Raw genomic sequence first — 57,671 nt, forward strand, 5'->3', positions numbered from 1 at the left:
ACCGGCCACATCGGCGAGGTGATAGCGGTGGCGTTCAGCCCGGACAGCGCCCACCTCGCCACCGGCGGCACCGACGGCACGGTGCGGATCTGGGACACCGCCACCGGGGCCACCCTGCACACCCTGACCGGCCACATCGGCGAGGTGATAGCGGTGGCGTTCAGCCCGGACAGCGCCCACCTCGCCACCGGCGGCACCGACGGCACGGTGCGGATCTGGGATCCCACCACCGGGGCAGTCCTGCGCACCCTGACCCGCCCCATGGGCGAGGTGAGGGTGGTGGCGTTCAGCCCGGACGGCACCCACCTCGCCGCCGGCGGCGCCGACGACACGGTGCGGTTCTCGGACACCGCCACCGGGGCAGTCCTGCGCACCCTGACCGGCCACATCGGCGGGGTGAGGGCGGTGGCGTTCAGCCCGGACAGCGCCCACCTCGCCACCGGCGATGCCGACGGCACGGTGCGGATCTGGGACACCGCCACCGGGGCCACCCTCCACACCCTGACCGGCCACATCGGCGAGGTGATAGCGGTGGCGTTCAGGCCGGACAGCACCCACCTCGCCACCACCGACTTTTTCGGCGCGGTGCGGATCTGGGACACCGCCACCGGGGCCACCCTCCACACCCTGACCGGCCACATCGGCGGGGTGAGGGCGGTGGCGTTCAGCCCGGACAGCGCCCACCTCGCCACCGGCGATGCCGACGGCACGGTGCGGATCTGGGACACCGCCACCGGGGCCACCCTCCACACCCTGACCGGCCACATCGGCGAGGTGATAGCGGTGGCGTTCAGGCCGGACAGCACCCACCTCGCCACGACCGGCGTCGACGGCACGGTGCGGTTCTCGGACACCGCCACCGGGGCCACTCTCCACACCCTGACCCGCCACATGGGCGGGGTGAAAGCGGCGGCGTTCAGCCCAGACCTCACCCGCCTCGCCACTGCCGGCGCCGACGGCACGGTACGGATCTCGGACACCGCCACCGGCGAATCGCTGACCATGATGCGGGTCGACAGCAACCTGTCATTCTGTTCTTGGACTCCCGACGGGCAAGCCCTGTTTACAGGCGGGTGGCGCGGACTGTTTGCATACGATCTGCATGAGTGACGGGGTCCCACTCGGGGACACGGAAAGCACCGCGCTCCCACAGGTGCAGGGCTGCAATGGAAGTCCTGAGCAACCGACGCTCATTTGCGGCTCATGACACAGTTCTTACCAACACCCAACATGGCGGTCGGCAAGCACGTTGCCTCGGAGGTCGTCATGTCCAGCTCGAACCGCCCCCAACGGCAGGTGCTCCCGGCCCATCTCTGGGAGTCCATCGACGAGGTGCTCAGCCGACATTCCGACCAGCCATCGTGCGCACCCGAGAACCTCGGTATCCGGACCGGCGATACGCCCGCGACCGCTGGACGGTGTGGCTGGCTACCACCTGTGGAGTCCTAAGTGCGGCAGGGCACGGCCCCGGGGCCGTGAGGGCGGTCCCGGGGCCGGTGACCGTGAACGGCAGGCGTGCGTGCGTGGGGTCAGTTGCCGGTCTGGGGGGTGCAGCGGCAGGACGGGCAGCCGTGCGGGCGGGGGGTGCCGGGCCAGGCTGACGGCTCCTGGAGGTGGGGGTGGTCGGCGAGGGCGCGCTGAATGTGCTGCTCGACGTCGGACCACGTCCAGGCGGGATCGCCGAGGCCGCTGGCGTTCCTGGCGTGCCGGATGAAGGCGGCCTTGTCCTTGGGGGTGGTGAACCAGACGTCGGCGAACCCGTGCCGGTTGAAGTGCGCGATGTGGCCGAACAGGTGCAGTGAGCAGGTGCGGTAGAGGTCGTCGGTGAAGGCGCCGGCGTGGAGGCCGTTCTCGATGAAGGCCAGGACCCGGTTCCCGGCGTCGGCCTTCGCCTTCGCCGTCGACCACTGGGTCGCCGTGCAGTCGGCAGGCGCGAGGCGGGTCAGGGTGCCCGGGGGAAGGGCGTGGGGTCGCAGTGCAGTGGAAGTCACGGAAAGGTCCCGTCGTCATGGCTCGGAGGCGGGGCGTAAGAACCCCCTTGGCGGCCCTGGGAGGGGGAGCGGAAGAGACTTGTCACCGCTCCCCCGAGGCCGGTGCGCTGACCGTGACCGGGCGGCGACTTACTGCCGCAAGGCCGGCGTCCATCCCGGAAACAGGGGCAGCCCCGTGCCGGGAGAGGTCCGAGCACGAGGCCGAGCGCGGGGCGAGGGCGGGCCGAGGGCGGGGCGGACGGGGAACTGTTCAAGAGTTGTCGGGGAGTGTGTCGGTGCGGGGACCGAGCCAGTAGCGCAGCGAGTTTTCTCGTTCCCCGGTCTCCTCGGGGCTCAACTCCGGCTGCTTGTCGCCGTCGTCCCCTTCGCCGTCGGAGTCGTGGCCCTTGTAGGGGTAGGGGCTGTCGGGGTTGTCGAGGCAGGCGAGGAAGGCTTCGGTGACGAACTGGCGGTCGTGGTCGTGGTCGAGCTTGATGTGCAGGCGGAGGCGTTCGAAGGCGGCGTGGGCGGCCCGTTCGGCTTCGCTGCGGGTGTGGAGGGGCTCCGGTTGGGTGCCGGGGGTGACGCCGGTGGCCTGTTCGAAACGGTGGATCGCCTGGGCGGCGGCGCGGGCTGCGTGGGCGGGCTCGGCGGCGGCCGGCTTGAGCAGCTGCAGGGCGTCGAAGAGTTGCCGGCGGGTCTCGGTCCACGGCGAGGTTGGGGTGTCGTCGTTGTGGAGGGCGAAGTAGCCGTAGTGCCACATGTCCTGCAGGCAGGCTGCGAGACGGTGGGTGGCCTCCTGGCCCGGGACCGCGCGGTAGGCGGCCAGGGCCATGCGTGCGCGGGCGGCGATGACAGCCGCGGTGCGGGGGTAGGTGAGCTGGTCCACGAGGTCTGGTCTCCCTCTTGTCAGGCTTGGGCGGCCGGGGGCGTCAGGCGTAGGAGGGGCCCGCGGTGGTGGGGCCGTAGCTGTCGCCGGGCTGGCCTGCGGCCTGCGGGCCGCCGCCGCGCGATCCCGCCACGTAGCTCCAACCGGCCACGGGGTAGTAGCCGGTGCAGTCCGGGCGGCAGGGTTCCTCCTCGTGGCCGAGGAAGTTGCCGCCGCATGCGCAGGACTGGGACCACTCGGTGACCACCCGAACAACCTGGCCGGGGGCCGGTCGTGCGGCAGCGGCGCGCAGGAGCCCGCCGACGGGGACAGCGCGGCGCATCGGGTTGCGGGACACGAAGCCTCCTGAACTGGTATCGGCCTCTTGACGGGCCGGTGTGGCGGCCCGAAGGGCGGGAGTGGTCACCGCTCCCCCGGGCCGGTGCCCCGTACCGTGGCCGGACTCGGGGCAAGGGCCGCAACCGCAGCCGGGGCTGGTGAGCAGCAGCGGCCCTCCGACCCGCGCAGGGCGCGCCGGAGGACCGGACGCGGCGGTCAGAGGCGGGCCGGTGGTCACCGCTCCGTCGGCCGGTGCGGCGGCCGGGGTGCGCCGTCAGCGCGCCTGGCTGTAGGTGTGCGGGGCGAGGAGGGCGAGGGCGTCCGCGATGGCGCCGATCATGTCCGAGGGCAGGGACGCGGTCTTGAGGGCGGCCAGGGCGTCGAGGGCGTCCATGTCCTGGATCTCGTGCATGAGGTCGGCGTCGTCGGGATCGTCGCAGGCCACCTCGCGCGCGGCCGCCAGGACGGCGTCGAACAGGGTGTGCACGGCCTCCTCGGCTGCCGCCGGTGCGACGGCGCGGGAGGTGAGGGGGGGCCAGGTACGGGGCGACGCGGGCGGCGGCCCGGTCGGCAGCCGCGTGGAGTTCGGCGTCGGACAGGCGCCGTACCAGGAGGTGGGTGCGGTGGTCGATGATCTCGTAGCGGGCGTGCTCGTGGCGCAGCACGGTGCGCATCAGGCGGTGATCGCTCTCGCGCTGGTAGGCGTCCGGGCCGAGCGTGGTGAGCTCGACGACGGGGCCCAGCTGGGGGTGGTCGAACTCGCGGGCGGTGAAGCCCTGTCGGGGGGTGTCGGCGCGGGTGCCGTAGCGCAGGCGGGTGAGCTCGTGCGGCTTGAGGTAGGAGGCGATGGTGTTCGCGCGGGCGGGCCGCGCGGTCGTGGAGTGGGTGATCGGCTTGCGGCGTCGGGTGTTGCCTTCGGCGTTGGTGTAGGGGGTGGCGAGGGGGGCGACGGTCCAGGCGCTGTAGGGGGTGAGGTGGGCGACGGCCCAAGCGTGGGCGTCGTCGGTGGTGGCGAACGGCCCGTACGACTGGAGGGCGACCATGCCTCCGGTGCGGTCCGGGTCGGTGGCGACGACCATGGAGGTCTCGCGGAGGGCGCCGCCGACGAACTGGGCGTCGACGTCGGCTATCGGGTTCTGGTCGAGGTCGAGGAGGGTGGTCAGGTGCAGGAACATGCCAGGCTGCCTCTCGGGCTCGGGAAAGAAGGAAGGGGGCCGGGGGCCGCACCAGGCCGCCCTGAAGGGGCGCGGGAGTGCACGGCTGGTGGCGGCACTGTCACGGCCCGGCCGGCTAGAGCGGCAACCCGCGGGCGCCGGGAGGCAGAGCGCGCGAAGGCCCACCCCGGTCAGCAGGGCGTGGGCCTTGCTGCGCCGTAGCGCGGCGCTGGCAGTCAGGTCACGGTCTGAGCGGAGGTTATCTCTGGTGCTGGCCGATCGTCAGGCATGTGGACCGTGTAAGAGTTCAGCAGCATGCCTGACAGCTATCCGAGGGGTACTCAGGCACGTTGACGATGCTTGGGATCGGCCATTTTCCAGAGCCCCGGCGGTTCAGTCCATGTCGTCCCCGTTAAACACCGCTGCGGACGTGTCTCGCTGCCATCGAGGCGTTGGCGTACCGTCCGGGTCTAGGCCATACGGCCAAAGCCTCTGCAGCACCGGCGCTGCGGTCAGGTGGAGCAGGGCGTGGGTGTTGCCGTGGTCGGCGGCCTGCAGGGCGAGGGTTTCGGCACCCTTCCTGTCCCTAGCCTGCTCCCGCAGCTTGGCCAGTTTGATCAAGGCGCTGGTGTTGCCGTGATCGGCAGCCTGCAGGGCGAGGGTTTCGGCACCCTTCCTGTCCCCAGCATGCTCCCGCAGCTCGGCCAGTTTGACCAAGGCGCTGGTGTGCCCGTGATCGGCAGCCTGCAGGGCGAGGATTTCGGCACCCTTCCCGTCCCCGGCCCGCTCCCGCATCTGGCACAGGATGCCCAGGGCACCGGTGTCGCCGTGATCGGCGGCCTGCCGGGCGAGGATTTCGGCACCCTTCCTGTCCCCGGACTCCTTCCGCAGCTCGGCCAGTTTGACCAAGGCGCTGGTGTGCCCGTGATCGGCGGCCTGCAGGGCGAGGATTTCGGCACCCTTCCCGTCCCCGGCCCGCTCCCGCATCTGGCACAGGATGCCCAGGGCACCGGTGTCGCCGTGATCGGCGGCCTGCCGGGCGAGGATTTCGGCACCCTTCCTGTCCCCGGACTCCTTCCGCAGCTCGGCCAGTTTGACCAAGGCGCTGGTGTGCCCGTGATCGGCGGCCTGCAGGGCGAGGATTTCGGCACCCTTCCCGTCCCCGGCCCGCTCCCGTATCTGGCACAGGACGCCCAGGGCACCGGTGTGGCCGTGGTCGGCGGCCTGCAGGGCGAGGATTTCGGCGCCTTTCCTGTCGCTGGCCTGCTCTCGCATCCCGGTCAGGATGGGCAGCGCGCGGGTGTCGCCGTGGTCGGCGGCCTGCAGGGCGAGGGTTTCGGCTTCTGCCCGGTCGCCGGCCTGCTCCCGTATCTGGCACAGCATGACCATGGCGTGGGTGTTGCCGTGATCGGCGGCCTGTTGGTAAAGGGCTGCGGCGCCCAGCCAGTCCTCGGCCTCCGCCCGCTGCTCGGCCAGGAAGACCATGGCTCGGGTGTTGCCGCGGTCGGCGGCCTGTTGGTAGAGGGTAGCGGCGCCCAGCCAGTCCTCGGCCTTCTTCCGCAGCTCGGCCAGGCGGAATAGGGCGCCGCCACTGCCGCGGTCGGCTGCGCGGAGTTGGAGGTCGTGGGCCCATTCCAGGCGGTGCCGGCCTTCGGCTGCCTTGGTGAGATTGTCCAGGTCTTCAGGGCGGGTGAGGTGGGTGTAGGCGGCGCGCCAGAAGGAGGCAGGCGGGCACAGATGGGAGCGGGTGGTGCGGCCGTGCTGTTCGAGGTAGTCGGCAAGCCGGAACACCGGTCCCGCCTGGTGCGAAGAAGCTGAGGTGGTGGGTGGGCGTCGTGCGTCTCGGGGGGTCGTGCGGCGCAGGGGGGCTTGTTTGCCGTGGACGGGTTCAGCCAGTTCGGCGAAGGCGGCTTCAGCCCAGTTATCGGTGAGCCGGTCGTAGTCGATCTGATGGAGGTAGTCGGCGGCTGCGTCGATGAGGAAGGCCTGGGGGAGATGGAGGCCGACGCCGAGACGGCGTGCGTCCATCGCCGCTTCCAGCAGCGCCCTGGCCTGCTCGCTTGCGTTCTCGTAGCGGGTGAGGAGTTGGGGGGCGCCGGCCAGGTCCTGTGTGACGCGCCCGTCGGTGCGGGCGCGGGTGAGGGCGTCGGCCAGCAGTCGGTCCCCGTTCCCGGCGAGGGCGGCGGCCGCGGCCAGGGCCGCGGCGTCGAACGCTGTCGGGATGGTCACCGTGCGGCCGCTGAGCAGCTCCCGCGCCCGACTGTGGGGGTCCTCTTTACCGGCGGCGGGCAGGGCCGTGTACTGGCGAACGTACTCGGGCCAGAGTGTGGCCAGCACGAGGACCGGGCTGTGCTCCGGGCTGATCAGCAGCTGGTGCACGTCCGCTGCGAACAGTTCCCCGGCCGCATGGTTGCCCAGGTAGTGCTGGGCTTCGTTCAGCCACACCACGGTGCGCGGCTGGACACGGCGCAGATCCTCCAGCGCGGCCTCCACGCTGCTCGGATCGGGATGCCACAGCCGCCACCCCTCGTCCGCGAGCGGCTGTACAGCTTCCCAGCACGCCCGGGTCTTCCCGGTCGACGAGGTGCCCACCAGGACCACGATCCGGCTGCGGCCGGCAGCCGCCGCCTTCACCGTCTCGTCCAGCGCCCGGTCATGCGCGCGCCGCACGTACCCGGGCAGACCCGAATCCCCGTCAACACACTCGCGGGGCCCGGCCGGATGCACCTCCAGATCGTGCGGCCCCCATTCCCCGATCAGCTTGCCGAGCCCCGACCGCTCACCGTTCCCGGACGCGTCCCGCCGGAGCGCCAATAACTCTTCGACCGGCAGCTTCAGCGCGCGGGCCAGCGCCGCCACGGTCGGCGCCGAGGGCACCGACCCATCGGCCTTGAACACCTCATGCACAGTCGTGCGCCCCAGCCCCGCCCGGCCAGCCAGATCCGTCTTGTTCAACCGCATGCGGGCCAGCCCGTCAGCCAGCCTCCCGCGCAGTTCGGTGAGGGCCTGCTCGGGACCCCTCTGCTCGTCGTGCACGTACTCGCCCCCGGGCCGTGATGTGTTCGCCGGTGTTCATCTTCCTCCCGGCGAACCCCGACGAACACCACTTCCACGACATTCGCCCACATCAACACCCCTTCGTGAAACGGGAGTCTGCCGTGACCGTCGCCGTTGTCCTCCTCGCCGCCGCACTCGTGACCGTCGTCGCTCTGCTGGCTGCCGCTGGCGCGGCCAAACTCGCCCGCATGGACGGCGCTACCTACCCCGCAGCCCTCACCCGCGCCGCCACCACCTTCGCCGCAGTCATCACCCTCGCCGCCGCGGTAACCAGCGTCATCACCACCATCCTGACCTGACAAGACGCGACGACAGCCTCCGCACTCGGCTACCCGGCTACCTGTCACACGTGCCTGAATACCGCAGACACGAGCTGACCTGCACTGGGGAACAAGAGCACTAGATAACATGAGTGGCGCCGCGGCGGCGGCCGCCGCAGGCGGGCGGGGCGGGGCCGGTGTTCAGGGGTGATCCTGGGCGGGTCGGGAAGGGAGAACACACAGCGCGCGGGGCGGGGCGGTGGCTGGTCGGGGAGAAGTCGCTCGGCCAGGGCCTGGACCCAACCGGGCTCGCCGCCGGGGAGCTGTGCGGGGTAGTAGAAGCGGCGGCTCGTCCACACGTCCAGGGTGCGGTGGCGGGCGTCGACCCGGCGTCCCCGGACCGTGAGCGTGAACACTTCCCACCGCCGGGTGCCCTCGGCCTGGGAGGGGCGGAGTTCGGCCTCGAACTCCTCGGCTCGCATCTGGTGCGTGCCGTCCCAGGTGGTGGGGACCAGGTGCGGCCCTCGAAGTGGGTCAGTCCCAGGGCCTGTTTCATCTCGCGGTAGTCATGCTCGATGCGCCAGCGGAGCTTGGCCAGCCGCACGAAAGTGGCTAGTGGCATCCCGGAGGGCAGGCTGGAGAGCCAGAACTGCACCGGTTCGCTCTCACCGGCAGGCCACTCGGCCAGCAGCCAGCGTTCGGGCAGCTCAGGGCCATTGTTGGCCTGCCGGGCCCCGCGTCCGGCCGGCCGGACGTGCAGGGCCAGGAGTTGAGGGTGAGCAGGTCGCCGCGGCCGTCCGGGCCGTCGGGGCCCGGCTGTGGTGGTGGCGCTCCACAGGGTGGGGCCGTTCAGGGCCCCGCGGCGCGCACGGACCGTTTCAGCTTCTGGCCCTGGCCGAACTCGCCGACGTACTGCGCCGATCTCCGGCACCGCCTTGGCCTCGGTCTCCTTTGGATCCGGGCGCGTCACCGAGGCCACGGAGAACAGGGCGTCGTCCTCTTCGCGCTCTTCCAGCGTCTCCCACCACGTGGCCCGGGCCCGGGCGACGGTGTCGCCGAACACCCACAGGCCGTACGGGCTGCGGGTGGCGAACACCAGTCGGTACACCGCTCGTTTGCGGGGCGAGTGCGATACCGGCACCGACTGCACCAGCATCCCGGTACGCAGTTCCAAACGGCGGGCGTACTCGGCCGCGACCTCCTCGATTGCGTCCTCGGCGGCGCCGTCTTGGTGACGGGAGGCGACCGCGTCGGCGAAGTACGCACGCCACCAGGTCCCACCGCACACGTCATCGAACCGCTGCAGCGACTTCTCGTTGCCTTTCGGAGAGCGGACGTGGCCGCCCAGGCGCCACACGGCCATCATGCTGAAGTTCATCAGCAACTCAGTCGGCGGCCACTTCTGCGGACGCTTACGCGCGAGGACATCGACGAGGCGGTCCTGCGGCAGAACGAGCCCGCACGGGTCCAGAAAGAGAAAAAGCGGCTCGCGACCGGCTCGCTGGACCACCTGGTCCAAGACTCCGTCGATCTCACCGCGGTGGGCGTGCGCTCGCACACCACGGGCCGCGTAGTGCTGGACGACGTAGTGTAACCGGTCGTACGACTTCGCCTGAGGCTCGGAGAAGAAGCACTCCAGCGGGAGTCCGGGCTTCTCGCGCAGGGACGAAGCGACCTTCAGTGCGATCTCCGCGGACGCCGGATCGCCGTTCTCGTAGCGGCCCTCACCGGCGTACCCGTCGAGGTAGACGACACGCTTGCCGTGGGAATGCGTGCCTGTCATCCCGCCGAACTGCGGTAGGTACCGCTTGAGGAGGTCATGCTTGAACACGCTGGGCAGTGCCTTGTCCGCCCACTAGCCCCCGCTTGTACCCGACGACATCGCCCCACCCCTAGGATCGCCGTATCTGCCTGGTCACAGATGGTGAAGCACTGGTCGAAACAGAGCAAGAGGCACTGCCCTGGGGCCCGCAGCCAGGAACAGACCACCCGCTCCCGACCGCCGACTTTGAGTGTGGAGCAGTTCGACCCGGCAGTTCGGGCGGCACGCCGTCGCCCGCCAGGCGCGGGGCGGGCGCCATGGTGCGGGAGTCGGGCGCGGGCGGCAGAGTGTCGCGGATCCGCTGGCAGGCCCACGGTCTGCCGAGGGCCGAGAGAGTCTCCGTGCGCCGCTGGGGGCAGTTCGCGCGGGCGGGTAAGGTCAGTCATGGCACTGCCCGGTCGGCTTCCCCCGCGGACCTGAGCTGCGACGTCACCGTGTTCACCTACCCGCTAGCTACTTGCCCCTGAAAAAGTGTTTGGGCTGGTGACGGGGGTCGACTGCGGGGCTGTGCTGCTGGCCTGTCGGCGGGATGTCCCTCACTGGCTGAGGACGGTCATCCGCTGGAGGTTGTAGGCGAAGATCCCCAGGGCCAGGAAGATACAGCTACTAACCCTGCATCCCAGACGGCGTCGGCGGCCTGGTGAAAGTGAGCAGTCGGTCGACCTCGATGAAGTCAGCGAACAGATAGGTGCGCAGGGCAGCGGTGGGATCCCACTCCGGGTCATCATGAGACTCATCCAGGTAGACGATCGTCTCGCGAGCACCGAACCCGAGGAGCACGTCCATAGCGTTACCCAGCAGACCCGGGGTCAAGTCCTGGCCGCAGGTATCCGGGGCGACCGCGAGGCTGTGGATCACGCCGACCCCGCCGACAGGACGCTCCACGATGGCCTGGGCCAGCACCCGCCCATAGCGGCGGACCTCAAGACGCTTGCCGGGCGGCGCGACAGTGTCCTTCAGCTCCACGTGCCCGAGGTGGGGCAAGCCTGCGACGGGAAGCTCAGCACGCAGATACCAGCTCCGCCCCAGACCGGTGAAGCCCACAGCCAGGAGGGCTTCGTGCGTAGCCCGGCTACGGCGCTCCGGCAGACCTATCAGGCCCCTGGTGAGGGCGGAGGCCAGTGGGAAGCCATACACGAGGCGGGCGCCGCTCCATTGCAGAGTCCGAGCGATCAAAGTCGCGGCCGCCTCGGAGCTGTCACGGCAGTGGAGCCACAAGAGCAACGATGCATCGTCGCAGGGGCGCCCGGCACAGCAGACGATGCCACCAATGCCGCCCTCGGGCGTGCACAGCACAGTAGTGACGAGCCCATCCAGTGCCGCCCACGCAGCCGGATCAGCTACTGAGCGGCCGGCCAGCGCCTCAGCGAGCATCGAAGCGGTGCAGATCGGCTGCCCAGGCAGCCGATCTGCCGCAAGCAACTCAAGCACCGCCGCCTCATCCGCCGACTCATACGGACGCAGACGGGGTGATCTCAACCGGCTCAAGCTGATCACCACGCCATACCTCTCTGGCGCTTTCGGCCTTATCTCAGTTTCCTCCCCACAGGACCGGCGACGCCAGCCTCCACCACCGTCAGTGTCACAGCCGACGGGACCTTTTTTAAGCTCACCGAGTCGGGCGCCCAGGGCAAGACCAAGGGAGCCCTCTCCGGAGCTGATCGTGCAGGGCACCAACGAGGGCCCGGCCGCAGCCCGGGGCCCGCGGCCGCGTCGGCGGCCGGCCTGCCGCGTCAGCGAGCAGCTGCTGCGCGCCGCCCGGGCCAACCCACACCGCCGTACGGGCCGACTGCATGAGCGAGGCGGCTGCCGGACGGGGCAGCCGCCTCGTTCTACGCTCTCCCCTGCCCGCTCAGCCGCGGACGATGTTCTGCGCCTGCGGACCCTTCTGGCCCTGGCCGATGTCGAACGTGACGTGCTCCCCCTCGGTCAGCTCGCGGTACCCGCTGCCCTTGATCTCGGAGTAGTGCGCGAAGACGTCCGGGCCCCCGCCGTCCTGCTCGATGAAGCCGAAACCCTTTTCGGCGTTGAACCACTTCACGGTGCCGCTGGCCATACCAGTTGATCCTTCATTCATGCCCAGGAGCAGCCCTACAACCGGGCATGCTCCGGCTCGCGCAACCACACGAACCAACGGCCGTTCTACCCCGCGACGCCACCCCCACACGCATACGGCCGACGACACGATCAAGGAACCGGATGTTCGCCACTACGCCACGGCGTACGAGCCGCTGAGAGCACGGCCGCGCGGGAGCAGTGGCTCGCCTGTCAGGCATGTAAGGCAGACGGTAGGAAGCGTTACGGTCGTAACGTTTTCCTGACTCCGTCCGACTGCTGGATGACGGGCACGAGACTTGGTATGGCCCGATCAAGGTCCCGCGGCGCTGGGCGGGTTCGCCAGGTCCGCGCCGGGCAGTTTCGCGTCGCGCAGGTCCGCGCCGGACAGTTTCGCGCCGGACAGGTCCACGAAGGACAGGTCCGCCTCGGACAGGTCCGCGAAGGACAGGTCCGCGAAGGACAGGTCCGCGTCGGATAGGTTCGCCATGGACAGTTTCGCGAAGGACAGGTCCGCCAAGAGCAGTTTCGCCAAGGACAGGTTCGCGCCGCGCAGGTCCACGCGGTCGGTGACCTGCCCCTCCCGGGTGAGAGCGTGTTCGTCGTCAACCTGCTGGATCGACAGCCAGGTGAAGATGATCACGGCGAGGGTCCCCAGAGCGGCCAGAGTGCCCGCGGCCTGCTGGATGTGCGTCCACCGGTCCGCTGGGGCGATGACGGCCGACTGCCGGGCAGCGGCAGACACGGGTGCGGGCGGGCGGCGGCGTCGGCCCGGCAGACGTGAGCCGATCGGAGCGGTAGGACGGCGGGGCGCGGTACGGGTGCGGCGGCGGGCGACGCGCCTCAGACGGGCGGCGCGATCGGAGTGGCGGGGCGGTAGGGCGGCCATGCATACGTTGATACGGGCGGCGGGCGGCCGGTGATCCCAGTGTTGCGAAGTTGTAGCAGTGCGTGAGTGAGAGATGTGGAGGTTGGCCAGCCAGGACGCGCGTCTTGCGCGTCGAACTTGCCTGACGACCCACAGATATTCCGTGAGGCATGTATGTCTGGAGCGTACTTGGCTCACATGCCTGACGTGCTCTGGGCGCTCGAGATAAGGCCGGCTCCCGGAGGTTTGAGCCTTCACCGAGCGACGGGAGGAACCTTCGGGTCGAAGGCGTTCCGCGGCGCACTCGGCTGGGAGGCAGGCGCCCGGCGCAGTACCTGGGCCAGGTCGCGGTGTATCCGGTCGGCTTCGCCGCGGACCTGGACGAGGGCGTCGCCGCCTTCCGCAACGAGGCGGTGTGCTCCCCGTGGGCGAAGAACAGCCCGGGGTGATGTCCGGGCACAGGCTGGGGTTGGTCTTGGCCAGCAGGCGCAGGGTGTGGGGCAGTTCGCGGGCGAAGCGGCGGGCGTTGGAGACGAGGTTGAAGTAGACCAAGACCTTCTTCAGCCGCTGTTCGGTCATGGCGCGCAGGACGGCCAGGTGCAGGGCGGTGGTGCGCAGCGCGCTGTCCGCCTCCTCCCCGGGGCCGGGGGCGGTGGTGGTGCCGGGGGTGGGCAGGTTGAGGCGGCGGCGCAGGTCGGCGTGGGTGAGGGTGGGCACCACGATGCGGTAGTCCGCCGCCCGGCCGTCTTCCGCCGCCTGCGCGAGCGGGTATTCGAAGACCCTTCTGCCGTAGACCTGTTCGTTGTCCATGGAGTTGGCGAACGCGTCCACGTCCGGCCCGGTGGGGCGCCGGCGGCGCGGGCGGGTGGTGTCGGCGGACTCGGCCAGTTCCGGTGCGGCGAAGATGCGAGGGGTGGCGGTCATGTAGAGGCGGCGGTGCGCGTGGATCCGCTTCGCGTCGTTGAGCGAAGCCAACCTGGCGACACTGCAATACGCTCTCGCCGAGGCCCATCGCCCCCGCCGTACCCGGGACGCCACCCGCCGTCGCAGAGCAGGACACTGCCGCTCCTGTCGAGTCGGCGGCAGCGGCGCTGTCACCGTCCGTCTCCCGGCAGGCGGCCGACGTCAACGCCGCCCTGCAACAGGCCGACACGCACGCCACAACGCTCCTTGACCTCCCGGAGTGGCAGAAGATCCAGACGGTGCGCGGCGCGTTCGGCCACCTGTTCCATGTCATGAAGGAGCGGGCTGGGGAGCACTTCGACCGGCTGATGGAAGACCACCGGGTTGGCGAATTCATCCGCAAGGTCTCGATCGCCGCGTGCGACAAGATCGCTGGATGGGCACAGGCAGCGGCGGACCACCTGCGGCGACGGAGCAGGGGCGACGGGCCGGACACACTGGCCGCCGACGCCCTGCAGAACGTCACACGCACCTCGACCGCCTACGGCTCCGCCGGCAGTGGTAGCCGAGAGGAGCGTCCGGTGCTGAACGATCTACTGGTGGTGGGGTTCGAGCTGGGGATACAGACCGAGGTCCATATCGGCGATCGCCCGCTGGAACAGTGGCGGGCACTGGGCTACGGACGTCGTGAAACAGCGGTGTGCTTCTAGTGCTGGCATGGCATCGACGCCCCGGAGGGCACGAAGGTGCCGCTGCTGGCCCGCGGCCGGATCGGTGGCTTGGTGAGGCCACACTTCGCACACCCGGCCGGCATGGCCCCAGGGGGTTACGAATGTCGTTCGTTGCAGGCACTGCTCAGCGCTGACTCGGCTTGTGGCTCTGCAGCCGCTCACTGCCGTTGCGTCGCAGGTACCCAGCCTGCTCCCCGATGCTGGGCTTCCTCGTTTCAGCTCCGCATGACGTCGTCGGCCGGCCTCGCGCTGCCGCCGTTGAGACCCGCGGCCCTCGCCCGTCGGCCGCGTTGGGCAAGGGACGGGACAGGGCCTCACCGAGGTTGTGCATCTCTGGGATGTCCACCGTCGTGGTTGGCCTGCCGTTCGGCGATGCGTTCAGTGGACCGCTGACCAAATGGGTACGCAGAGCATTGCAACGGGCACTGACAGTTCTTCTCCTCAGGGGCAGGCCCGGCCCGCCTCGAACATCATCTCGATGTAGAAGTCATCCCAGGGCTGCTGGTCCTCCGGCTTCAAGGGCTTGTGGAAGTAGTGGTAGACGGCTCGGTGGGCGCGCATCACCGCCAGCGCCCGGTGCCTCGGCGGAGGCGTGAAGTTCACGAGGTCGAGGCCTTTCGTGACCAGCGAGATCGTCTGGTCCTCGTACGGGGCGAGCACCTGGGACTCACCCGAGCCGAACAGGCCGATCTGGCCGATCCGGCACAGCAGGTCGCCCAGGTTGCGCACCGGGGTCGGCGGGTCGATGGACAGGCGCAGCGCCAGTGTGCGCGGCCGGGGCGGTCCGGTCGGCACCGCGGCGGAGGCCCGTGCCTCCGACGGCACCAGCTCGGGTTCCCGTTCGAATTCACGGAACGGCAGGTTGTTCCAGAGCCCGCCGTCCACGTACGTGCCGCAGGGCGGCCAGCCGTCCCGCTTGCCCTTGATCACATACGGCTTGTAGATGAAGGGCAGGCTCATGGAGATACGGACGGCGTCGGCGACCGGGAAGTCCGGCGTGTACCTGGCGGAGAACAGTTCGGTGCGTCCGGTCGACAGGTTGGACCCTGTCATCAGCAGGTCCTTGCGGAAGACACGGCGGTGCTCCCGGAAGGTGACGGCCCCGTCCAGCGGCCTGTGCCCCCTCAGCCGCATCCGCTCCCTGAGCAGGGACTCCCAGGCCTTGCGCGCCTCCATCCCGGAGAACACGCCCATGTCCCGGCCGAGGAAGGCGGCATAGGTCGGCCAGTTGGCGAGTAAGATCTTGAACGGCTGCTTGTGTAGCTTGCCCTTCACCTCCTCCCACAGTTCGGGGGCGAAGGCCGAACCGAGCAGCGGCAGCAGCCGCTTGAGCGAGAACTTGGAGACGGTCAGCGCAAGTTCCACCGCCCTTTCGATCTTCGTCCATTCCGGTTCGACGGGTTGCCCTCCGCTTCCAGCCTCGGGCCGCCATCGGGGCTCCGGTGGCTCGAAGAATTTGTCGAAGTCCGTACCGGCCATGTACTCGGCGATCGCCTTGCTGTCCATGCCGGTGGACAGCATGAGCGCGGTAATGGCACCTGCCGACGCCCCGCCGAAGCCCTTGATGTTCGGCATCACGTCGAGCTCTTCCAGGGCCCGTACTGCGCCCAGGTAGGCATGGCCCTTGCCGCCACCGCCCTCCAGTACGAGATAGCGGACGTCATTGGGGAGCAGCCTGCGGCGCGGCTCGGTGTCGCTCATGACCCACCCGTTTGCGTCGTGCCCGGTACCGGATCCGTGACCAGCGGCTTGGCCGTGGGCGGGTCCGGGAACGCCGCCTCGGCATTGGCCTTGGGCAGGACTGGGTCGGGGTCGAGCCACACGAGCGTGGTGGGTAGCCGCGCCTCCCAGGAGTCACCGACCGGTTCCCCGTCATCCGGCGCACCGGTCTGCGCCTGGATCTCCTGTGCCACGGACACGTACGCGGCGCTGCCGGGCGCGGGTGCCGGGCCACCGCCCCAGGGTTTGCCGGTGCCCAGGAAGTACAGCACCTGGCGGGCGTGTCCCGGCCGGGCCGACAGCACGACACGCGCCGAGCCCGCGCGCAGGAACCGCGCGTAGTCCGGGTCGGAGGATTCGATGCCCCGCAGTTCGTCCCAGCGGTCCCCGGCCGCCCACAGGTAGGGATACAGGACGTACGTGAGGTTCTCCCACTCGAAGGACTGCTCCAGGAACTGGATCATCGCGGCGTGCTTGCGGGCGTTCGCGATGTGTGTCCAGGGCCGCCCGTCGGTGGCGTCGAACTCAAGTCCGTCGTAGCCCTTGTAGCGCTCGCCCAGCATCAACTCGACAACCTGGCGCTTGATTTCCTCGCGCATGACCCGTGCGTTCTCCGCCGGGCTGAGTCCCTCGATCCGGATGCCGGCCCGTACCGCCCGCTCGTCCCGTTCCTGGCGGTGGGCGCGCAGCAGCTCGAAGTAGGCGGTGCGCAGCTTCTCGTAGGTGGTGGCGCGCCATTCGTGCAGCGCCGCTTCCTCGCGCCGACACACCACCCTCACCTGCACGGAGAACAGTCCGTAGTTGGCGGCGAGCACGGTGATCGGCAGTTTGCCGGTGCGCCGGCCGTTCAGTTGTCCGCCGATCGGTTTAGAGATCCAGCTGCGCTCGCCCGAGGCGATCACCCGGTTCTTGACCGGGTCCGGGTCGGACTCTGGCGGCACGTTCGCACTGTCCCCGACGGTGATCACGGCGGCGGGCGGGACAATGTCGAAGGAGTTGAGATCGGAGGTGTTCCAGCCGGGCTTGACCCAGTCGTCCTGGTCCCAGGCCACGACCCAGCCCGACCACCGGTCCTCGGCCCGGTATCCGGGCGGGACGGTGACCGGGGCGCCCTCGACACCGCCGGTGCCGCTGGTCGAGCCCTCCAGCGGGGTCAGCCACACGTCGTGCGAGGTCTTGTCGCCGCTGGGGTCGGTCTGCGGTACGTGCAGATAGCCGTGCGCGACGACCTCGTCCGCCGGGGGCGCGGTGATGCCCACGGCGTGCCAACGGGCGGCGAGCTTCAGGTAGTACCCTGGGTCCGCCGGATTCTCGGAGATGTCGGTGGGGAGCAGGGCGACGGGGTTCTCCTCGGCCGGGACACCGCTGAGCGTGAACGGGGTCGGCTCGGGGGTGTCGAAGCCCTCGCCGCTGTCGCGCTTCCCCCACCACCGTACGTACGCGGCGGGCTCGGGCACCTCGAACTCCAGCAGGAACCGGTGCGGATACCGGTAGGTGCGCAGCCTGACCACCTTGTCGACCCACCGGTACATCCCGCACACGGCCGCGTCCTTGGCCTGGACCTGATGGGTGTCCTTGGACTCGGACCGGGTGAGGGTGCGCGTCGTCCGTCGCTCGACGACCCGTTCCTCGACCCGGTGCACGGCACGGTTCACCAGCTCGGTCGCCTGGCGCAGGGCCTGGCGGGCCGACTCTTCGGCGGAGAAGTCGAGGCTGCCTCCGAGGTGGGTGGTCACCTGGGTTGGCCCGTACTGTCCGGAGGTGTCGACCTGCCCCTCCAGATGCACCTTGGACGAGGTCAACTTCGATGATTCCTGGGCGAGTTCGAAGCGTGTCGTGGACTGGTTGTCGCGCTCCTGCATCTCGTCCCGCTCGGTACTCACCATCAGCGTGGTCTCGGCCTCGTCGAGCCGGGTCAGCACGCGTTCCTTCATCTCGTGGGCGAGGACGTTCTCGATGTGGGCCAGCTCGCCTGGTACGTAGCGGTTCCACTCTTGGCGGACGACGTACAGGTCGGCGAAGCCGGGCTTGCGGACGAGCGCGGCCCGCAGGGGCCTGGGAAAGAGCTTGCGGGGCAGCAGCACGAGCCGGTCGCGCAGCGCCCACAACACGTCGTCCGACAGGCGCAGTACACCGCCGTTGAACAGGACCAGTTCGACCAGGCCGAGGACCAGGACCGCCCGCTGCACCACGTGCTGAGTGGTGGGGTCGGCGTCCACGTGGGCCAGGGCGACGAGTTGCTCGGCCAGGGCGAGGGCGGTGGGGTACAGGCCGTCGGCCACCGGAATGCTCGGCGGGTCGGCGGAGCCGTCCACCCCCTGCTCCACCGGGTCGCGGTCGAAGAACCGGTGCACGGCCGCGACCAACGTTTCCGGGGTCGCGCGGTTGTCGCCGCACAGCAGCCAGGAGTCCAGCCGCGCGAGCGCCTCGCAGTGGGGTACGCCCGTGTCCGCCACCGAGGTCAGCGGCGGCCCGGCGGGATCTATGACGGGGACGACGCTGACCGCCATGTCCCGCGCCGCGTCTTCCTCGACCGCCAGGAGCCGGTCGGGCAGCGCCGATTCGACGAGCCATGCGTCCAGGCGCAGTACGGGCCGCCCCTGAACCCGCGGGCACTGCCGTTGCGGTGCGCGTACCACCTGGAACCGAGTGACTTCGCTGGACATGCCGGCCTCCTCCCCCGTGAACTGCCGGTCATGACAGGGAATTGTGGCGAGGACCGCGGGGGCGGCGCATGCGCAGAAGGTCGGTTGCGGCGGTAAGGGCGGGTCTGCTACGCGGTGTCTTCAATTGTCTTGCAGGGCGGAGGCGGTTGGACGACCGAAGGGTCCTCAACAGGATCGTGTGGAAGTTCCGCACTGGCACCGCCTGTCGGGATGTGCCCGAGGGGACATCGACTGGATGGTGTCGGTCGACTCCACCGTCGTGCGAGCCCACCAGCACGCCGCCGGTGCCCGAAAGGGTGATGCTCGGCGCGAGCGTGCCCCTCGGTCGGGCACCGGGTGTTCCAACAGTAGCCGGACCACATTGGCCAAGAGGTGTGAGGTGGTTTCCAGGGCCGCGAGCATCATGAAGATCGCGATGGAGTGGACAGTGCTGTCGGCGGTGTCCTGATCGGGCTCGACCTCGTCGCATCGCTGGATCCAAAGAGAAACGGGGTCTGTACCCGGTTTCCTCCGGCGTTCATGACGACGGCAGGCGAAGCGCCGCGGTCTCCATGTCCGAGGCACGCGGCGACGCCCTGGAGGCCCGTCGGCCTCCAGCACCCCATGAGCGCGCTGGGGCACTTGGAGCAGCCGGGGCGAGGCAGACGATGTTCGACAGCTTCCGCAGGCGTATGGGCTTGGGCTTTGTTGGCGCTCGTCTCGACCAGTTCGACGGGGTGTGGTGACGTGCGGGGCGGGCGGGTGAGGCGACGGACCGTGCGCTCCCCGTACGCAAATAGTACGGAATCCGTACGCAGAACGTACGGTTTGCTGGTACGCTTGGGGGTGGAGGTGTCCCATGTCGGAGTTGTTCGAGGCTGTGGACGCGCTGGTCGCGTCCCGGTCCCCACTGCCGCCGCCGGCGGAGCGCAGGCGGCTACGCCAGGCTCACGCGCTCACCCTGGACGAGGTGGCCGCCGCGCTGCAGGTGCGGCGAGCGACCGTCGGTGCGTGGGAGTCGGGCAAGACCGAGCCCAGGCCGCCGGAACGGGAGGCGTACGCACGCCTGCTGGAACAGCTCGCCACGCTCTACCCCGCCCCGGAGAGCACCGACGCCGAGCAGGAGGACACCGCGGCGCCGCAGCCCGCTGCGCCGCCCGCTGCCAAGGCCACGGCCGCGGCGCCGTCGTCGTCGCCAACGGTGAGCCCGCCGAAGGCGCCGCCGAGCGAGGCACCGGACAGCACGGCCACGCCCCGTGCCGGGGCAGAGGATGCCCGCTCCGCTCCCCCGGCGGCGGGCCCGCGTGCCGAGCGCGTATCGCGGGGCTCGCGTCGTCCGGGTGCGAAGGAGGCCGCCCCGGCGAACACGGCCGCGCCCAGCGGTGTGTACCCGCACGGCCCGCTGCTCGTTCTCGACGCGGACGCTGACCGGCAGGTGACCGGCTACGGCATTGGCGGTCTGATCCTGGACGTGCCCGCCAAGTCGCTGCCCGCGCTGGTCGAGTGGACGCTCACCGAGGCGCGGCTCGGGGCGGAGAGGCTGCACGGTTCGGGCAAGGATGCCGATCCGCTGTTGGTGCTCACGGAGGCCGCGTGCGAGCGCTACGGCCTGCCCGGCTCGCTGTCGGAGTCCGAGCGGCTCGCGGGGCGGCTGGCGGAGGGGCACAAGGTCGTCAAGCAGTTGCAGCGGGCGGAGTGGCAGCTCACCAAGCGGGGGCTGGGGCCGTGGGCGCGGATCTACCGTCCCGCCCAGGGCGGGCGTCGAAGTTGCGTGCAGTTGTGCATCCCGTCCTGGCGGGCCCTGGACGGGCGCGCGTGGGGTCATGCCGCGCGGCTCGAGCCGGTGGAGCTGGCCCGGGTGCTGGGCGTGTATGCGCAGCGGGTGATGACGCCGGTGGGTTCGCCTGCGGTGACGGGGCTGCAGTTGATGACCGCGCTGAACCCGCCGACCCGTGCGAGCGAGCCGGATGCCGACGGGCGGCGTCATTCCGAGCACCGGCCCGGTTCGCTAGGTACGCAGCCGGTGGACCCGGCGCCGTGCGAGGCGCCTGACGGGCACCCCGTCCTGGCCGGCCTGCCCCGCTTCCACGTGCGCGGCCCCGAGGAGGGGCTGTTCGAGGAGGCCTACGACTGGGCGCGGGATCTCACCGACGCGGAGTGCATGAAGGGCTACCTGGTCGGCCTCGATGTGAACCTGGCGTTCGCCGCGGGCGCCAATGGCGCCGTCGTCGGTCTCGCGTCGGCGCCGGTCCATGTCACCCGGCCCGCGTTCGATGCGTCGCTGCCCGGTTCGTGGCTGGTCGGCCTCTCGCACGTTGATCCGTCCCGGGTGAAGGTGGGCAAGCAGTGGCGCGACCTCGACGGTGATCTGCTGCCCAGCCCGTTCACGCCGTCCGGCCGGCGCCCGACGGGTCCGGCCTGGTATGCCACGCCCACCGTGGCGTATGCCGTCGAGCTCGGCTACGACGTCGCCCCGGTGGAGGCGTGGGTGCGCTCCGAGCACGGCCGGTTCCTGGACGGCTGGTACAAGCGGCTGCGCGATGCCTACGTCGCGACCATGTCGGATCTCGGGGTGGGCGAGAAGCTGTCCCCGACCGAGTTCTTGGAGGCGATGGACGGCTACAAGAGCCGTGACCCGGAGCTGGGCATCGTCGTGGACGCGGTCAAGATGACCGTCAAGGGCGGCATCGGCAAGCTGCGGGAGAAGGCGCGCGGCGGCGGCTGGAAGCCGGGACAGGCCTGGCCCGCCCTCGCCCGCCCGACGTGGCGGCCCGACATCCGTGCCGCCGTGATCTCCCGGGCCCGGATCAACATGCACCGCAAGATGGTCGCCCTTGCCGCGGCCACCGGGCAGTATCCGGTCGCGGTCCTCTCCGACTGCGCCGTGTACGCCGCCGACGGCCCCAGCCCGCTCGACGTCCTGCCCTACGACTCGGGCGGCAAGACCGTGCCCGGCAGCTTCCGGCTCGGCGTCTCCCCGGGGATGGTCAAACACGAGGGAACCCAGAGCGTGCTGTGGGGCGCGAACGTGCTGGAGCGGCTCGCCGGTGACGGCCACGTCGCCAACCTCGCCCGCTACATCAAGACCGGCGAGGTCACCGCCAAGGACACCGGAGAATAAGGGGAATTCGCAGCGATGGTCACGGTCGGGGAAGGACTCGACAAGGCGGTGCAGGGCGCGTTCACGCGCCCCATCCCGAAGTCCGCCGGAGCACAGGTGCGTTATCTCGTCCGCCAGCACCAGCGCAGCACCAGGCGCGTGGCCGAGCTGCTCGGCATCAGCCAGCGCACCGTCGAACGCTATGTGAAGAACCAGATCAAAACGCCCCGCCCGGAGCTCGCCGACCGGCTCGCACGCGAGGTCCGCGCCCGCTGGCAGCCACAGATCAGAGCCAAGGCCAAACAGACGGCCGCCGCCACCAGCGGCATCATGATCGATGTCCAGGGCCGCTTCGGCTACACCGCCGCACCCGGCAGCACCGACGACGCCCGCATCCGACACCTCACCCTCGCCCTGCCCCCACAACACGCCGCCCGCCTCTTCACGGCCCGAGAGGAAGGCGCCACCGAGGACCAGCTCCGCCAGATCGCCGCCGACGCCCTGGGCGAGGTCTACTTCCGCGACAACGGCCACCGCGCCCACGGCCTCGAAGTCGAACTCACCGACCTCATCGACCTGGAATTCGAGCTGTAGCCGAACCCGGCCCCTACAGGAAGCAGGAAGGGCACTGGAGAGGGCTGTGACAGCAAGGGCGTTCTCACCAGCCGCCTCCCGGCCTCGCACCCGCCGAACACGACCTGCTCCGGCAACGCATCACCACCCGCTAAAACCCGACGCCGGGCTCCGCGCCGAGACATATACCCCTGGACAAGATCCTCAACATGAAGGAGGTCCGGCGCGACCTCGCCGCGCACGGCGCGCCAGCGTGAAATGCGCATCGCTAACGCTTCGTAGCTCAGGTGTCCGGGGCACGCCTGGCCGATGTGCACAACCTCGGCTCACTCACCGCCTGGGCATCGTCGGTCACAGCCGCACTCGCCGCAGCGGTGGCAGCACTGATCTTCACCGGGTACAGCCCACGGTCTCGAATCTGGTCGACCTTCCCGCCACCAGCCCGCATCCGAAACCCTCCGCGAGCACCGCCTCGCCCTGACGCGCCGCCGGTTGGGCTCAACGGTCATGCTCGGCGCGGTCGCCCGAGCGGCGCTGCGCGACGCCCGGTGCTCGACTCCTGTGTGACGTGTTCGGCAGATGTGATGCCCTGCAGTGGGCCCTGGCGCCCGAACGGCTCCTGCACGGTGAGAAGGCACGCACAGTGCGGTATGGAATCGAGGAGGAACGACATGCCTGACGGGGACTCCATTTGGGCCGGCCCTTCGAACTGCCGGCGGGTTGAGGATGCGGCGGCGCGGGTGTTTGTGGAAGTGCAGCGGGCTGACACGAAGGCGACGACGTTGTGCGGCGTGGCCGGGGCTCTGCTGGCGGCGGATGCTGCGGCGCTATCAGGGGCCCCGGCATCGGGTTGGATGTCCGTGGCTGCTCTGGCGTGTGCTGCCGTTCTTCTGGGTGTGGCGCTCGTCGTCGCGCTGTCTGCAATTCGCCCTGTCGTACCGCGAGAGGGCCGGTTCAGGCCGTTCGCAGGCTCTGCTCCGGCAGACGGCGGGACCGAAGAGGTCGTGTCGGCGTTCTCGGGGGGTGTCGACGAATACGTGCGGGCGGAGGCGGAGCGGCTCATGGTGTTGGCCGGTTTGGCTCAGCGGAAGTTCCGTGCGGTGAAGTGGGCGGTCGATCTCACGGCAACTGCCGTAGGCATGGCCGGAATTGGCTTATTGAGCGTATACATCACTGCTTGAGAACATCGTGGCGTGACGGGCACCACATGGGGGGTGTATGTATCAGCCGCATGTCTCGGTCATCGGTGATGATCTTTGGTCGCAGTTGTGTCAGCTGGCTCCGGTCCGTGTGCGCCCGGCCAGGAGCGTGCTGTTACGGCAGGGGGATCCGGGCACCCATGTCATCCTGCTGGTCTCCGGATCAACCTTGATCACGCTCACCGGATCGCATGGCGAACGGACGCTGCTGGCGGTACGCGGTGCGGGTGAACTGCTGGGCGAGCTGGCGGTGTTGGACAACGAGCCACGCACCGCGTCGGTCATCGCCGCGGAGGACTGCCGGGTGCGCATCATCCCTGCCCCTGACTTCCTGGCTTTCGTGGACCGCCACGATCTGCAGGCCGCGCTGCTGCGTCATGCCATCGCGCGGGTACGTGAGGCAGAGACCGTACGCCTGGAGATGGCCACTTCGGCCGTGCCCGTGCGCCTGGCCTCGGCGCTCGGACGGCTGCTCCAGGCCGCGTCGGCGGGCAGCGCCGAATGCCTCGTGCGGCTGACGCAGTTGGAGCTGTCACAGCTGATCGGCGCGTCCCGCAACGCCGTGGGAACGGCATTGAAACCGTGGCGGGAGCAGGGATGGCTCGCCACGGAGTCCGCCGGCGGACTCATCGTCCGCGACATCACATCGATCCAGTCACACGCTCACGCGCAGACGTGACCGACCGCACCGGCGTGGTGCCCAGCGCTGGGCACCGCCAGCGCCCGGGCACGTCCAGCATGAGGCAGCACACCCACTCGATGGCTCCCGACACGATGGAAAGGCTGCTGCCCCATGCCCTCTCTGACCCAGTCCGACGTCACCGATGTGCCGCCGGAGCATGCTCTGCTGACCGTCGACATGAAGGAGTACAGCAAGCTCCCCGAGGCAAAAATGGCGCCCTCGCGGGCCGATCTGGACAGCATGCTGACGACGGTGTTCGCCCAGTGCGGGATCGGCGACGCGACGCTGATCGGCGCCGTCAAGGACCGTGGAGACGGTGCCATCTTCGTGCTGCCGGCCCGGCACGCGGCACGGCTGATCGATCCTCTCCTCGTCCACCTCGGTCAGGCGCTCGAGCGGCGCGAGCAGACCCGGCTGGCCAACGCGCCGACGATCCGGCTACGGGCCAGCGTGCACGTCGGTCCCCTGGCGCCGCCGGAGCACCGGGGGGACGCGGCCAACGACGCCTGCCGACTGGTCGACAGTGACGCGGCCCGCCGGGCCATGACCGCTGCGGTGGACCACGGAGTGCTGCTGGCTGCCGTGGTGTCGGACACCGTATTTGGCCGCACGGTCGCCGCGGGCCGCACGCCGACTCTCAAGGAGCAGCACTTCCACCGGGCCATCGCCCGCGTCGAGGGCAAGCCGGGCTTTGAGCAGACCTGCTGGCTTTTCGTCCCCGGGCTGGTCCCCTCGGTACTCGCCCCCTACTTCACGCAGGACAGCGGCGCCGTACCCGACGGCCACCCCAGCCAGGCCACTGAGCGCAGCACAAAGGGCGCCACCGCGAACGAAAGCAGCGGCTCCGTACGCCAGAAGGGCAAGGCCAGCGGCAAGGCCCGGCTGATCCAGGTCGGACGCGACTACATTCCCAGCCAGGAGCAGTCATGACCGACGCCGAGGGCACCGCTGCGGTGCAGCAGCAGATCGAAGCGTCCGGGCAGGCACAGGTGACGCAGGTCGCTGGCGACTACGAAGAGCACCACCACCAGTACGTCCGGGGCTGGCAGTACCTGCGCAGCGTCAGTGTCGACGACGGCGAACTGGACCTCGCGGAGCATGCGTTCGTCGATCCGCCCGGGCCGCAGGGATCCGGCCAAGTGGCGCAGGCCATCAACAGGCTCAGCCGCCCCTACGGCAAGAACCACGTCCTGGTCCTGTGCGGGGGAGCAGGCACGGGACGGCGCACCGTCGCCCTGCATGCACTGCGCAAGGCGGGGGTGCCCAGGAAGCAGATCAGCTGGCTGGTCCTGGACTGGGACCAGCCGCGCACTGAGCAGATCCCCCACACCGAGGGAAGCGCATTCATCCTGGACCTGACTGGCTATCAGGTGCTGTCGGAGGACTTCTACACCGGACTTGCCGACTACCAGAAGCAGGCACAGGCCGCCGACGCCGTTCTGGTCATCCTGGCCGATTCGAACGGCTGGAACCCCAACGCCCTCGCGACCGTGCCGACCGTGTACCTCGCGCGCCCCTCGGCCGCAAAGGTCGCCGAGTCCCATCTGCGCCACCTCGCTGTGGGCCGGATGGACTGGCTGACGCACGAGCCGCTCAACGACCTGCTCGCCCCGGAGGCGTCGGCATCCGACGGCGCCCGGCTGGCCCGGCTCATCGCCGAGGCCAAGGACGACGACCAATCCACAGTAGGTAAGCAGTTCACCAACTGGCAGAAGCACCTGGAAACCTGGTTCGAGCGGCACTGCGCGCCGGGCGACTTGCAGGAGCGCGCGCTGCTGATCGCGGCCGCCCTGCTGGATGGAGCTCCGGCCGCCGTCGTACTGGGGGCCTCGGACCAACTGTTCACGCAAGTCGGCGGTGAGCTGCCGCGTGGTGGTGCACTGTCCGGCCGTGACCTGGACAAGCGGCTGGACGCGATCGACGCCTCATACACGGATGACGAGGGAATCTCCCTGGAGGAGAAGCAACGTGGGCTGTCGGGGGCTGCGCTGAAGTATGTGTGGCGGCAGCGGCCTCAGCTGCGGCCCGTGCTGCTGGAATGGGCCTCCCAGATCAGCGCACCCAACAAGATCGCCGTTCGTCATCTGCAGCGCATCGCCGACTGTCTGGTGCCGCTGTCGTTGCTGCCCGGAGGCTCGACCGTACTGTCCGTGGCCAGGCAGTGGATCGAGACCGACCGCGTGGCGCACCGCCAGCTTGCCATCCACATCCTGGAGACCATGGCGCTCCACCCGGTCGCCGGCGTCGCCGTACGTAAGCAGCTGTACGACTGGGCCCAGCAGAAGACAACCAGCGAACAGCTGATCGCCGCAGTCGCCGCGGTCTGCGCGGGCGAGCTGGGGAAGCGGTTTCCCCGGGTCGCTCTGACCCGGCTGCGGCTGCTGGCCTCCCGCGATGACGACCAGGCCCGCGACGCCGTCGCCGACGCAGTGCGCACCCTGGCAAGCGCTCCCGAGCAACGCGTCCTGGTGCTGTCGGAGATCGTGGAATGGGCCGAATCCAGCGACAGCACCATTCGAAAAGCCGGAGCGGGCACGTTCCTGGCCCTGACCGACATCACCAGCGACGTCCTCCTGCCTCTGCCCGCAAACCGGGAGAGCACCGGCGAGGCTGTCGACGCTCCCGATGTCCTGGCCGGTCAGCTGTTCGTTCGCGGCTGGCGTGCGGCCCTGCAGGAGCCCACGGCAGCGCAGGCGGCGTACCGGCATCTGGCAGCCTGGCTGGACTCGCCCAAACTCCAGGACGACCAGGTCCTGCCCCTGGCGGCGCAGGTGCTGCGCGGCTATCTGGGCCAGGAAGGCCCCTCCGGTCTGCTGGTGGGCTCGCCCGACAGCTCCGAACTGGGACGGGCTCGGCGCGCACAGCTGTTCGCCCAGCTGATCTCCGAAGTGGCCTCCCCTGCCCGCTCCAGCGCCGTGGCGCGGTCCGGCGGTGACGGCGCCGCCGTGACGGCGTGAGTTGGCTGCGCCGGCGCAGCAGACCGGCCCAGCTCGCAACAGATGCGGCAGGCGCGGGCACGGCTCGTCCGCTCGTGCTGAGCGACGAGCGGATGGCCAGCAGCATCAGCAGTGTCCGCTTCACTGTCCGCATCACCGGGAGCTGGCAGTGGACGCATCCCGGTGACACGGACCAAGGAGATCTGGCGATGCCGGCGCGTGAGTACCTGCGCCGGCAGGCCGCCGGGATCCTGTGCCGGTACTCCGTTCTGGATCTCGCAGCGGCCCACGACGCCACCAACTCCTCTCTGGCGCAGCGCGGTTGTCCCATGCCCGGGCTGGAGGTCAGCGGCACGGCGGAGCTCAGCGTCGCGGCAGCAGACCGCGCCCTGGCCGAGGAACATGCCCGCCGGCAGCGGGCAGCAGACCTCGAACACGGGGAGGAGCTGCACCGCCTGGCCCATCTGCAGCAGGTGCTCGCCGACCCGGACCTACGCCGCGTGTGGTGGATGGCCCAGTTCCCCGACCGCTTCAACGACCTCGACAACCTGGCCCTGGCACTGAAGGGGCTGCCTGCGCCGCAGGCGGCGCAGGACAACGACCTGCGCGGTGACATCCGGCGTTTCACCGACGACCTCGTCACCACCCTGCACACCCCGCAGCAGCGCGAGGTCTTCGTCCAGGCCCTCGTCCAGACCCTCACGGCCCTCGGCCACCACCACCTAACTACCGCCGCCGCCCTCCGGCACCGCCCTCACGATCCCGGGAGCACACCGGCATGAACCTCCACACCGCACGCTGGCTCCTGGCCCCTGTGCGCCAGCTGCGCACCCGCCGCCTCATGGCCCGGCACGGGCCGACGCTGGCGTACGACACCGCCTGGGCCCTGATCACCCTGCACAGCGCACCAGACGAAACCACCCTCGTGCGCGCCTGGGCCCGCGAGAGCCCCGGCGCCGCCCCTGGAATCCACCACGACCGCTGGCACACACTTAGCCAAGCCGAACAGCAACGCCGCCTCAGGTGGCTGCGCCGACACGGGCACTCCCCCGTCCAGCTCCTCCAACTCGACGCCGGCCTCATCCACAGCACAGGTCTCCACGTACTCGACTGGGGAACCCCGCCAGACCTTGCCGAAGGCGACAACGCGACATGGCCGCACACGCCCGAAACCCACGAACGCCCTTAGCCCGCGCGACGGCGTCATGCCGAGGGGCGGTTGCCTCAGGTACGGCCAGCGGGGGTTGAGCCGACCGTAGTGTTGATCTCGGTCAAAGTGAGGCTGCGATCACGCCATGGCAGGCTGGTCGCCGAATATTCGAACAACTTGTTCGATAGAACTTTCCCCGACCCGGTGTCAGGCATCAGGCCTGGCACCGTATGAGCTCGGGGGTTCGATCGAATGAATACGACGTGGTTCAGACGCCGCGCCGCGCAGGTGACGGCCGTGATGCTGCCGGCTGCCCTGCTGACGGTGGCGCCGTCGGCAGCGACTGCGACGGATGCCGGCGAGCTGCGGGTGGAGACGTATGTGCTGCCTCTCGGGGCGGCGAAGCCTTCGCTTGAGGAGTTGCAGAACGGGGACGGCACGGCGCGGTTGCGGCAACTGGCCGCTGCGGAGCCGGCGGCGCAGCTGGCGCTGGAGACGGTTGGCCCTGCCTCTTCCTACGCTTCGCTGTCGACGCAGGCGTCCGGCGCGCCTTCGGTGTCGGAGCGGGCGCGGTCGTCCGCGACTGCGGGGCCACGGGCAACTGCTCCGGAGCCGGCGAGGAAGATGAGCTTGGATGAGTGCGCGAAAGGTTTGGGCACCGACAAGAAGTTCTTCGTCAAGTCACGGTTCGCGGTGTGCAACGGGGCATCGTTCGTCCAGACCTGGTTTCGGAACAGCCGCCCCGTGGGCGAGAGCATGTTCAACGTTCGCGTGATCGGTACCGTCGCGCGCAACAGCCGCACGATCAACTACGCGTACCACTTCAGCGACTTCCTCAAGACCGGCAGCAACGCCGCCGACGGGCTGTCGATCACCACCAAGGGGAACACCCCGCAGAGCTGGCCTTCCGGCGCACGCTACATCCGTGGTGGCGACCTGCCGGCGGGGGCGAGAACCTTTGCTCAGCTGAGGGCTCAGAGCACCTTCAAGCAGACGGTTCTCGCCAAGCCGGGTCAGGGCACGGGATCGGCTGACCTCGTCTTCGCCGTCTACGAGCCGTCTGTGAAATACACCGCCCCGGCGCCCTGGACTCTCAACGGCAACGGCGGCAACCTGTTCATGCTCGCCCCTCGCTGGGATGCAGCGTCCTACCTGGCCAACTCCACCGGAGGCGGGAACCCGGACAGGAAGGGCGCCGCGACGTTCAGCTACATAACCCCGCTCACCCTGAGCGCGAAGCCGGGCGCGGAGGAACGGGCAGAAGCCCAGCACATCCGACAGGCATTCCTGGTCCCGCAGGACACCAAGCCGTACATGTCCGCGAAGAAGGTGCCCGGCCAGACGGCCAAGGAACCACTGCACCGGACCGTCAGCGAAGCCCGCAACAAGAAGAACAGAGCGGCGGCGGTCAAGCAGTGCAAGCGCTACTGGGGACCGAACTACACCAACGGCGGGAAGGAATGCGATGAGTACCCGTTCGCCAGCACCTACGAAGGCGCCGCAGAAGTGGAGTACGACCCGGAGGCCAAGAAGTTCAACTTCTCCGCGAAGCCGATCCCGGGTGATGACAACCAGGCCGGCGGTCTGATCCTGAAGAGCTACTACGCCAAGAACCGCATCATCGACGGATTGAATGACGGCTTCATCGTCAAGATCGTCACCTGACCGGATGCCCTACCGGCGGGGGCGGCGCCCAGGGCCGCCTCCGCCCACCGGTTCCGCGTGCTACGCGTCGGCCGGCCAGAACTGCACGAGGTAGCGCTCCACACCGTCACCGGTACCTTCGCCCTCCGAAAGCGCCGCAGCCGCGGCCCGGCCAACGCAGCCGACGCGCACGCGCCAAGAGCCGCCTGCTTCAGCCAGCGTGATGACCTCGTCCGTCCGGCCCGTGTGCATGGACCACACCGCGACCTGCCCGCTCGTCGACTCGAACTCAGCTTCGGCCTGCTCGTCCCAATCTTCCGGATCGTTGGGGGGCGGCGCCCCGTCCCACACCTCGACGTCGACCGTGGCGGTGTGGGTGTGCCCACCGCTGGTGATGTCCAGACGCCCCGGATGCGTGCCGAGGAAAGAGCGGCGGCGAAAGTCGTCGGGGAAGGGGACGGGCAAGTCCGCGTCGTCGGACTCCTGGAGTCCGAATGCGTGGTACCCCACCAAAGCGCTCACGCGCTGTCGCCGTACAAGCTGCGCCACAACTACCCCTTCACTTGAAAACACGGCCCTTCGCCAGGATGCTAGATCGCTACCTGCAAGGGCACACAGCACAGCGAATCAGCCGCAGACGACCGAGCGATACATGAGGAGTTGACGAAGAACCTTCGTACGGGCAGTGCGTCATTCGTTCGAGCCCGGCCATCCATCGGGCAGACGGCGTCCTGTTTGAAGTCAGGCGAGCTGCGGCGTCTTTTGTCCGAGCGACCGTCGGGCGCTCAAGGCCGTTCTCTTCTGTCATCGTTGACTGGAGTGGCCGGGTCGTACTGGGAGCGGGTGTCGTGGATTGGGCTTCCATGCGCAAGGGTCCAGTGCAGGTCTCCCGAGTCTGGGCAGGGCTGCCATGACCTGAGCAGCCCGGTTGCTGCCAGTTGGTCAAGCAGGGTGGGCAGTTCCGTGGGCGGGACTCCACAGGCTCGCGCCATCTGGTCGACTTCGCTCAGTCCGCTGCCAGCGTGCGGATCGGCGTGCGCCGTGAGGTAGGTGCCTGCAATTTGAGGCAAAGGTCCGATCGCGCCTGCTCTCGAGACGGAGCTGACGCGCAGGGCCCAGTCCGCGGCACGCATCCGGTCGGGGCGGGCTGGAGCTTGGCCAAGCAGCGTGGTGTCAAGCAGTTCGGCGGCGATCTCGTTGGCTGCACCCTGGGGCGCCATGCGCAGCCATCGTGCATGCTCTAGTTCGCGGCACAGGTCCTGGACGGTGTTGAAGCGGAGGCTGCGCAGCACGCCCTTGGACAGCCGGACTCCCATTTGGGTGTTTATCCGCAGTGCGCACTGCAGTGCCAGCAGGCGCGCGGCGGCCGAGGTGTCTGGTGGCAGGGCGGCGGCCAGGTAGCTGAGGATTTCACGGACCCGGACTCGTTCACCGGGCCCCTTGGGATTTCTGTGCCGCCGTGTGGTCGTCGGCGGCAGTGGCGCGGGGGCAAGGAGGGTGTCCGGTACGACGGCGGCTTGTGCTGTTGCTGCGGCGCAGGCACTGCAGGCGTCGGCGAGGCGCCACACGCGTCCGCCGCGTTCGCAGGCGAGGAGGAGGCGGATAGGGCCGGCGCAACCGCGGTGGCGGGGGTGCCAGCGGCAGCCACGTTCATGGCACTGGCAGATCCGCAGGTGCGGGGGGCGCAGGTCACCGCGCACGTGGTGTGCGAGGTGAGCCAGGGCCGCCGACCGAGCGGAGACTGCGGTGATCGGTGTGATGCCGTGCGGACAGTGCCGGCAGACGAGAGCGAGCCCGTCGGCGCGTGAGCGCAGTTCCACGGTCCAGGCGCGTGGTGTCGCCGGACATGCTGTGCGCATCCTCATGGACGCGTGTTCCTCCAGTTGCTTTTCGCGCTGGTCCCGCCCGGGGGGTGTGGGGGCAGCCGCCCACCGTAGTGCAGACCTCTGCCCTATCCCAGCCGCTGCCACCTGGGAAAATAGGGCAGAGGTCTGCACTGACAGGGCAGGGGTCTGCACCGTCGGATGGACGGGTGACGATCATGCCGCCCGATCCGGACCTTGACGCGCTGCGGTTGGAGCTCGCGCGTCTGCGGGCCGCACGCGGGTGGAGCTACGACGAGCTCGCGGCCCGCAGCGGCCTGGCCAGACGCACCGTCATCGAGATCGAGCAGGGCCGCACCATCGGCACACTGAAGACCTGGCATGCCCTCGCCCACGCCCTTGACACCCAGCTCGACGAGCTCTTCAGCACCCTGTGCCGCGGGCACGACCTGCCCGGCCCGCCCCGGGACTGACTCCCCGCCCGAGCGCCTGTCGCAGATCACCCGAACCGGCGAGACCCTGCCGAACAAGTGATCACACGATCGCACTCCAGTCGCACCGTATGAGGCCGACCGGGCGATCCCGCAGAGCTCCTGCCGCCCATCCGGCGTGTTGGCTGACAGGTTCGCCCGCATGCGCTCCACACCCCCTCCCCCAGGCCGGCATTGGGACGGAAGTCGCCGCGCCCACCACGTGCGCCGTTCCCTGCACGTCTCCCCCGATGGCGCCAGCCGGCTGCTGCGCTGCGGCCAGGGCGACCGCTGCCGCGAGTGCGGCAACCGGATCGAGTGGTACCACCGCGGCACTCAGCGGCCCGTCCGCCTTCATCCGCACGAGCTTCCGGCGGCCAGGGTGCCCGCCGTGTGTCGCTGGCATGTCAGCTCCGGTGTCGCCTTCCCGGGCGGAGACGGCGGCAGCTGGTGCCGTCTGCCGCACGCCGTGGTCTGTCCCGCCCGAGACGTTCCCCCGCCCCCGCCCGAACTGACCGGGCTGCGCCGCTCGCTCGCCGTGAACACCCGCCGTCTGATCGACGCCGGCGCCTTCACCCCTCGCCCGGACAGCCCAGCATCCCGGCGAGGGGACTCGGCGGACTGCCGCCCGGCCCGCCCCGTCGTGCAGTTGCTGTACGTGCGCTACCTCGCCGCCCGCCCGGTGGACGAGATCCGCTGCATCGCCCAGACCCGGCGCCGCCACCGTTGCACCAGCACCCTGCTCTCCCCCGGCACCCCGGCCGGCACCTGGAGGCTGGTCCCGGCCACCGCGACGAGCGGTCAGCTGGCCATGCCCGCCGAGGTCATGGCCATCTACGACCTCAGCCGCCTCCCGTACGCCGAGCAACTACGCTGGCGCGCTCAGCGCTGCCCGCAGCACGCCGCCATCCCCACTGCCGCCGACCTCGCGGTAGCCGACTGGGAGCCCTTCGACCCCCTGGCCCATTACGAGCACATCCACAACCGCCTTCCCACCCGCACCCGCCGCCCAGGCCCGACCGGCTGGGCGCATGAGGCAGTCGGCCCATGACGCCCTTCCACGCCCTCGAGCTCACCCTGCCCGGGCCTCCCACTCAGGGCGAGCTCCAGCACGCCCAGGCAAGAATCAAGCCAGCCGCGAACGCGGACCGTACCCGGCTGACAGCAGTGCAGAGCGCGCAAGCTGGGCGGCGCCTGGACGTGCTACGCAACCAACGGGGCACGCGACTGCCGATCGACATCCTGACCACGCACCACCCGGCACGACCGGGTCCTGCTCAACGTCGCTCTCAACCGCTTGATTTGTTGCAGTCTCCTGCCAGGCCACAGCGGCCCCGAACAACAGCCGCACGATGTGCTCGGCCAGCGCACGGCCGGGGACCACGCCCGGCGTGATCAAGAACGCGCCCGGTTCTTGGAGAACCAGCCTGAGAGCCTGCTCGCCGTCACCGTCGAAGAAGGCTTGGTATACGGCCCCCACCCCGCCCGGTCGGCATCACCGCTGCAACCCGGCGGCGCCGCGAACCCCCAGGCATTGCCCCGTGCCGAGATGGCAGCCGATATCACAGACCTCACTCATCACCCCTCTTTCCCCTTCCGAAGTCTTCTTCTCTTATGCGGAGTTCCTGTTGCACACGCCTACCGATGAACAGGCGCACGCCGTAGACGTCTTCCGGGCCGGTCACCATCTCGTCCTGCAGGCCGGCGCCGGGACAGGGAAAACCAGCACCCTCGCCCTCCTCGCGGCGAGCACCCACCGCCGCGGCCGCTACCTCGCCTTCAACAAGAGCATCGCCCAGGACGCCGCCGCCCGCTTCCCCCGCACGGTGCTGTGCAAGACCGCCCACGCCACAGCCTTCGCTGCCGTCGGCCACCGCTACGCTCGCCGCCTCAACAGCCCCCGCCAGCCCGCGTGGAAGACCGGCCAAGCGCTCGGCATCACGCGTCCGGTCCGCATCGGCGCTCACGAGATCGGCCCCCGCGCGTTCTCTCACACCGTGCTGCGCACCGTCACCCGATACTGCTACTCCGCCGACCGTCTCCTCGCCCGTCACCACGTGCCACCACTGCGCGGCCTGGTCACACCCGGCGAGCACGCTCAACTCGCCGCCGAAGTCATGCCTTTCGCGATCAAGGCCTGGGCCGACCTGCACAACCCCGATCAGGGTGTGGTCCGTTTCGAACACGACCACTATCTGAAGATGTGGGCCCTGACCCGGCCGATCCTCGAAGCCGACTTCCTTCTCCTCGACGAGGCCCAGGACACCAACCCGGTCCTGGAAGACGTCTTCACCGCCCAGCGCGGCCATGCCCAACTCGTCATGGTCGGCGACTCCGCCCAGGCCATCTACGGCTGGCGCGGCGCCCGGGACGTGATGACCGGCTTCGACGCCACCCCTCTCACCCTGACCCGCTCCTTCCGCTTCGGCCCTCTGATCGCCGAAGAAGCCAACCGGTGGCTCACACTCGCCGACGCCCCCATCCGCCTGACCGGCAGCAAGACCATCCCCACCGAAATCGGCAGCCTCGACCGGCCGGACGCAGTGCTGTGCCGCACCAACATCGGCGCCATGGCCGAAGTCATGCGCCTGCTCTCCACCGGCCACCGCGTCGCCCTCACCCGAGGCGGCCAACAACTGGCCGCACTCGCCCTCGCGGCCCGCGACCTCAAGAACGGCCGCCGCACCTCCCACCCCGAACTCGTACTCTTCGCCTCCTGGGGCGAACTGCAGGACTATGCCGCCCACGACCCCGCAGGACGTGACCTCCAGCCCTTCGCCGACCTCGTCGACGCCCACGGACCCGACGCCGTCCTCACCGCCGTCGACCAGCTCACCGACGAACAGCACGCCGACGTCACCGTCTCCACCGCCCACACCGCCAAGGGCCGCGAATGGCCCACCGTCACAATCGCCGACGACTTTCCCCCGCCCAAGGAAACCGCCCAATACGACGCCCAAGGACAGCCCATTCCCGAACCTGTCAGCGACACCGACGCACGCCTCGCCTACGTCGCCGTCACCCGCGCCCGCCACCAACTCGACCTTGGCGGCCTCTCATGGATCAACACCCACCCCACCCCAGCGAGCACGGACTAACAGCGGCTAGCACAAAGAGCTGAGTCGTCGGCTGGTGATCAGGCAGCAGGCGAGTTTGAGGGACGCTTCGTGGATGTCGGCTCACCGTCCCCAACCGGTGCGCAGGCGCCGGAAGCCGTGGAGCCACGCGAAGGTCCGCTCCACAAGCCAGCGGTAGGTGCCGATACGTGATCAGTTCCAGATCCAGTTGCCAGTCCGGAGGACTGCGGTCGACTTGGTGCGTGCGGTGCGTCGGGACAAGTGGCGCAGGATGCGAAGGATGGTGCTTGTTGAGGTGCTGGTGATGACGTGGTCGGCGGGGTGCCAGCGACCGACGCAGTAAGGCTTGGCGTCACTGTCCGGATCGGGGTCCGGTGATCTGGGTGGGGGCTGGATGTCGTCGGCCTGATGGTGCCACCAGTCGGCTGCGTCGCTTTCCCCTTGGGCGAGGTGGTGAAGGTAGAGGCAGTAGGCAGCGGCGGCTTGTCCGGCGCCAGCCGCGTACTGCCACCAAAACCGTGCCCCTTCGTCGGTATCGGACAGTTGCAGGACACAGGCGAGGGCAAGGGCGCTGCGGGGTTCGGGGACCTGGTCGGTGAGGAAGTCGGCTACCACGGTATCTGGGGTGTGGTTGAGAAGGGTTTCGCACAGGATGCGCAGGTCTTCGGCCGCCCCGTTGAGGGGGCCGTCTTGGGTGCCGGTGGCTGACGCCGTTGGTGTCGGCCTTCCATCCGGAAGGGCCCCTCCCCCGTGCCGGGAAGAAGGGGGAGCGGGCATCCGCTCTCGCCTGGCCGGCCACAGTGGCCAGGCGAGAGCGCAACCCCACCCAGGGGGCGCGGCGACCGTAGACCGGGGCACTGATATTCCCGGATGCCATCCGCACGCATCGTCGGGAAGATCGGAATCGAACCGGAGCAGGACGGTGGCCGGCCTGGTCGACGTCCGCGTCGGCGCTGGCCCTCGAAGACCACAACCGACCGCCCGGACATCTGTGACGTCCTCTGACTGGCCGGAAGCCCCCATGGCCCTCGTTCCAGTCCAGCGTCCAGCGCCTGACTGGATCCGCGCAGCGCGTTAGGGACCAGTGCGGTCGACCAATCGCACGCGCGCGCCGATCTGGTGGGCATCACGTGGCGCTCCGTGGACACAGCGTCAGATCAGCCGCAAGTCATCGTGCAGGTCTTGCGCGTCCCAGTTCGTCTGCTGTCAAGAGCTCCGCTTTCGGACAAACACTCGGGTGACGTAGGCATGTGCCAGCTGTGGCGCATAGCGTCGTTATGAAATCTCAACCGCCACTGCACGTGGCGGAAGCCAACAGTTGGAGACAGCGTGAGCGTTGAGATCTACTCCACCGACACCGACTCCGGACAGATCACGGTCATCCGCAAGGACGGGCCCTCCTCCCACAAGGTCGTCAAGGAGATCGCCGTTGGCAATGCTCCTCGTGGGGCCGTGAAGTTCACCCGCGACGGACGAGGCTTCGTCTCCAATACGAGCACCAACACCGTCTCCGAGTTGGACGCTCTGACCCGCCGCGAGGTCGCGCGGATCACCGTCGGTTCCGGCCCGCGCGGTCTGGGGATCGTGCCCGGCGAACGCTATCTGCTGGTGTCCAATTCCGGCTCCAACACCGTCTCCGTGGTGGACCTGGAGTCTCGCACTGAGCTCACTCAGGTTGCGGTGGCCCGTGACCCCCGTCACATGGCTATCAGCAAGGACGGCCGGTTCGCGTACGTGTGCATCTGGGGCTCGGGCTACATCTCCAAGCTCGATCTCAGCGGCCTGACAACCGAGGGACGCCCGGAGTCGATCCGCGAGATCGCCCGGATCCACATCGGAGAGGACTCGTTCCCCTACAGTCTGAACATCGACCGCACCGGCAAGCGCGCCTACGTCGCCTGCAACGCGATCGAGGCACTGCCCGTCATCGACCTGGAGACGGACACGGTCATCGCCAAGGTCCCGGTCAAGAGCGACGGCGGGCGAGCCGTCGCCTTCACTGCCGACAACGCCTTCGCGCTGCTGTCCCTGGAGCGTATTTCGCAGATCGCAGTGGTGGACACCGAAGAACTCACAACCACCCGGTACATACCTGTCGGCCCAGGTCCTCGCGGCATCGCGGTCGATGAGAGCGACAACACCGTGTACTGCGGTCTGTTCGCCAGGACGGTTCCGGACGACGACGATCAGGTCCAGTTCAAGTTCAGTCCGCACAGCCTGAGCGTGGTTCACCTGGACGGCGTGGACCTCTCGCTGCCGGCAGAGGAGGGCGGCAACGTCCAGTACGACGAGATCAAGGTGGGCTTCGGGCCCTGCAGCGTCTCGGTGTTCGACTCCGCGCAGGTCAGCTACGACGAGAGCAAACTCAACGAGGCGGCCGCCCGGCTGAGTGACGGCGCTCCGGCCAAGATGTAACTCCGAGCCTGCACTCGCGAGTTCGTGAAGTCCGGCCCCCGCAGGTTCCAGCCTGCGGGGGCCATCGAGTCAACGGAAAGTGATGCTCCTTGCCAGTCGATGTGCGCTTTAGGCAACTCCACGCATGGTCGCTCTTGCCGGCTAAGCATGCAGTCGATCGGCAAAGCAGCCGTGCCACTGCTGCTATCTACCGGGAGAACTTCCGCTTCGTCCGAGCGGAACGTCGTCCGGAGCACTGTGCTCCGTGGGTGATGGGCAAAGAGCTCGGCTGGGAAGTGCCCAGCCCTGTCGATGTGGCCCTCACGCCGCTCGACCAGATCGAGTTGGACGGCGTGACCGACCCAGAAGCAGCCGGTCGGGCCGTGAACCGCACGGAGCTGTGGCAACGAGAGAAGTCGCATCTGGCGGTGGAGAAGACGTCTTGGCTGCACTTGCACCAGTTCTCCACTGCTCGTGGCTGGGAGAACATGTTCCTGGTCAACGGGGCTGGAAGCGTCGAATGGCGTCTGGGCTGGGCTGCTGAGATTCCCCGCGGCTACTTCCTGCTGGTGCTGCCCTTGGAAGGCATCGCCGGCCTCGAGGTACCGGTGGGAATTCTTTCCAGTACGGTTCTGACGCGGGCCGGCCAGGAACACGGCGTGAGCATAGCGGTACGGCCGACGGCCCCGGTCACCGTGCGCCGAGGCCAGCCGATCGCCCGAGTGGTGCTTCTGCACGCTGATTCTCTGCAGGCCCGCGGCGTGAACGACGATTTGACGGGGGCGGCAACCGTTAGTGATTGAGCTCTCGCTGGAGCAGGCACGGTCAGTCGCTGTCACGGCTCAGGGCCTGCACACCACGTCGGACCCCCTACCCGCAGGCGACGTCCTGGGCCGTCTGGGCGGCATCCAGCTCGACACGATCAGCGTGGTGCGACGCTCCCACGAACTCGTCCAACTTGCCCGTGGCGTACCCGTAGCCGAAGCCCAGCAGCTGATCAATGAGTCAGACCCGCCGGTACTGTTCGAGTACTGGGCTCATGCCGCATCGCTGATTCCACTCAGCCTCTGGCCACTGTTCGCCTTCCGGCGTCGTAGCTATGCGGTGAAGGGTTGGACCGGGCCCGCCGTTGACCCGGCTGCGGTCAGCCACGTCCGGTCCGTTGTGGCCGAACGCGGCTCTGTCACCATCACCGATCTCGGCGGGGCGAAAGGAAGCGGCTGGCAGAGGTCTTCGGCCAACAAGTGGGCTCTGGAGTGGCTACTGGCCATCGGCGAACTCGCCTGCGTGCACCGGCGCGGCTGGCAGCGCGTCTACCGGAGCGCCGAGACTGTGGTCCCCGCTGACCTCCTGCACGCCGAACCAGACGAAGCGCAGTGCCTGCGCTCGCTGACACAACTGGCCCTGCAGGCACTCGGCGTCGCAACCTCGGACGACGTCGCCGACTACTTCCGCCTGCCACCCCGGAAAGTTACCGCATGCCTGACCGCGTCGGATGAGGCCGAGCCGGTAAAGGTCGAAGGATGGGCACAACCAGCCTGGGCCTCACGCGCAGCACTCAACCCGCCGCAATTGGACCACGACGCATGCACCCCGCTCTCCCCCTTCGACTCCCTGATCTGGCACCGGCCCCGCATGCGGCGGCTCTTCGGAGTCGAGTACTTACTGGAGGCGTACAAACCCGCGGCCGCGCGTGAGTGCGGCTACTTCGGCATGCCAATACTCGTCGGCAGCTCAATAGTCGGTCGCATTGCCGTCCGCGTCAGCAAAGGCACCGCCGTGGTCGAAGGGCACCAGCTCATCGACGGCCAGGACCGAGCACACCTGAACCGGGCTCTTGCCGTCGTCTGCCAGTGGGCCCAGGCACAGAACATCCCCACTCTCCATTTCCCGCCGCATGTTGGAGCATCCGCGTGAGCAATCCGACCACGCCTTCCTACCGAGGCACTCTCGCGGTTCCCAAGGCCAAAGAGGTCCTCGCACTCGGCATCCTGAGCCGGCTGCCCTCCGGTCTGATCCCGTTCTGCGTGCTGATCGCGTTCACCCAGCACCACGGCATCGGGATCGCCGGCCTAGCGTCCGCCGCCCTGATGCTGGCCATCGCCATCCCCGGCCCTGCCCGTGCACGATGGTGCTCCAGCCATGGCCCGGCCATGGTCCTGCTCCTGGCACTGTCGAGCGTGCTGCTGTTCGCCGCTGCAGCGGCAACGATCAGTGTGAGCCGTTGGCAGATCCCGCTTGCGCTCACCGCCGCGGCGGGCGGACTGTTCCCACCCCTGACCCCCAGCCTGCGGGCCGCCTGGTCCCGGTTGATGCCCGACAAGCAGCACCTTCAGAGCATCCACGCGCTGGACTCGACCGTCGAGGAACTCACGTTCGTCGTTGCCCCCCTGATGGGGACCGCGGCCATGGCGCTGACCGATGCCCGCTGGGTACTCATTGCCAGTGCATTCCTCCTCCTGCCCGCAGCCCTCGGCCTCACCGGCGTGCTGCGGGCCCTGCCCGAAACCGAGGCGCCCGCGCCCACCAGTTCCGAGTCGGGAACGCGACGCCGGTCGCTCATCCGAACACGTGACGGCCAGGGCATCACGGTCCCGGTCATTGTGCTCGGACTCTGCGGCGGCGGCCTGACCGTAGTCATCCCGGCTGCCTCCACGGACTTCGGCAACGTCATCTCATCCGGCTACTCATTCGCCGCGTTCTCACTGGGCGGCCTGGTCGGCGGACTGGCATACGGACGCAGGAAGTGGAGCGCATCCCTGCGAACGCGCTACACAGCAGCCACGGCCTGCCTCGCGGCCGGCGCGCTGCTGCTCGCCGCCCTCTCACATTCTCCGCTGACCATCCTGGCCGTCTTCTGCGTCGGTCTTCCCATGACCCCCATCTTCGTGATCGCCTACATCCTCGTCGACGAACGGATCGACCCCTCACGGCATGCGGAAGCCAACGCCTGGCTCGGCTCCGGCTACAACCTGGGATCCGCAGCAGGCTCTGCCGTTGGCGGTCAGTTGCTCGCTCTCACCGGGCCAGGCCTTGTGGCCACGGCCCTCGCTGGGGTAGCACTCATCGCAACGGGTATCGCTCGGCGACTACCGGACAAGCCGTCACCTATCGAAGACGCAGTACCGAACAGGCCCTCCGAACCCGCAGAGCCACCCGGTAACGCGACCCAGACCAGCTGAGCCGGCCTGTAATAGGGAGACGGGGCCCTCCACCGTGATGGTGGACCCGCGTCGTTGAGCACGCGGCGAGCGTGGGCCTACCTCTAACGCCGCTGTTCGCAGAGGACGGGCCTTCCGCAGTGAGGGAGCGTCCGGGACCAGCAAGAGGCCAACGCGTGGCCAGGCGGTCGGTCGCCTGTCGGCGTGTTGGTTGCGGTGGCTCCGTGGGCTTGATCCGCTTTGACGGACATCGAAGATCAGGGGCTTCGGCCCCGGAAGGCTCAACGGCGCCCGGTGGGACGCCGACGCGGTCCGGGATGACGTGCGCGACTACGTCGCCGAACAGCTCGGCCCCGGCGGGGTGCTGATCATCGATGACACCGGGTTCATCAAGAAGGGCACCACCTCGGCCGGGGTCGGCCGGCAGTACACCGGCACCTCAGGAAAGATCGACAACTGCCAGATCGGAGTGTTCGCCGCCTACGCCACCGGCTCCGGCCGAGCACTGGTGGACCGGGAGCTCTACCTGCCCAAAGCCTGGACGTCCGACCGTGACCGCTGCCGGGCGGCCAAGATCCCGGACGAGCGGGCGTTTGCGACCAAGGGTGAACTGGCCCGGGACATCGTCCGCCGCTGCCTCGCCGCCGGCTTGCCCGCCCAGTGGGTCACCGCAGATGAAGCCTACGGGCAGGACTGGCACTTCCGCCGCCTGCTCGAGCAACTCGGCCTCGGTTACGTCGTTGCCGTGCCGAAATCCCAACAGATCAAGTCCCTGGCCGGGATCTGGCGCATCGACCAGCTCACCGACGAAGCACCCGGTGATGCCTGGCAGCAGCTGTCCTGCGGCGACGGGGCCAAGGGGCCGCGGATCTATGACTGGGCCGCGGCCAAGCTGCCCGCCAACCTGATCTTCGACCCCGACCCACCAACCCACCATCGGTGGGTGATGGCCCGCCGCAGCCTGTCCGACCCCGGCGAGATCGCCTATTACCTGACCTACGCACCCGTCGGCATCGAGATCGCCGACCTGGTCCGGATCGCCGGCTCCCGCTGGGCGATCGAGGAGTGTTTCCAGGCGGCGAAGAACGAGTGCGGCCTCGACGAGTACGAAGTCCGCCGCTATCCCGGCTGGTATCGGCACATCACCCTGGCCATGCTCGCCCACGCCGTCCTCACCGCTCTTGCTGCCCACGCCGGCGGCACCGCAAGGGGGGCAGCAGAAACGGATCAGCCCTTGCCCCACTCACCGTGGCAGAGATCCGGCGCCTGCTGGACGCTCTCCTGCCGCACCCCCGACCCCACCAGGACAGACGCCTGCATGCCCTGAGCCGGTCCCACTGGCGCAGACGCCACCAGGCCACAGCCCGCCGCTGCCATTACCGAAGAAGAACCAGTTCAGAACACGAAATCTCACTGGAGTACTAACTCGCAGGACCGTGCAGGTCGCGCTGCCGGTGAAGGTAGATCACGTCGACGCCTGTTGGGCCGGGGCAGCGGCTGGTCGCGGGAAGCTGCCACCGCCGAGGCGATTGAGCCGGTTGAATACGGTGCGGACCTCGCTGGTCAAAGGGTCGTCGTGGCCGAGGTGTTGGGTGAGAAGGGGGTAGATGCTTGCGAAGGTGGCGAGCGCTTCCCCTGTTCTGTTGCTGGCCGCTTGCACCAAGCCGACCCGGCTGCGCACTTCGAGCAACAAGGGGTCGTCCGCAGGGGCGTCGCCTGCAACTTCTGCGGCCAGCGCAGTGTAATCGGTGAGAGCTTGCTCGAAGTTGCCCAAGCGCTGATGGCACCACGCGGCTTTGGCCCGGCACTCCACTGCCTGTCGTGTGTTGCCAGCAGTTGCGTTCAGTTCGGCTGCCAGGGCGTTGTAGAGGGGTAGGGCGTCTCCGAAGTGGCCGGCGTCGGTGAGGGCCTGGGCCTGGACGATGCGTATGTGTACGGGAAGCTGCACAGAGGCGCCTGACGGAACAGTTGACCCGCCGGCTGGGCTGTCTTCCTCGCTGGCGGAGTGCTGTGCAAGGGTTGGGGGTCCGGAATAGGGAGCGAGCCGCTCAGCGACGAAGTTCGCTGAGGCGGGGCGGTCTGCGTAGTCCTTGGCCAGCAGGCTCATCAACAGCTCGTCGACGTCTGGGGGAACGTCAGGTCGCAGTTCACGGGCTGGGGCAGGCAGGCGGGTGCGGTGGGCGTCCATCACGCTGACAGGGTCGCCGGTGAACGGCGTCTGGCCAGTGAGCATCTCGTAGAGCAGGCACCCCAGGGCGTAGAGGTCGGTCTGCGGCACGATCTCGCCGCGGTCAAGGAATTGTTCGGGCGCCATGTAGGCGATGGTGCCGAGGAGTTGCCCGCTCTGGGTGAGGCGAGGATAGTCGCTTCCTTGGATTGCGGCGACACCGAAGTCGAGGAGCTTGGTCCTCCCGGCTTCCGTGACCATGATGTTGGACGGCTTGAGGTCCCGGTGGACGACGGGGTCGGCGTGAATGCAAGCCAGGGTTTCCACGATCTGGACCGTGATGGAAAGGGCTAGGTTGATCGGCAGGCGGCCGCCTTCAGCTGCGAGAAGCTGGGCGAGGTCCTGACCCACGATCAGTTCCCAGACCATGTACAGGTCGGTCGGACTGCCGTCCAGCTCGGCGTCGTAGAGGAGGGGCAGCCCGGGGTGGATGAAGCGGGCGCCGAGTTCGGCTTCACGGCAGAAGCGGGCCGCGACCATCTCGGGGCTGATGCTATTGGCCTGTTCGACCAGCCGTTCAGGGTTGATGATCTTGACGGCGGCAGGGCGTTTGAGCAGGGTGTCCCAGGACTGCCAGACCTGTCCCATGCTGCCCTGTCCGATCAGGTTGCGCCGCTCGAACCGTTCGATGCTGCGCATATCAGATGCCAGCGCCCTCGTTCGGCGGTGCAACTTCCCTCGCTAGGTCGGCCAGTGTGCCTTCGCCGGGAATAACCCATCTGCTGGGTCCCTGCACGACGGAGGGCGCCTCGTCCCAGGCGGCTTCGCTCCAGATGTGGGTCACCAGAGCGCTGGGTGAGTAGGCCTTGTGGTCGATCTCCCAGATCAGGGGGCGGCGGGGGTGGTTAGTCCAGGTAGCGAGGTAGCGGCGGGGATCTTCACTCAGCCACTCGCCGATAGCGCGCTCTTCCGTGGGGCTGGGGCGGTACATCACCCGTGTGCCTTCGGGGATTCGGCCGTGTTCGACGAGCATGAGAACGCTGTTGGGAGGGCGCCTTCTCCGGGAGACTTCGCGGGGCAACGCATCGGGGGGAGGAGTGAGGGTGTGAGTGACGCTGTCGGCGAGCACATGGCTTTTGCGCTCATCGGTAAACACGCTGGCCAGAAAGAGGTGCGGCCCGAAGAGGTTCTCGGTGGCGGAGGCAACGAGTTCGGCGATCTCCCATGTGCGCTGGGTGACCCAGTCCTCGAGTTCGACAGGAGATTCGGCGAGTTCTTCGAGGAAGTCGGGATCGATCTGGCGCAGGACGAGGTGAGCCACCAGGAGATCGCCGTGTTCAGCAAGGTCACGGCCGCGCCTCAGCCCTCCAGCGGCAGCATGGGCCAGAGCAGTCCTTACCTGGCGCAGCAGCAGCACGCACTGCCAGATCTGGCGGGCGCTGGGCCGCCCTCCGAACAAGCGCGTGTAGGCGCCTTCCGGGGCTGGGCGCCAGAGGTAGGAGGGGTCGGCGCTGGCCCGGGCGACCAGTGACACATCCGGATGTGCACAGGCCAGCGCGACAGCCGCTTCCTGCATAGTGCAACCGGCGTCCGGGGCCGGTGCTACGGCGCCCCTTCTGTAGACGTACTCCTTAGCGAGCTCATCAGCGAACTCGTCGCGCAACGCCTGCTGGAGAGGATCGAGGGCGAAGACGTCGCGCGGCTCGACGGCCCCTTCCACTTCACCGGCCTGCGTCAGGCGGGAAGTGAATTCTTCGGGGGCGCCGCTGATGCAGATGACTCGCATCGGGATGAGCGCGAGGCTGCCGGTGCTGGGACGCTGGTCCACTGCCTGGGCGACCGTGGCGATAACCGTGTCGCCGGTGACGACGCGGGCGTTGTCCAGCCGCATGAGCAGGGGCTGCCCCGGCGCTCTGCGGGCAAGAAACTGTTGGCGGATCTGTTCGCAGACCACGGTGATGCCTTGGGTGAGGTACCAGAACTCCTCCGGCCGGGCGATCAGCCGACTCAGGGCCACGGGATCCGGCCGTCCGGTGGAGTGCGAACGCAGAGCGGGATCAAACAGCCGGTCTGCGTGGGTGTTGTACCACGAGGCGAGTTCATCGGCGGAGACGCTGGTGCTGTAAGCCTCGTAGGGGGCGTCGATGCGGTGCCAGCCATCACTCAGGGTTGCCGACAGGGAAACGGGCGCGAGGCCTACGCGGGTGCGCGCCGCGGAGTGGAAGTCGGCCAGTCCCAGTGTGTGCACGGTGACCGGAATGTGGTCCGCGAAGCCGAAACCCTGGCCGACCGCCGTCAGTTGACGCTCCACTTCGGGTGTCAGGCGGGCGTCGCCCGCCAGCGCTGCCACCAGGTGCACCTGGCAGCGCGGCGATGTGAGCGCATCGTTGATGCGGCTGAGTGATGCGCGGATGCCGGAGTTGAAGCCCTCGTAGCGCTGGTCAGCGAGGCGCTGCAGGCCCGTGACCAGAACAGCAACATCCTGCTCCCTCAACCGGGCCTGGCCTTTGTGGCTCCACTTGGCCTGTACGAACCAGATGTCCGAGCCGCCCTTGGAGAACGCGATGGCGTCGATGCCCGAGTCGCCGGGGCCGTCCACGACGGACGCGGCGGCCTCCTCAGGACCGCAGCCGGTGAGCATGCTGACGGCCTGGGCGGCCAAAGCCCGGGAAAGGAAGACCGTCTCCCGCTCCTCACCGGAGCGGTGAGCAACGTCGGCCGTATCGATCCAGGGCCTGTAGAAGTGCATGAGGTGATTCCGCACATACCGCATCGTGTCAGGCAGGGCGGAATCGTTCACCGCGCAGTTCCTTTCATCGTCAGTACACCGTGCGTCTGTCGCTCACCGCAGGTCGTGCATGTACTCCACGCTCAGCGGGCTGGCCACCACACAGCGAGTTTCCGCGCCGGTGGCCGGCAGCTCGCGGGTGACGCGGGCCAGCCCGGACATCCAGGCTCCAGGCAACTGGCTGTGACGGGCGTCGATCGCTCCCAGGAGTTCGCGTACGCCCGCCCCGTTCAGCTCACTTGGCGAAGGCGTTACGCCCTCGGCGGTTGCCTCATGTTCCAAGGACAGAGCGCGTACCGCTTGCCCGGCAGTTGTCAGGAACGTCGTGGCGAAGCTGGAGCCGCCATCGATGCCTTCCAGTGCACGGGCCTCCACCTCAGCAGGCGGGATGCCTCGCAGGTGGCGGGATGATCCGTGCAGCAGCAGCCGGCAGCCCGTCTGTTGCTCGTAGTCGGGCTCTTCTCCCGGAGCGGGGTCCGCGAAGAGCACCATGTGCTGATAGTCGCCGGGCAGTGCGACACAGCGCAGCGGCGCCTCGAACCAGACCCACTGCGCCGGACGCAGTCCGGGCTGGGCGAACCACTCAGCCCTCTCGCCCAGGTACTTGTCCAGCCGCTTCAGCTGCCGCATCCGATCACGATCGATGTCCGCTGCCGGCGCCTCGACATCAACACCGCCCACAGGCGTGTTCAGCCGCACAGCACCGGGAAGAGTGAACCTCCGCGGCGGCGCAAACTGCTGCAGCTTCGCGTCCGACAGGTAGACGAACTCGCGGTACCCGCTCATCACTCCCCCACTCCCCGTGATCTCCTCCATCCTGCCAGGTCGCCCCCGGCCCTAAAGCCAGCTCTGTCACTCTCACGGAAGTTGGTCGCAACGGCCACGACACAGCCGGGCGGGACCGCCGCACGGACGCTGTTTCCACCGGGAGGCCAGCGACGTCCAGCAGGACGATCTCAACGGGCACTCCTCCTTCACGTCCGGCGCGCCCAGCACGACCGGGTCTGTCAAACGAGCGGTGTAACCAGGGTGGTTGGGGTTACTGACGGGCTGCGGAGAGTCGGCCGTCGAAGGTGATGTCGAAGGCGTTCAGGGCGGTCTTCCAGCGCATGGTCCAGCGGGCCTGGCCCTTGCCGGTGGGGTCCAGGCTCATGATGGCCATGTAGACGCACTTCAAGGCGGCGGTCTCGTTCGGGAAGTGCCCGCGTGCCTTGACCGCCCGCCGGATCCTGGCGTTCACGGACTCGATCGCGTTCGTGGTGCAGACGATGCGGCGGATCTCGGTGTCGAAGCGGAGGAACGGGGTGAACTCTTCCCACGCGTTCTCCCAGAGCCGGACGATCGCCGGGTACTTCTTGCCCCAGGCGTCGGCGAACTCAGCGAACCGCTCCAGGGCGGCCTCTTCGGCCGGCGCGGTGTAGACGGGCTTGAGGACACGAGCGATCTTGTCCCAGTCCTGGCGGGCGGCATAGCGGAAGGAGTTCCGCAGCAGGTGGACCACACAGGTCTGCACGATCGTCCTGGGCCAGACGGTCTCGACCGCGTCGGGCAGACCCTTGAGACCGTCGCAGACGAGCATGAGGACGTCGTTCACGCCGCGGTTCTTGATCTCGGTGAGGATGTGCATCCAGTGCTTGGCGCCCTCACCGCCGTCGCCGGCCCATAGGCCCAGGATGTCCCGTCGGCCCTCTGTGGTGACGGCGAGAGCCACGTAGATCGGCCGGTTGGCCACCGCACCGTCGCGGATCTTCACGTGGATCGCGTCGATAAAGACGACCGGGTAGACGACGTCGAGGGGCCGGTTCTGCCACTCGGCCATGCCGTCCATGACCTTGTCGGTGATGGTGGAGATGGTCTGCTTGGAGACGTCGGCCCCGTAGACCTCGGCGAGGTGGGCCTGGACCTCGCCGGTCGTCAGGCCCTTCGCGGACAGAGAGATCACCATCTCGTCGACGCCGGACAGGCGTTTCTGCCGCTTGCGCACGATCTTCGGCTCGAAGGTTCCGTCCCGGTCGCGGGGCACGGATATCTCGACCGGTCCGACCTCGGTGAGCACGGTCTTGCCGCGGGTGCCGTTGCGGGAGTTGCCGCCGTTCTTGCCGGCCGGGTCGTGCTTGTCATAGCCGAGGTGGTCGGTGATCTCGCCCTCGAGGGCGGACTCCAGTAACCGCTTGGTCAGTTGCTGCAACAGCCCGCCCTCGCCCGTCAACTGCAGGCCCTCGACCTGGGCCCGGCCCACCAGTTCGTCGATGAGCTGGTCGTCCACCGCCTTCGACGGCTGCGGCTCAGGCATCTCGACGGACTGGGCCTCGGACACGTTCTCACTGGTCATCGGTGCATCTTCCTTGATCAGGAGTTACACCGAACGTCTTACAGTCCCGCACGACCAGGCGCGTGGCCTTCTCGCAGGGCGAGTTGGGACGACCGGGTGGGGCGTGGGCCGGCTGTGGGTCGGAAATCCGCGGTTCGCCTCCCCGTCAACCGCCTGCTTGCACGCCTCTGAGCAGCACGAACTCAGCGCATGCGATGGAGGTCTGCACGAGAATGACGTGGCCATTCGTCGTTCATGTCAGTGACGGTTGAGCACTACGCGTCAGTGCCGATCTCGAGGCCAGGAAGCACGATCCGGTGACACCCACAGGACTCCTCCGGGGGGGGTGAGTGTGCCAGCCACTCCCCTACCTTCAGGGTCACCGGGCATTGGAGTATCGGATAGCTGCCGGTGGCGGTGCGGATGCGTCCAGATGCTGAGGCAGCGCTTCAGTCGGTGTGACGTTGGGTGGGGTCAAGGCGGCTAAGGACGGCGCGCACGATGTCCCGGCTGTAAGGAGGGAGCGGTGTGGCCGCGCCGCATGGAGTGGGCGAGTTCGTCGGACCCGTGCTACCGGCTCCCTTCGAGCCGGGGCCGCCGTGCTGTTCCCGGAGCAGGTAGGTGACTTTGGCCCACTGGCGGAAGTTGCCGTGGCAGGCGGCGTCGTCGATCCATAGCAGTTCGTCTGGGGGTACGTCCGCCCACAGCGGGTGGTACTCGGGGATGATGGTGAGGACTTCGGCTGGGGTGAGGGGTTTGTAACGCTGCCAGACGAGGATGCGGGAATCCAGCGCCGGACGGTTCTTGATCTTCCGGTAGGAGGTCTCGGCGCCGACCAGGACGACGGCGAGGCGGGTGTCTTCGTCGTCCCAGAGTTCGCGGATGAATTCGAAGGCTCTGGTGTCGAGCCACTGCACTTCGTCGACGACAAGGACACGTGGGGTCTCCGAGAGGGCTTCCTTGAGGATGGCTTCACAGCGGGTGCTGTTGAGGGGGGCCTCGCCGGGCAGGTCGAGCTTTTTGTACAGGGCGGCGCGCAGGGCCTGGATTTTGGCGGAGCCGACTTTGATGCGCAGAGTGGTGTGGGGGGCGAGGTCGTCGAGGTGGCTGTTGACGGCGAAGGTCTTACCCAGACCGACGCCGCCGTGAATGCACATGATGGCGCCCTTGCCGGCGTCGGCGTTGAGGGTGGTGTGGAGGTTGGCGTAGGTCTCTGCGCTGGCCTGGGTCAGCATGGCGCGGGCGCCGGGCAGGCCCATGTAGTGGTAGTTCGGGCCGACGGTCGACTGGTTTTCGGGCGGGGTGGTCGGGTGGGTCATTCGGTGTCCTTGGGTTTGGGGTCGGGCCGAGGCTTGGTCCAGCGGGCGGAGTCGGGCTGGGGCCGGTTGAGGAGGTCGGGCCGGGCCTCGACCTGCAGCTGACCTTCCGGTGTCTGCAGCTCGCGTAGCTGGGCGGCTGCCTGGCCGGCGGTGAGCCGGTTGAGGGGCTCGGGCGCGGCAGCGACGCTGGTGGCGGCGTAGCGGGGGGTTGCGTTCTTGCGTGCTCGGCGGGCTTTGGCGGCGTAGCGGTCGGCTTCGCGTCGGCGGGCGTTGCGCAGTGCGCGGGCTTGGCGGGGGCTCATTTCGTCGCTGCGGAAGGCGGGGCCGCGGTAGGTGAGGGTGTCGGCGTCGTAGAGCTCGACGCGGTGGTAGTGGTGCGGTTCGTGGCGCAGGCGGACCATCTCGCCGGCGCTTGAGTGGCCGTGCATCCAGTCGCCGACGTAGTAGGCGCTTTTCCAGCGCACGCCTTTGCTGGTGATCTTCCGGGGTGGGCCGGCGTCGGTGAGGGTGTAGGTGTGCAGATCTGCGGGGTCGAGGGTGTCGATGGGGGTGAGGTCGGCGTGCCAGGCTTGGGCGGGGGTGCGCCGGTTCAGGCGGGCGATGGTGTGGTCGTTGTTCCACCAGTCCACCCAGTCAAGGACGACGGTGACGAAGGTTTCGTAGTCGAGGAGTTCGTTAAGGGCCCACAGGGGCTGGCCGCGGCGGTCGCGGCGGCTTCTCGGGGTGTGGGCGTAGCCGGGTAGTCCTTTGAAGAGCATGTGTTTGATGGCGCCGTTGACGGCTTCGACGGTGCCTTTGAGGTGAGGGCTGTAGGGCGGCAGGACGATCAGTTCGGTGCCGAACTTTTTGAACGCCTCGTCCACGCTTTTGCCCAGGAAGTCGCGGCCGCGGTCGGTGCGGATCTTGCGGGGGATGCCGCCGAAGGGCCGGTGGTGATCGGTGCAGAGGATGGCGTCGCGGGCGGCGGCCAGGATGGCGTCCTGGCTGGGCTGGTGGGGGGTGATGGCCAGCCCGCAGATGACGGCGGTGGTGTGGTCGATGAACCAGGTGATCCCGGGTTTGCTGCGGCGTCCGTCGACGTTGATGAAGACGGACGCTTCGACGTGGTCGGTCTCCCAGACGTCGTTGCGGTTGCCGTGCGGGCGTAGGGCGTGCACGTCGTGTCGGCGGCGGGCTGCTTCGCCCCCTTTGAGGGCGGCACGCTGGCCGGGCGTGAGTTCACGGTCTACGGCGCGGTAGAAGGTTGCCTGGGAGATGCGGGGTGGGCTGCCGAAGATGTTGTCGTCGATGAGTTCGCGGTAGGTGGCTGCCGCGTTGCCGTTCCATCGGGCCAGGGTTTCGTGCATGGCTGGGGTGAGGGTGAAGTGGCGGCGGCCTTTCGGGGTGTAGGTGCCGTGGTGGGCGTCGGCGTTGTCCATCCAGCGGCGCACCGTGCGCCAGTGGACGTCGAACCCGGCGGCGACGGTACGGACATCGTGGTGAGCGAGGCGGTCTGCGGCGCGCAGGCGCAGCAGTCGGCGTACGGCGGCGGCGCGCAGGGAGGTGAGGTCGTAGGGGCCGTTGGGTGGTGGTGTGGCGGGCATGGGTTTTCGGGGGGCTTCCTTGGGGTGGTGGGTCGTCGGGGCGCGGGTGGGTCAGGCAGGGGCGAGGGTGAGCAGGCCGGCGCCGTAGGGCTTTCCGCGGCCGATGCCGGTGAGCAGGGCGTGGCTGAGTTGGTGGGGGTCGGTGATGGTGGCCAGGCCGTCGAAGCGGGTCAGTGCGTGCAGGGGGCCGGGACGGTGGGCTTGTTCGCCGGGCTTGTCGGCGCGGGGGCGTCGGCGGGGGAAGCGGGCGGGGGTGATGTCGGTGGTGGCCAGGGTGAGGCCGGCTTGGTGGGCGCGGCGCTGCCACCAGGCGAGGGCGTCGTCGCCGTAGAGCGCGACGATCTTCTGGCCGTGCTTGTTGTCGACGGGGTGGTGATCGTCCAGGACGCGACGGGCGGCGCTGGCGTTGGCGGTGATGCGGTAGCGCACCGCTCGGCCGGGGGTGAGGGCCTGGAACATGGGGTGCAGGGGGCGGGTCTCGGCGGTGCCGTAGCGGTGGGGCAGGCGGGTGAGGTCGGGCGGCTGGTGGGACTGGACGAGCAGGGTGGGTGGGGTGTCGTCGGTGGCGTCTTCCAGGCGGAAGAGCAGGCCGGCCTGCTGCCGGGGGTTTTCGCCGAGGTCGTCGGGGGCCAGGAGCATCACGCTCTTGTGCAGGCTGACGGCGTCGGCCAGGTCACGGCGGGCGGCCTGGCTGCGGCGGTTGAGGCGGATGCGGGTCAGTGTCGCTGTGGTGGTGAGGGGGGCGGTCGGGGTGCTGGTCATGGGGTCGCGTCCTGGTGGATGTAGGCGGTCAGTTCGGTGAGTGCGGGGGGTGGGGCGTACAGGGCGGTGGGCAGGTCTTCGGTGGTGTGCCAGGTACGGCGGATCTTGTGGAAGCGGCGTGTGGGGGTGAAGTCGTGGGGGACGTCGGCGACTTCGCGTTCGCTGTGCGCGGCGGGCACGTGGGAGGGCGGGTGTTCCCAGACGAAGGCGACGGGCACGGTGGCCTGGCCGGTGCGCGGTGGTGTGGTGAGGCTGAGGGGGACGTGGTGGAGGAGTTCACCGATGGGGTCGGGATGTGGGCCGCCAAGGACGAGGGGTTCGTTGGGCAGGCAGGCGCGGCGGCCGAGGTAGGGGCCGAAGGCGGGTTGTTCGAGCCGCTTCAGGAGGTGTTCCAGGAATGGGTCGGGTCCTTGGACGGCGAGGGTGAAGACGGCGTCGGCGAGGTAGACCCGTTCGGTGATGAGGGTGGACTTCTCGCGGGAGCGGTAGGCGCCACTGCTGGTGCGCAGGCCTTGGCGGTGCGGGCGGCCGCCGCCCACGGTGTGGTAGTCGGTGTGCCGGGTGCCGGGGCGGTCAACGCGGACGGTGAACGTCAGGTCGGTGTAGGGGTTTTGGCCGGTGGCCGGGTCGGGGGCGAGGGCTTCGCTGCGGGGGCGTGCGTCGGCGGCGGCGAACAGGCCGATGAGGGCGGAGCGGGAGGGGAAGGGGAGGGTGTCGCGGTAGTGGAAGGCGGCGTGTTCCCCGAATGACATCAGCGGTGCGCCCAGGCGCAGGAGGATGCCGTTCATACGAGGGCAGCCCCGGTGGGCGCGGCGGCGGTTTCGGTGAGGGCGTCGATGAGATCGTCGAGGCCGGAGTGGGCGGTGCCGAGGTGGTCGACGGGGTCGGGGTGCAGGGTGGCGTAGCCGCAGCCGAGGAGGCGGCGGGTGCCCAGCAGCCGGTTCAGCCCGGCGGCGTGCTGGGACAGGGCTGCGATGGCGGGATCGGTGTAGCCGCCGCCGGGGGCGTGCTTGACGGGTTGTTCGAAAGCGCCGGCGTAGGAGACGGGGCGGCGGTCACGGATCGCGTAGTGGACCAGGTGGGGGTAGGTGTGCGGGGCGGTGGAGGTCTTCTTCGCGCCGGGCATGACGTCGATGAAGGCGTCGGCGAACAGCCGCAGTAGGTGCAGGGCTTGGTCGTGGTCGCCGTTCAGGTTGCGGGTCAGTTCGGTGAGGTTGACCGTGGCGTAGCGGTAGAGCAGGCCGGTGGTGAAGAACGCGGTCTGCAGATGGGCGCTGCCGTTCTCGTTCGGGGCGGCCCAGTCCTCGACGGCGGTGAAGTAGTCGGGCTGGGGTGAGCTGGCATGGACGGTGAAGGCGGGTGCCATCTGCACGGCGCCGTCGACGTGGGCGTCGGGGACCTCGGCGAGCATGCGTCCGAAGAGGTTGATGGTCGCGGTGCGCCGGCGGATCACGGAAGCCACCCTGGGCGTGGGCAGAACGGCCTCCGCCTTGGGTTTCCTGCGGGTGCCCTTGGCCGGGGTGGCGTGTGCGGCGGTTTCCTTGGCGAGGGCTTCCTCGAGGTGCGGGCGGTGCTCGCTGCACAGGTCGGTGAGGTCGTCGAGGACGTCGCGCGGCAGGTAGAGGGTGGCCGAGGTGATGCCACGCTGGTTTTCCTCGGTCTTAAGGCCTTCCGTGGTGGCCGAGCGCACGATCTGGGTTCCGGCGAAGGCGGCCAGTTCGGTGGGCCAGCCGGCCCCGCGCAGGGCGTCGGCTACCCGCAGGGGCAGCATGCGGGTGCGGGCGGCGTGCTCGTCCAGGACGTCCTCCAGGCGCAGGCGCACGGCCCGCTTCCAGGACTGTGAGGACACCAGGGCGCGGACCACGCCGCCCAGCAGCAATGTCTTGGGCAGGTCGTCCTCTCCTCGGTTGAGGAGGGAGGCGGGCAGCGGGTGCAGGATGTGGAAGTCGGCGTAGCGGGCGGGGGCGTAGGCGGTCATGTCACTGCTCCTTGGAGGTCAGGGTGTTCAGGGTGAGGAAGTAGTTCTCGCGCCAGCGAGCCGCGATCTCGGGCTGGTCGTCGTCCCACCAGGCCAGGTCCTCCAGCAGGACGGCGAAGTCGAGGCGGGCGGCGCCGCGGCTGTTGAGGTGACCGGTCAGGGTCCACAGCCTGGGGTGCAGCAGCGAGGTGTCGAGCCGGGTGAGAGTTTTGACGCGGCTGGTCATGGTGGCTTCCTTGAAGCCGTAGCGGGCCACGGCGATGGCGAGGTGGGTGCCGAGATCGGGACGGCGGCGCCAGGGCCGCTCAGCCGTGCTCGCCACTGTCGGCGAACCCGGCGGGACGGATTGTGGGGCTGTGTTCGCAGTCGGTGTGGTGGCGTCCTGGTCCTTGCCCGGGGCGGGCTGCTCCGGCGTGTAGGGGCCTTGCTGGTGGGGCAGGTCGCGGTGCAGGGCGATGAGTGAGGCCACGGTGTAGTGGGCGCGGCGTGCTCCGAAACCGGCGATGTGCCGGGTGAGGTGCTCTGGCATCCGGGGGCACTCTGCGACGGGCCGTCCGAAGCCCGACTTGAGGTCGGCTCGGATGCCGTTGAGCGCGCACAGGGTGACGACCTGGTGGACGAAGTCGTCGTAATGGGCGCGGCGTTGCACGGTGGTGACGGGCATGGGGGCGGCAGCCTCCGACAGGGCGGCGAGAACGAGTGGGCAGACAGGGATGTGGTGGGGCAGGCTCAGCGGCTGCACAGGCGTAGCTGGGCCAGGGCGGTGGCCACGGCTTCGGCCGCGCGGAAGTGCTGAGCGATCGCAGGCCGGGTGGCGGTGCGCAGGGCGTCGATGGCGTCTGCGGCGAACGCGGCACGGGCGCTGCGGTCGGGTTCCTTCAGTAGGTTGAAGAAGGTTGCTTCGGCCCGGGGCCAGTACAGGGTGCGGGCGCTGCGGGTCCAGGGCGGCAGGTGCCGGGGGCTGGCGGAGTTGGTGGTCTGCTTCCAGGCGTCCTGGGAGAGGCGGTCGAGGTGGGCGCCGATTTCCTCGGCGGCTTTGCGGCATTGGGCGACCCGCTCGGCCGCGGCCGGGTCGCATTCCTGCATCCAGGGCCAGATCGGCGGGGTCAGAGCCGTGTACCAGGTGCGGTTTTTGGTCTTGCCGTCCTGGTCGAATCCGTAGACCCGCACCCGCAGGGCAGCGCGCAGGTCAGGCGGCAGATCGTTGAGGGTCGTGAAGGCGTCGGGCCGCTGGACGGTGTAGCGGCCCTTTCCGCTCTTGGCCTGGGTGCCTTTGCGGTCGTCCTCGTCACCCGCCAGCAGCAGCGCGTCCAGGTCCCGCCACACGGCCCGGTCGGCGTCCGCCCGGCGTGGTCGGTGGCGTCGGGTGACGGGCTCGTCCGCATGAATGTGATGGATGAGGTACGGGTCGAGAGCGGGGAGCTTCTTCTGGGTGGCCCAGGTCAGGTAGGCGTCGACCACGTGGCGTCCGTCCGGCGTCGGAATGAGCAGGACGGCGTGACGCGAGCGGCCGGTCAGCAGACGGCCTGGTGAGGACACCTGCGGTGGGGCGGCATCGGGGCCGGCGTCCTCTGGGGGGTCAAGGTCGTCGTCAGGGTCTGGGTGGGGCAGCGGTTCCTCCCACGGGCAGTGGTCCACTTGGTCCGGCCAGGACGGGTCGGGCTTGGGGATGCCGGCCAGGAGGGTCTCGTAGAGGGTCCGGCCCAGGGGGTGGAAGGACAGGCTCGAGCGCAGTGGGCCGGCTTTCGCCCGGTTGAGGGAGCGTCCCTCGACCGTGCGCACGGACCACTGGCCGGCTGCACCGTAGTAGTGGTGGATGAGCATGTGCCACAGCGCCTGGGCGCTGGGTACCGGCTGCGGGTCGGTGTCGGAGTGCGGGCTGAGCCAGGAAAGGTTGTTGCCTTCGGGGCGGCCGAAGACCAGTTTGTTGACGCCGGCGCGTTGCGGGCACTGGCCGGCGAGTCTCGGGTCTTGCAGGAACGGCCGCACCGGGTGGAACAGGTCCCAGATGTAGGCGTCGAAGTAGGCGTGAACGGCGTCGGGGTCGAACCCGGCGCGACGCGCCAGTAATTCCCGTCGTCGGGCGGCCCACTGACGTGCCGTCATGCGTCGCTGTCCTCGTGCGTCCAGGCCGCTGACCCGTGCGGCCATCACAACGAGCAGGCGCAGGACGGCTGATGCCGCCGGCGGGAGGGAAAGTGCCAGGTCCTTGATGAGGTGGGCGCGCAGCAGTACGTCCCGCCACCCCAGCTCCTCCTGGCGTCCGTCCGGGAGGAGGACGGGAATGCACGGTTCTTTGTCGGTCTCAAAATGCGGGGAAGACACACAGGATCCATTACCGGGTGCGAACAAGAGATGGATTTCGGGAGGACTCGCACGCCGGAGCGGGATTTCTGCGCGGGCCATGACACAAGGAGCGCACCAGGGCGGCTGGAAAGAAAGGAAGGGGGCGGGCGGTCAGGGCGTAGGGCCCGGGTCAGGCCACGCCGACGTGCCACCCCCGCTGCACGGGGACACCAAGGGTGCGGTGCACACAGCGCAGCAGGCAGGGCGCGCGAGACCGGACGCGAATACGAGTCCGGCTCCGCGTTTCCATATTATCTATAGACAAGCAGCTCCCGAACCACATAGTTCAGCCGGAAATTACCGGTCGGTGCCCCTTTTTTGAATGTAAGTCATTTCCGGACCGCACTCCTCAATCCGTGCCGACGGTTCGGCGACGGTCACTTCTCATTCGATTTCACTGCCGGTTCTCGCTCGGATGCCAGGCATTCCTGTCCCAGCCCGCAGCAGGTGTCATCGGATGAGAAGCCCTGGTCCTGGAATGAGAAGTCGCGGTCTTCCGCCTTCTGGCCTCGCGCCGCTGCGTGCCTCGGGCAGGAAGATCCGGCCCTCCTTCCAACGGCGATGCTGGCGAGGGGAGTTCAGGCGGGCGGCGCGGGGTGGGGAGGCGGGCTCAGTCCTCGGCGTGGACCAGTCCCAGGGTGTCGTCGAGTTGCAGACGGTGCCGGCCGAAGCGCACCGGCCGGGAGGGCACGCCGGCGTCCTGCGGGAGCAGGACGAGGTCGGCGAGGAGGGCGTGGCTGCGCCAGGAGGCGGGGATGTGGTGGTCTCTTGTGCGGCCGGCGACCCAGGCGGCGGGGACGGGCAGGGTGTGCTGGAGGATCGTGCGGATCTGGACGGTGGTCGGTTTGCGGTGCTCGGGCAGCGGCCGGGTGCCGGCCGCGTCCAAGGTGAGGCGGCCGCCGGGCGTGCGGTAGACGGGCAGGAGGCGGCGGGGCATGGCGCCCAGGCGGGTGGCGGCCTCGCGGGGGTGCAGGTTCTGACGGTGCAGGTCGGACAGCGAGAGGGTGTCGTGCCAGGCAGGGACCAGGTGCAGGGCGCTGTGGTGTTCCTCGGTGCGGGTGCGGGTCTGGTGCAGGGTGTGGCTGCGGCGCAGGGCGGCGTCGGTGCGGGTCAGGGCGTCGGCGTCTCCGTGCACGGCTTCCACGAGCTGTTGCACGTCGTCGGGCAGGGTGAGCGGCTGCTCGGGCCGTCGGGCGAGGTAGGCGGCGGTGGCGAGCGGCAGGAACGGGGAGTCCAACGGGCGCCAGGCGGGCGGCAGGAGGGTGCGGCGGCGGTGGTCGGTGGGTTCGAGGACGATCAGGCGGGGGTGGTCGCCGGACAGCCGGTCGGGGCGCTTGATGTGGTCGAAGCGCCACAGGCGGCCCAGGCGTTGCAGGAGGGTGTGCAGGGGCGCCAGGTCGCTGACCATGACGTCGACGTCGATGTCGAGGCTCATGTCCAGCAGGGTGGTGGTGACGACCACCAGCCGCCCGGGACGCTCGCCGGCCGAGGCGAGGGCGGTGCGGATTCGGCGGGTGAAAGCTTCGCGTTGGTGGCCGGGCAGGCGGGCGTGTAGCAGGAGCAACTGGCCGTCCGGGCCTTCGTCCGGCCAGTCGAGGACGGTACGCAGATGCGTGTAGGTGGTCTGGGCGTCGGCCACGGTGGCGCAGTACACCGCCGCGCAGCCGCCCGAGCGGGCGACGGGGGCGATCTCCTGAGTGATCCGCTCCAGGCGGCTCTCCCGGGCGGGTGTGTCTTCGGGGTCGGTGCAGGAAGGGTGGCGCACCGAGTGGAGACGGACGTCGGCGCGGCGGCGGTGGCGGTCGGCGTGGGCGTCG

The 57,671-nt window shown here is 69.0% G+C and carries 43 protein-coding genes and 6 pseudogenes (1 of these 49 cut by a window edge); 21 read left to right on the forward strand and 28 right to left on the reverse strand.

What is annotated here, in order from left to right; all coding sequences use genetic code 11:
- Positions 1–1,110 (forward strand): annotated as a pseudogene (locus ABZ899_RS32220) (hypothetical protein); the annotation flags it as partial.
- A gap of 419 nt (positions 1,111–1,529) precedes the next feature.
- Here ABZ899_RS32220 and ABZ899_RS32225 read toward each other — a convergent pair.
- The 5 genes from ABZ899_RS32225 to ABZ899_RS32245 form a co-directional block, all read right to left on the reverse strand.
- Positions 1,530–1,991, reverse strand: coding sequence for a hypothetical protein (locus tag ABZ899_RS32225; protein WP_361353142.1), 462 nt, complete (start codon positions 1,989–1,991; stop codon positions 1,530–1,532).
- 250 nt (positions 1,992–2,241) lie between these two features.
- The gene (locus ABZ899_RS32230) at positions 2,242–2,859 is read right to left on the reverse strand and encodes a hypothetical protein (RefSeq protein ID WP_361353144.1); all 618 of its coding nucleotides are present in this window, start codon (positions 2,857–2,859) and stop codon (positions 2,242–2,244) included.
- Between the two features lie 43 nt (positions 2,860–2,902).
- Positions 2,903–3,196, reverse strand: coding sequence for a hypothetical protein (locus ABZ899_RS32235; protein ID WP_361353147.1), 294 nt, complete (start codon positions 3,194–3,196; stop codon positions 2,903–2,905).
- A gap of 255 nt (positions 3,197–3,451) precedes the next feature.
- Positions 3,452–3,664 (reverse strand): hypothetical protein, encoded by a 213-nt coding sequence (locus tag ABZ899_RS32240; protein WP_361353150.1) that lies wholly within the window; start codon positions 3,662–3,664, stop codon positions 3,452–3,454.
- A 1,060-nt stretch (positions 3,665–4,724) separates the two neighbouring features.
- On the reverse strand, positions 4,725–7,367 hold the full coding sequence (locus ABZ899_RS32245; protein ID WP_361353153.1) for a helix-turn-helix domain-containing protein: 2,643 nt from the start codon (positions 7,365–7,367) through the stop codon (positions 4,725–4,727).
- Positions 7,368–7,399: 32 nt separating this feature from the next.
- On the opposite strand from ABZ899_RS32245, the gene ABZ899_RS32250 reads away from it, so the two are divergent.
- Complete coding sequence (locus ABZ899_RS32250) at positions 7,400–7,687, forward strand: hypothetical protein (RefSeq protein ID WP_361353156.1); 288 nt, start codon at positions 7,400–7,402, stop codon at positions 7,685–7,687.
- Between the two features lie 472 nt (positions 7,688–8,159).
- Here the strand turns inward: ABZ899_RS32250 and ABZ899_RS32255 are convergent.
- From ABZ899_RS32255 to ABZ899_RS32275, 5 genes and pseudogenes are all read right to left on the reverse strand, one after another.
- Positions 8,160–8,354, reverse strand: a pseudogene (locus tag ABZ899_RS32255) (transposase); the annotation flags it as partial.
- Between the two features lie 345 nt (positions 8,355–8,699).
- Positions 8,700–9,479 (reverse strand): annotated as a pseudogene (gene tcmP, locus ABZ899_RS32260) (three-Cys-motif partner protein TcmP); the annotation flags it as partial.
- 597 nt (positions 9,480–10,076) lie between these two features.
- Positions 10,077–10,970, reverse strand: coding sequence for a GNAT family N-acetyltransferase (locus ABZ899_RS32265; RefSeq protein ID WP_361353159.1), 894 nt, complete (start codon positions 10,968–10,970; stop codon positions 10,077–10,079).
- A gap of 352 nt (positions 10,971–11,322) precedes the next feature.
- Positions 11,323–11,526: a cold-shock protein gene (locus ABZ899_RS32270; RefSeq protein WP_055711351.1), complete on the reverse strand. Its 204-nt coding sequence runs from the start codon at positions 11,524–11,526 to the stop codon at positions 11,323–11,325.
- Between the two features lie 312 nt (positions 11,527–11,838).
- Positions 11,839–13,368 carry a pentapeptide repeat-containing protein gene (locus ABZ899_RS32275; RefSeq protein WP_361353163.1) on the reverse strand — a complete coding sequence of 510 codons (1,530 nt, stop codon included), beginning with the start codon at positions 13,366–13,368 and terminating at the stop codon, positions 11,839–11,841.
- A gap of 227 nt (positions 13,369–13,595) precedes the next feature.
- Between ABZ899_RS32275 and ABZ899_RS32280 the strand changes: the two genes are divergently transcribed.
- Positions 13,596–14,006 carry a hypothetical protein gene (locus tag ABZ899_RS32280; RefSeq protein WP_361353166.1) on the forward strand — a complete coding sequence of 137 codons (411 nt, stop codon included), beginning with the start codon at positions 13,596–13,598 and terminating at the stop codon, positions 14,004–14,006.
- A gap of 462 nt (positions 14,007–14,468) precedes the next feature.
- Here ABZ899_RS32280 and ABZ899_RS32285 read toward each other — a convergent pair whose 3' ends face one another.
- Together ABZ899_RS32285 and ABZ899_RS32290 are read right to left on the reverse strand one after the other, a co-directional pair.
- Complete coding sequence (locus ABZ899_RS32285; protein ID WP_361353169.1) at positions 14,469–15,728, reverse strand: patatin-like phospholipase family protein; 1,260 nt, start codon at positions 15,726–15,728, stop codon at positions 14,469–14,471.
- On the reverse strand, positions 15,725–18,412 hold the full coding sequence (locus ABZ899_RS32290) for a hypothetical protein (RefSeq protein ID WP_361353172.1): 2,688 nt from the start codon (positions 18,410–18,412) through the stop codon (positions 15,725–15,727). The genes ABZ899_RS32285 and ABZ899_RS32290 overlap by 4 nt, the downstream gene beginning before the upstream one ends.
- A 149-nt stretch (positions 18,413–18,561) precedes the next feature.
- Between ABZ899_RS32290 and ABZ899_RS32295 the strand changes: the two are divergent.
- The 10 genes and pseudogenes from ABZ899_RS32295 to ABZ899_RS32340 form a co-directional block, all read left to right on the forward strand.
- Positions 18,562–18,707, forward strand: a pseudogene (locus tag ABZ899_RS32295) (IS5/IS1182 family transposase); the annotation flags it as partial.
- A gap of 543 nt (positions 18,708–19,250) precedes the next feature.
- On the forward strand, positions 19,251–21,512 hold the full coding sequence (locus ABZ899_RS32300; RefSeq protein WP_361353174.1) for a helix-turn-helix transcriptional regulator: 2,262 nt from the start codon (positions 19,251–19,253) through the stop codon (positions 21,510–21,512).
- A 15-nt stretch (positions 21,513–21,527) separates the two neighbouring features.
- A complete protein-coding gene (locus ABZ899_RS32305) occupies positions 21,528–22,085 on the forward strand; it encodes a helix-turn-helix transcriptional regulator (protein ID WP_361353177.1) in 558 nt (185 codons plus the stop codon).
- A 650-nt stretch (positions 22,086–22,735) separates the two neighbouring features.
- Positions 22,736–23,245 carry a Pycsar system effector family protein gene (locus ABZ899_RS32310; RefSeq protein ID WP_361353180.1) on the forward strand — a complete coding sequence of 170 codons (510 nt, stop codon included), beginning with the start codon at positions 22,736–22,738 and terminating at the stop codon, positions 23,243–23,245.
- 37 nt (positions 23,246–23,282) lie between these two features.
- Entirely contained in the window at positions 23,283–23,942 is a 660-nt protein-coding gene (locus ABZ899_RS32315) for a Crp/Fnr family transcriptional regulator (protein ID WP_361353182.1), read from the forward strand.
- 114 nt (positions 23,943–24,056) lie between these two features.
- The gene (locus ABZ899_RS32320; RefSeq protein WP_361353185.1) at positions 24,057–24,875 is read left to right on the forward strand and encodes a hypothetical protein; all 819 of its coding nucleotides are present in this window, start codon (positions 24,057–24,059) and stop codon (positions 24,873–24,875) included.
- Positions 24,872–26,902: a hypothetical protein gene (locus ABZ899_RS32325; RefSeq protein ID WP_361353187.1), complete on the forward strand. Its 2,031-nt coding sequence runs from the start codon at positions 24,872–24,874 to the stop codon at positions 26,900–26,902. Before ABZ899_RS32320 ends, ABZ899_RS32325 begins: the two co-directional genes overlap by 4 nt.
- A gap of 188 nt (positions 26,903–27,090) precedes the next feature.
- A complete protein-coding gene (locus tag ABZ899_RS32330; protein WP_361353190.1) occupies positions 27,091–27,663 on the forward strand; it encodes a hypothetical protein in 573 nt (190 codons plus the stop codon).
- Positions 27,660–28,070 carry a hypothetical protein gene (locus ABZ899_RS32335; RefSeq protein ID WP_361353193.1) on the forward strand — a complete coding sequence of 137 codons (411 nt, stop codon included), beginning with the start codon at positions 27,660–27,662 and terminating at the stop codon, positions 28,068–28,070. The genes ABZ899_RS32330 and ABZ899_RS32335 overlap by 4 nt, the downstream gene beginning before the upstream one ends.
- A gap of 213 nt (positions 28,071–28,283) precedes the next feature.
- A complete protein-coding gene (locus tag ABZ899_RS32340) occupies positions 28,284–29,696 on the forward strand; it encodes a hypothetical protein (protein ID WP_361353196.1) in 1,413 nt (470 codons plus the stop codon).
- A gap of 60 nt (positions 29,697–29,756) precedes the next feature.
- On the opposite strand, the gene ABZ899_RS32345 is transcribed toward ABZ899_RS32340, so the two are convergent.
- Entirely contained in the window at positions 29,757–30,197 is a 441-nt protein-coding gene (locus ABZ899_RS32345) for a hypothetical protein (RefSeq protein WP_361353198.1), read from the reverse strand.
- A gap of 263 nt (positions 30,198–30,460) precedes the next feature.
- The gene (locus tag ABZ899_RS32350; RefSeq protein WP_361353201.1) at positions 30,461–31,243 is read right to left on the reverse strand and encodes a hypothetical protein; all 783 of its coding nucleotides are present in this window, start codon (positions 31,241–31,243) and stop codon (positions 30,461–30,463) included.
- Between the two features lie 464 nt (positions 31,244–31,707).
- Between ABZ899_RS32350 and ABZ899_RS32355 the strand changes: the two genes are divergently transcribed.
- From ABZ899_RS32355 to ABZ899_RS32365, 3 genes are all read left to right on the forward strand, one after another.
- Positions 31,708–31,971, forward strand: coding sequence for a helix-turn-helix transcriptional regulator (locus ABZ899_RS32355; RefSeq protein ID WP_361353204.1), 264 nt, complete (start codon positions 31,708–31,710; stop codon positions 31,969–31,971).
- A gap of 220 nt (positions 31,972–32,191) precedes the next feature.
- Positions 32,192–33,019 carry a DUF6083 domain-containing protein gene (locus ABZ899_RS32360; RefSeq protein WP_361353206.1) on the forward strand — a complete coding sequence of 276 codons (828 nt, stop codon included), beginning with the start codon at positions 32,192–32,194 and terminating at the stop codon, positions 33,017–33,019.
- Between the two features lie 577 nt (positions 33,020–33,596).
- On the forward strand, positions 33,597–35,066 hold the full coding sequence (locus ABZ899_RS32365; RefSeq protein WP_361353208.1) for a UvrD-helicase domain-containing protein: 1,470 nt from the start codon (positions 33,597–33,599) through the stop codon (positions 35,064–35,066).
- Positions 35,067–35,072: 6 nt separating this feature from the next.
- On the opposite strand, the pseudogene ABZ899_RS32370 reads toward ABZ899_RS32365, so the two are convergent.
- Positions 35,073–35,243 (reverse strand): annotated as a pseudogene (locus tag ABZ899_RS32370) (transposase); the annotation flags it as partial.
- Positions 35,238–35,660 carry a hypothetical protein gene (locus tag ABZ899_RS32375; protein WP_361353261.1) on the reverse strand — a complete coding sequence of 141 codons (423 nt, stop codon included), beginning with the start codon at positions 35,658–35,660 and terminating at the stop codon, positions 35,238–35,240. The pseudogene ABZ899_RS32370 and the gene ABZ899_RS32375, both read right to left, overlap by 6 nt.
- A 714-nt stretch (positions 35,661–36,374) precedes the next feature.
- Between ABZ899_RS32375 and ABZ899_RS32380 the strand changes: the two genes are divergently transcribed.
- From ABZ899_RS32380 to ABZ899_RS32400, 5 genes and pseudogenes are all read left to right on the forward strand, one after another.
- The gene (locus ABZ899_RS32380; RefSeq protein ID WP_361353211.1) at positions 36,375–37,460 is read left to right on the forward strand and encodes a YncE family protein; all 1,086 of its coding nucleotides are present in this window, start codon (positions 36,375–36,377) and stop codon (positions 37,458–37,460) included.
- A gap of 248 nt (positions 37,461–37,708) precedes the next feature.
- Entirely contained in the window at positions 37,709–38,242 is a 534-nt protein-coding gene (locus tag ABZ899_RS32385) for a hypothetical protein (protein WP_361353214.1), read from the forward strand.
- Entirely contained in the window at positions 38,235–39,356 is a 1,122-nt protein-coding gene (locus ABZ899_RS32390; protein ID WP_361353217.1) for a crosslink repair DNA glycosylase YcaQ family protein, read from the forward strand. Before ABZ899_RS32385 ends, ABZ899_RS32390 begins: the two co-directional genes overlap by 8 nt.
- Positions 39,353–40,621 (forward strand): MFS transporter, encoded by a 1,269-nt coding sequence (locus ABZ899_RS32395; RefSeq protein WP_361353220.1) that lies wholly within the window; start codon positions 39,353–39,355, stop codon positions 40,619–40,621. The genes ABZ899_RS32390 and ABZ899_RS32395 overlap by 4 nt, the downstream gene beginning before the upstream one ends.
- Before the next feature lie 259 nt (positions 40,622–40,880).
- Positions 40,881–41,927: pseudogene (locus ABZ899_RS32400) on the forward strand (IS701 family transposase); the annotation flags it as partial.
- Between the two features lie 138 nt (positions 41,928–42,065).
- On the opposite strand, the gene ABZ899_RS32405 reads toward ABZ899_RS32400, so the two are convergent.
- The 12 genes from ABZ899_RS32405 to cas3 all read right to left on the reverse strand — a co-directional run.
- The gene (locus ABZ899_RS32405; RefSeq protein ID WP_361353222.1) at positions 42,066–43,466 is read right to left on the reverse strand and encodes a serine/threonine-protein kinase; all 1,401 of its coding nucleotides are present in this window, start codon (positions 43,464–43,466) and stop codon (positions 42,066–42,068) included.
- A gap of 1 nt (position 43,467) precedes the next feature.
- A complete protein-coding gene (locus ABZ899_RS32410) occupies positions 43,468–45,567 on the reverse strand; it encodes an AIPR family protein (protein WP_361353224.1) in 2,100 nt (699 codons plus the stop codon).
- 42 nt (positions 45,568–45,609) lie between these two features.
- A complete protein-coding gene (locus ABZ899_RS32415; protein ID WP_361353227.1) occupies positions 45,610–46,371 on the reverse strand; it encodes an SAVMC3_10250 family protein in 762 nt (253 codons plus the stop codon).
- 223 nt (positions 46,372–46,594) lie between these two features.
- Positions 46,595–47,848: an IS256 family transposase gene (locus ABZ899_RS32420; protein WP_361353259.1), complete on the reverse strand. Its 1,254-nt coding sequence runs from the start codon at positions 47,846–47,848 to the stop codon at positions 46,595–46,597.
- Positions 47,849–48,315: 467 nt separating this feature from the next.
- The gene (locus ABZ899_RS32425; RefSeq protein WP_361353230.1) at positions 48,316–49,185 is read right to left on the reverse strand and encodes an ATP-binding protein; all 870 of its coding nucleotides are present in this window, start codon (positions 49,183–49,185) and stop codon (positions 48,316–48,318) included.
- On the reverse strand, positions 49,182–50,768 hold the full coding sequence (locus ABZ899_RS32430; RefSeq protein ID WP_361353232.1) for a Mu transposase C-terminal domain-containing protein: 1,587 nt from the start codon (positions 50,766–50,768) through the stop codon (positions 49,182–49,184). Before ABZ899_RS32430 ends, ABZ899_RS32425 begins: the two co-directional genes overlap by 4 nt.
- Positions 50,769–50,819: 51 nt before the next feature.
- Positions 50,820–51,530 carry a type I-E CRISPR-associated protein Cas6/Cse3/CasE gene (gene cas6e / locus ABZ899_RS32435; protein WP_361353234.1) on the reverse strand — a complete coding sequence of 237 codons (711 nt, stop codon included), beginning with the start codon at positions 51,528–51,530 and terminating at the stop codon, positions 50,820–50,822.
- A complete protein-coding gene (gene cas5e / locus ABZ899_RS32440; protein ID WP_361353237.1) occupies positions 51,527–52,318 on the reverse strand; it encodes a type I-E CRISPR-associated protein Cas5/CasD in 792 nt (263 codons plus the stop codon). The genes cas6e and cas5e overlap by 4 nt, the downstream gene beginning before the upstream one ends.
- Entirely contained in the window at positions 52,315–53,508 is a 1,194-nt protein-coding gene (cas7e, locus tag ABZ899_RS32445) for a type I-E CRISPR-associated protein Cas7/Cse4/CasC (RefSeq protein WP_361353240.1), read from the reverse strand. The genes cas5e and cas7e overlap by 4 nt, the downstream gene beginning before the upstream one ends.
- A 1-nt stretch (position 53,509) precedes the next feature.
- Entirely contained in the window at positions 53,510–54,172 is a 663-nt protein-coding gene (locus ABZ899_RS32450) for a type I-E CRISPR-associated protein Cse2/CasB (RefSeq protein ID WP_361353243.1), read from the reverse strand.
- 65 nt (positions 54,173–54,237) lie between these two features.
- Positions 54,238–55,833 (reverse strand): type I-E CRISPR-associated protein Cse1/CasA, encoded by a 1,596-nt coding sequence (gene casA / locus ABZ899_RS32455; protein ID WP_361353246.1) that lies wholly within the window; start codon positions 55,831–55,833, stop codon positions 54,238–54,240.
- A gap of 631 nt (positions 55,834–56,464) precedes the next feature.
- Positions 56,465–57,671 carry the 3' end of a CRISPR-associated helicase Cas3' gene (gene cas3, locus ABZ899_RS32460; RefSeq protein ID WP_361353249.1) on the reverse strand. 1,646 nt of this gene lie beyond the right edge of the window, so 1,207 of the gene's 2,853 nt are visible here — the last part of the coding sequence; the start codon falls outside the window, past its right edge; the stop codon is at positions 56,465–56,467.

The organism is Streptomyces sp. NPDC046859 (genome assembly GCF_040645135.1).
Classification (GTDB): Bacteria; Actinomycetota; Actinomycetes; order Streptomycetales; family Streptomycetaceae; genus Streptomyces.

What these genes read in the sequence shown, in the direction of transcription:
- ABZ899_RS32270 (WP_055711351.1), bottom strand. Translation starts at nt 11,526, where the DNA reads ATGGCCAGCGGCACCGTGAAGTGGTTCAACGCCGAAAAGGGTTTCGGC.
- ABZ899_RS32285 (WP_361353169.1), bottom strand. Translation starts at nt 15,728, where the DNA reads ATGAGCGACACCGAGCCGCGCCGCAGGCTGCTCCCCAATGACGTCCGC.
- ABZ899_RS32290 (WP_361353172.1), bottom strand. Translation starts at nt 18,412, where the DNA reads ATGTCCAGCGAAGTCACTCGGTTCCAGGTGGTACGCGCACCGCAACGG.
- ABZ899_RS32300 (WP_361353174.1), top strand. Translation starts at nt 19,251, where the DNA reads ATGTCGGAGTTGTTCGAGGCTGTGGACGCGCTGGTCGCGTCCCGGTCC.
- ABZ899_RS32305 (WP_361353177.1), top strand. Translation starts at nt 21,528, where the DNA reads ATGGTCACGGTCGGGGAAGGACTCGACAAGGCGGTGCAGGGCGCGTTC.
- ABZ899_RS32310 (WP_361353180.1), top strand. Translation starts at nt 22,736, where the DNA reads ATGCCTGACGGGGACTCCATTTGGGCCGGCCCTTCGAACTGCCGGCGG.
- ABZ899_RS32315 (WP_361353182.1), top strand. Translation starts at nt 23,283, where the DNA reads ATGTATCAGCCGCATGTCTCGGTCATCGGTGATGATCTTTGGTCGCAG.
- ABZ899_RS32320 (WP_361353185.1), top strand. Translation starts at nt 24,057, where the DNA reads ATGCCCTCTCTGACCCAGTCCGACGTCACCGATGTGCCGCCGGAGCAT.
- ABZ899_RS32325 (WP_361353187.1), top strand. Translation starts at nt 24,872, where the DNA reads ATGACCGACGCCGAGGGCACCGCTGCGGTGCAGCAGCAGATCGAAGCG.
- ABZ899_RS32330 (WP_361353190.1), top strand. Translation starts at nt 27,091, where the DNA reads ATGCCGGCGCGTGAGTACCTGCGCCGGCAGGCCGCCGGGATCCTGTGC.
- ABZ899_RS32335 (WP_361353193.1), top strand. Translation starts at nt 27,660, where the DNA reads ATGAACCTCCACACCGCACGCTGGCTCCTGGCCCCTGTGCGCCAGCTG.
- ABZ899_RS32340 (WP_361353196.1), top strand. Translation starts at nt 28,284, where the DNA reads ATGAATACGACGTGGTTCAGACGCCGCGCCGCGCAGGTGACGGCCGTG.
- ABZ899_RS32405 (WP_361353222.1), bottom strand. Translation starts at nt 43,466, where the DNA reads ATGCGCAGCATCGAACGGTTCGAGCGGCGCAACCTGATCGGACAGGGC.
- ABZ899_RS32415 (WP_361353227.1), bottom strand. Translation starts at nt 46,371, where the DNA reads ATGGAGGAGATCACGGGGAGTGGGGGAGTGATGAGCGGGTACCGCGAG.
- ABZ899_RS32420 (WP_361353259.1), bottom strand. Translation starts at nt 47,848, where the DNA reads ATGCCTGAGCCGCAGCCGTCGAAGGCGGTGGACGACCAGCTCATCGAC.
- ABZ899_RS32425 (WP_361353230.1), bottom strand. Translation starts at nt 49,185, where the DNA reads ATGACCCACCCGACCACCCCGCCCGAAAACCAGTCGACCGTCGGCCCG.
- ABZ899_RS32430 (WP_361353232.1), bottom strand. Translation starts at nt 50,768, where the DNA reads ATGCCCGCCACACCACCACCCAACGGCCCCTACGACCTCACCTCCCTG.
- cas6e (WP_361353234.1), bottom strand. Translation starts at nt 51,530, where the DNA reads ATGACCAGCACCCCGACCGCCCCCCTCACCACCACAGCGACACTGACC.
- cas5e (WP_361353237.1), bottom strand. Translation starts at nt 52,318, where the DNA reads ATGAACGGCATCCTCCTGCGCCTGGGCGCACCGCTGATGTCATTCGGG.
- cas7e (WP_361353240.1), bottom strand. Translation starts at nt 53,508, where the DNA reads ATGACCGCCTACGCCCCCGCCCGCTACGCCGACTTCCACATCCTGCAC.
- ABZ899_RS32450 (WP_361353243.1), bottom strand. Translation starts at nt 54,172, where the DNA reads ATGCCCGTCACCACCGTGCAACGCCGCGCCCATTACGACGACTTCGTC.